A 57,671-nucleotide genomic window follows, 5' to 3' on the forward strand; every position below is an offset into this window, starting at 1 on the left:
AAGACATAGCAAAATATACAAGCCTGCCACATAAGGTTTTTTTGAATAGCAGCGTATCGATTAGGAGTGTGTGAAGTATGTACGAAAAGATTACCCCCCCCGCAGCCGGAGCAAAAATCACCTTTAAAAATGGTGAACCAATCGTACCGGACAATCCAATTATCCCCTTTATTCGTGGCGATGGTACAGGTATAGACATCTGGCCTGCTACCCAAAAGGTGCTAGATGCTGCGGTAGCTAAAGCATACAAGGGTCAGCGTCAAATTAGTTGGTTTAAGGTTTACGCCGGGGATGAAGCCTGCGATTTATACGGCACATACCAGTATTTACCTCAAGACACTCTGACGGCAATTGAAGAATATGGTGTAGCGATTAAAGGGCCTTTGACTACTCCCGTTGGGGGAGGAATTCGTTCTTTAAATGTAGCGCTGCGACAAATTTTTGACTTGTATGCCTGCGTGCGTCCTTGCCGTTACTATGCAGGTACGCCCTCACCGCACAAAAATCCCGAAAAGCTGGATGTAATTGTTTATCGGGAGAATACGGAAGATATTTATTTGGGCATTGAGTGGCGACAAGGTAGCGAAATCGGCGATCGCTTAATTAAAATTCTCAATGAAGAACTGATCCCCGCCACCCCAGAACACGGGAAAAAACGCATTCCTCTTGATTCTGGTATTGGCATCAAACCCATCAGCAAAACTGGCTCCCAGCGCCTAGTCAGACGTGCCATCAAACACGCGTTGCTATTGCCCAAAAACAAGCAACAAGTCACTTTGGTGCATAAGGGCAACATCATGAAGTACACCGAAGGCGCTTTCCGCGATTGGGGTTATGAAGTAGCAACCAGCGAATTTCGCCAAGAAACTGTCACCGAACGGGAATCTTGGATTTTGAGTAACAAGGAAAAAAATCCGAATATTTCCTTAGAAGAAAACGCCCGCGAGATTGATCCTGGGTTTGATAATCTCACCGATGAGAAGAAAGCGCAAATTGTCAAGGAAGTCGAAACTGTTCTTAACACAATTTGGGCAACCCACGGCGATGGCAAATGGAAAGAGAAAGTTTTGGTGAATGACCGAATTGCTGACAGTATTTTTCAACAAATCCAAACCAGACCGGATGAGTATTCGATTTTGGCGACAATGAACTTAAACGGCGATTATTTGTCTGATGCGGCTGCTGCCATTGTTGGTGGATTGGGAATGGGGCCAGGGGCAAATATTGGTGATTCTAGTGCCATATTTGAAGCTACCCACGGTACTGCACCCAAACACGCCGGATTGGATCGGATTAATCCTGGTTCGGTGATTTTGTCTGGTGTGATGATGCTGGAATTTATGGGTTGGCAAGAAGCCGCAGACCTAATTAAGAAGGGTTTAAGCGATGCGATCGCGAGTAGTCAAGTCACCTATGATTTAGCCCGTTTGCTAGAACCGCCAGTTAAACCATTAAAATGTTCTGAATTTGCTGAGGCAATTATTCAGCATTTTGGTTAATTCTATTAGGGTTAATTAGTCAATTGATCCCCCTAATTCCCCCTTAAAAAGGGGGACTTTGAGAGCTTTTGCCCCCCTTTTTAAGGGGGGTTAGGGGGATCAAAAGTCTGTAACGCAACTCTAAAAGACTTGTGTCTACACCGTAGCTTTGGCAAAGGGGGATTAGGGGGGTAATTCAACTTCTGTGTACACCGTAGCCTAGAAAGGTCAAAGTGTATTGCTTCCATTTGAAAACCGCTATAGTTTAACTTTTAGCTGTTATTTGTTCGTTGTCTAGGCTTTTTAAGCGAATGACCAAACAACTTTGAGAAAGCTCTAACAATTTCTATTTGCTAAGTCAGCATTTTTACTAAATCAACCATTTTAAAAAAGCGAAATGGCATTTTATTTGCAAAAAACCCCAAGATTCAGAAAGCGATCTGGGGTTTGAGAAAGCAAAAGCTTCTTTTACTTACGGAAAACACCGAAATGAGTAAGCAAACTGGGGTTTGAGAAAGCAAAAGCTTCTTTTACTTACGGAAAACACCGAAATGAGTAAGCAAACTAGGGTTTGAGAAAACAAAAGCTTCTTTTACTTGCAGAAAACACCAAAATGAGTAAGCAAACTGGGGTTTGAGTAAGTCAAAGCTTATTTTGAGAAAGTAATTGCAGATTTTGCTTATTGAATTTAGTCAAAATATGAAGTTTAGATAAAATTATTGAAAAAATTGCTGATAAATTTTGATCCGTCAGATTTTAAAGTAGTCAAAAAACAAAGTCCCCGGCTTTTCTAAAAAGTCGGAGATTTTTTTGGGGCAATTCCTTATAAAGTTTCCGTTATTCGGATTTAAAGCGACTCAATTACACTAATTGCTTTACCTGTGATTTTGCTAATTTATCAGGTGCGATCGCTCCATTCTCTGTAATGATCGCTGTAATCAACTCAGCCGGAGTCACATCAAAAGCTGGGTTATAAAAATCTACACCCGCAGGAGTGAGAATGGTATCACCAACTTGATAGATTTCTGTTGGTTCGCGTTCCTCAATGGGAATTTGGCTACCATCAGATAATTCAAAATCAACGGTAGAAAGGGGTGCAGCGACAAAGAAGGGGATATTATGTGCTTTAGCTGCGATCGCAACACTATATGTACCAATTTTGTTAGCAGTGTCGCCATTAGCAGCAATGCGATCGGCACCTACAACTACAGCATGAATCAAACCCTGTTTCATGCAATGGGCTGCCATATTATCAGTAATTAATGTAACTGGAATACCTTCTTGGACACATTCCCAAGTGGTGAGTTTTGCACCTTGCAAACGGGGACGGGTTTCGTCGGCAAATAAACGTTCTAAACGTCCTTGTCTCCATGCAGAACGCACCACACCCAAGGCTGTGCCATAACCAGCAGTAGCTAGCGCCCCAGCGTTACAGTGAGTAAGCAGCCTCAGCTTTTCTGGGGTAGACGGTAAAACAGCCAAACCATGATCACCGATCGCTTGACAGGTTTGCAAATCTTCAGCGTTGATTGCTTGAGCTGTTTGGAAAAGGGTTTGCTTAATCTCTTCTATTGTTCCTAGCGTTTCGTAGGCGGCTTTCATCATTCGGCTAATTGCCCAAAATAAATTTACCGCCGTTGGACGAGTAGAACGCAACAACTGGGCTACTTTATCTAAGTGTTGCAAAAATTCGTGGCGATCGCTTGTTTGAATTTCCCTTGCACCAAGATACATTCCATAAGCCGCAGCCACACCAATTGCTGGCGCACCTCGAACAATCATCGTTTTAATTGCCCGCGCCATATCTTCACTGCGGTGAATTTCCACGAATGTATATTCGTTTGGTAGGCGGGTTTGATCAATTAGTGACACTGAGTTGTTGTGCCAAATAACGGGATAAACCTGGTTTAAAGAAGGTGTCACGTCGCTTCGCTCCGAATTCAAAATTAAAAATTCAAAATTTAAAAGTCATAGGAAGATATTGGGTATTGAGGATTGGACATTCTCACCTCTTCGCCTACTTCTTCCTAATCTTGGGACTATTTGGGAAAGTAGGCAATAATCATAGCAACTTCAGGATGATTGCGAGCGATCGCCTCTGGTATTCGACCAAAAAGTGAAACGAGTTGAGTTTTCTGCTCAACAGACCCGTTTAACACTAGCAAATCGTTGGGTTTGAGTAAACGAGAAACTTGCTGCACAAAATTGCCTCGCACGTTTTGAATGGGTGTATCTTCTGGTAATTCGGCATTACTCAAATCGATAGGTACTCCCCGTGTTGTTACAACTTGTAAAAGTTGTACGGTTGCTTTGAGTTCCGTTGCCAGACTTTTGGCTAATTGAATACTGTCTTTAAAAGAACTAGCATAAGTTTGCTGGGTAGTGAAAGCTAGAAAAACTCGTGTTGTATGCTCAATTGGCAATGGGAATCGAGTTACCAAAACAGGTACTGCACTACGATGTACAATCTTGTCAATGACACCACCAAAGAGATTTTCCTGATAACTAGAGTAACCTTTCCAGCCGCAGACAATCACACTGGCCTGCTTCTCTTCTGCCACACGAGCAATTCCCTTATCAATTGATTCATCAATCCGACCAATGGGAGTAACATTCACGACCGCAGCATGGGCAATCATTTCTGCGGTTGACAGTAATTGGTTTTGTCTAGCTTTGTCCTGTGGAGGAATAGGGGAATTTTGCTCAAGTAAAATGTGGACTGGTAATAAAGTACCGGTTGCAGATTTTGTTAAAAGTATTGCCAACTTCAGTAGGTTATCTTCAGTGCTGGGGTTAGCTACTGGTATTAAAACGCGATCGCCTAGGCTTCCTCCCTGACGGATTGAACTACTAGCCTCTCCTGGCTTGATTTTTCTTCCCCACCGATCTGTTACCCAAGGAGAAGCAATGCAGGTAACTAAAATCATAGCGATTGTGCCATTCACTGTTAACTGATCGACCAACTCGATTTTGTAAGCAACGGTGATTGCAGCCAGAGTGGAAGCTGCCTGAGCTACTGATAGCCCAAACATCAACATGATATTGTCAAAGTTGAATCCAAATAACTTGCCCGAACCCCATGCAGGAATCAACTTAGCGATAATGGCAACAGTTACCATGACACCAGATACTAAGAGCGATCGCGGTTCTTGAATCAGAATCAGGGGATTAACCAACATTCCCACAGAAATCAAGAAAAAGGGTACAAACAGCGTATTCCCAATAAATTGAATTCGATTCATCAAAGGGCTAAGTTGCGGAATTAGCTGGGTAATAGCAACTCCAGCTAAAAAAGCGCCAATAATCGGCTCAATTTGGATTAATTCTGCCCCATAGGAAACCACAAACAGGGTAGCTAGAACAAAGGTAAACTCTGCCCCTTCATCATGTCCAAATCGTTGAAAAAACCAGCGACCGAGACGAGGTACACCCCATAGCGTCAGAAATGTGTAGATAATCAGTGAAGGAATCAGGAATAACCAAAACTGTAGGCTTAAACTGCCTTCATGCGCTCTCACTACCACCGCTAAAACCAAAAGTGCCAAAACATTGGTAATTAATGTGCCTCCGAGAGTGGTAGTCAATGTCTGAGAGCGCATAATTCCCAATTTACTAACAATCGGTAGTGCTAGTAGCGTATGAGAAGCAAAACAAGAAGCTACTAGGATGGCAGGTAATACACCATAGCCGATGGCCATCATCGCTACAGTACCTAATGCCATCGGCACACCAAAGGTAGCTAGTCCAAATATGACTGCTTTATCAGCGTTATATTTTAGGTCATCCAAGCTAGTTTCCAGTCCCGCCATGAACATGAGAAACAGCAAACCAACTGTGCCCAAAAGTACAATCGTGTTATCCCGTGCTAATAATCCTAGTCCATTGGGGCCGACTATGACCCCCGCCAAAATTAATCCCACAATACCTGGTAGTCGGATTCTCTCAAATAGCAGGGGTGCTATCAGCATAATCCCCAAAATCATCAGAAAAACTGGTACTGGGTCTTTAATAGGTGTAGATAATACCGAAGCTAGCAAAAAATTAGTCATACTCGACCCTAGAGTTGCGAAACATTTCTAACTCAATATTGGAAAATGCTGGCGACTTAACTTTATACCGCTTTTTCGTTGTCTGCAATCCACTTTGTAGGAGAAAGGGGCTAGTATACTGTGGCGCAAGTTGCCTAATTTTTTACTTGAATGCACCCTGATGATTTCATTTTAAAAACCAAAATTTGATTAACAAGAAATAATTCAGGAGTTCAGAATTCTGTGCGACTGGTCGATAGCGTAGCTCTTCGATCCTGCGAACATCTTGATTCTGTATTCTTCTTTAACTATTTCTACCTTTTTCGCTACTGCTAATAAGAAGTTTGTACTTGTTGATGTTTCCCATCTTTAGAAGCGGCTGACGCAATCTGCTTGAGTTGTACCTTCAGTCCGTTTTCCGGGCGTAAGGTAATTGAAGGCTGGGGCACGATTGGGTATCCTGGTACTAAATCTATTTGAAAGCTTTGAGCGATCGTCGCTAATAATAAAGCCGCTTCCATCTGAGCAAAACCTTTACCAATACAAATCCTTGGCCCATCACCGAAGGGAAAATATACTCCTTTGGGAAGTTGCTTTTCAAACTCCTGCGTCCATCTTTCTGGTTGAAAAGCTTCAGGATTTTCAAAATACTTTGGATGATGGTGCATTACCCATTGGCTGATCATGATTGCCATGCCTTGAGGAATTTCGTAATCACCAATCTGGGTATCTACTGCTGCTTCCCGTCCCATGAGAGGTACTGGAGGATATAACCGCATTGATTCTTTGATAATTTGCTGTGTATAAACTAACTGCCCAAGGTCTTCGAGTGTTGGTAACTTTCCTTGCAAAACTTGGTTTAGCTCTAATTCTAATTTTTCACGCACTTCGGGATTTTGCGCCAAGAGCAACCACGTCCAGGATAAAGTATTTGCAGTAGTTTCATGTCCTGCCAACATTAAGGTAGCGACTTCATCCCGCAGCAATTTATCATCCATCTGTTGACCTGTTTCTTCGTCTTTCGCTTCCATTAACATTGTCAACAAATCATTGGTTTTTTCTTTACTGTTGCGACGCTCTTGAATCAGTTTATAAATAGCTTCATCCATTTGGGCAATAGCATCACGATAACGGATGTTTTCAGGTCTGGGAAACCACTCCAACACCAGAAAATTCTGCCGCCGCTTACTTTCAAACCACTGCATTGCCACATCTAGCGCATTGGCAACAATTTTCGCTTCCCCTGCATCTACATCAGCGCTAAATATGCACTTCATAACTATTTGCAGCGTCAGGTGCATCATATCTTCATGAACATCATGAGTTTCACCATCGTGCCAAGTTTGAAGCATTTGGTTGGTGTACTCTACCATTATTTGGCTATATGTATTAATCCGTTTTTGGTGAAATACTGGTTGAGCAAGACGACGTTGCCAAAACCAGGATTCTCCTTCTGCACTTAACAGTCCTTCTCCTAATAAAGTTCTTAAAGCACGTAAGCCTCGGCTTTTAATAAAATCGTTGCGGTTTTTAAGAACTTCTTCTATATATTCAGGATTAGTCACTAAACAACTAGGCGTTAACCCTAACTGTAAGGGAACAATATCACCATAGTCACTACAACGGGTAAGAAATCCTAGTGGGTCTTGTCCAAGTTCAAATAAATGTCCAACTATTGAGTTAGCGGAAGATGCTGGTAACTCGAATACATCAGCAGCCATAGCAAAAAACCTCTAGGATGGTGTATATTCAATAACATTAATTCAACGTTAATATTGAATCGTCCTCCAATAGAGGGATTAGGTTAACTGCTAGATATTTCAGAGGGGTTTGTAGTATCTTCATGAAAATAACCCCAGAATTTGGGGTTATTTTCATAAAAATATTCTGATTTAAAACGAACTAGTAGTTCGCTTTCGTGACGAAAGCGGAGTAAAGGGTAAGAGGGAAAGGGTTTAATCCCTTTCCCCAGTCCTCACTTAGCATTTTTGGGTTGGCAGACTACTAGACGACAGCAGATACTTGCTGCTTAAAGAAAGCTTGTAACACTCTCTCTGCTATTTGATGGCTAGTTAAACCTAGTTCTGTCTTAGATTCATTGGGTTCAGCATGATCTACCAATACATCTGGTACACCGAATCGCTTGACAGGAACGAGAATATCTGCATCTAATAAAGCTTCGGCGATCGCACTACCAAAGCCACCCATCACACAGCCTTCTTCTAAGGTGACAACACGGCCAATTTTCTTCGCTAAAGGTAAAATCAACTCGGTATCCAAAGGCTTAACAAAACGGGCATTAATTACAGTTGCTTCAATGCCGTGTTCGCTGAGAATTTCCGCAGCTTGCATTCCTGGATAGACCATTGTGCCATAGCCGACGATTAACACGTCATCGCCTGTACGCAGAATTTCGCCTTTGCCGATTTCCAAAGGTTCCCAACCTTCTTCCATCAAGGGAACGCCATAGCCATTGCCACGAGGATAGCGCATAGCGATCGGGCCAGTATGATTAACGCCAGTTACGATCATGCGTTGCAGTTCTGCTTCGTCTTTGGGTGCCATAATTGCCATGTTGGGAATGCAACGCAGATAGGCAATATCATACATACCTTGGTGGGTAGGGCCATCAGCTCCAACAATTCCTGCCCTATCCAAGCAGAAAAATACTGGCAGGTTTTGAATGCAGACATCGTGAATTATCTGGTCGTAGGCGCGTTGCAAGAAGGTAGAATAAATAACAGCAACGGGGCGCATTCCTTCGGTTGCAAGTCCTGCGGCTAAGGTGATTGCGTGTTGTTCAGCAATGCCAACATCAACATATTGATTGGGTAGTTTTGCTTGAAGTTTATCTAAACCTGTGCCCGTTGCCATCGCCGCAGTAATCCCAACGATTTTCGGGTTTTGTTCGGCAAGTTTCACTAAAGTGTGAGAAAAGACTTTGGCATAAGCCGGGGGTTTGGGTTTGGTAGAAGGAATGGCTTTGCCAGTTGCTACGTTGAAGGGGCTTTGGGCGTGGTAGCCAACTTGATCTAGTTCGGCAATTTCATAACCTTTGCCTTTCACTGTTGCCACATGTACCAAAACTGGGCCTGGTATCTGATGTGCTTGTTGGAAGGTGGCAATCAATTCTTCAAGGTTATGCCCATCCACTGGCCCAATGTAGGTAAAGCCGAGTTCTTCAAAAACTGCGCCGACTTTGGGAACCGCCAAGCGCTTCATACCTTCTTTGATGCGTCCGAGTTCAGGAGAGAGGGATTCGCCAACGAAGGGAATTTGCTTAAACTGTTCTTCAAGATTATCTTTAATAAATTGCACCGGTTGGCTGAGGCGCATTTTGTTGAGATAGCGGGGAATCGCGCCGACGTTGCGAGATATAGACATATCGTTGTCGTTGAGAACAACCAACAGGTTGGTTTTGGGCATGTGTCCGGCATGGTTAATGGCTTCTAAAGCCATGCCCCCAGTCAGTGCTCCATCACCAATAACAGCAACGGCTTTAAATTTCTCCCCTTTCAAGTCTCGCGCTAAAGCCATTCCCAATGCTGCCGAAATACTTGTAGAAGCATGTCCAGCCCCAAAGTGGTCAAATTTGTTTTCACCGCGTTTGAGATAACCGGCAACTCCGTCCTTTTGTCTAAGGGTGTGAAAGCGATCGTAGCGTCCTGTAAGCAGTTTGTGGGGATAAGCCTGATGTCCTACATCCCAAATCACTTTATCCCGATCTAAGTCCAGTGTTTGGTAGAGTCCTAGTGTTAATTCGACAACACCCAACCCTGGGCCTAGGTGTCCACCATTAACTGCTACCGTTTGGAGATGCTTATCTCGAATCTGACGGGCAATCTGTTGCAGTTGGCGAACAGATAAACCGTGCAACTGATTAGGATGGGTGATTTCGCTCAGATGCATATTATAGGGTTTTCCTCTCTAACTTCAAGTTTTCGGTATTTTGATTTTCCCACGGTCGCGTTGTTTAAATAATCAGAGTCTTACATTGTTACTAAGTTGTAGTGGAAATTATAACTTCGTAATTGATAATGGTGGAAAAGATGTTAACCATTCACAATTTGTCAAATCAGGTTCCGATTAATTAAATATGTAGCACATTTGTCAATAAGTAATGCTACTTAACAATAAACTTTAGCCCGTATACAAAAGCAAGTTTTTTAGGAGAAACTTGCGGAAATTCCCTAAGCAGATTACTCAATTTCAGCCTCTAAAGTTTAGTACAAGAAAAGTTAAATATTTGATTTCTAACTATATATCTAACATAATTGATAATAAATATTTAACAATAGTTTCTTCTCTTCTTCGTTGATAGCAGCTAATTTCGCTATTTTATGTAGCGCCATAAGTATGTATTTAAAGTTACTTAGATATCAAGGAAGGCAGGAGGCAAGAGGAAAACTGCTCGATGTTCGCGGACTCACTAACAACAAGATTCCCGACTTCTATAAGAAATCGGGAATGTAAACTTTTGATTTTTACAAATCAAATAGGATTGCTATATATCTATGCTATGCTCTATTTACCAAAAGCATCCTTGATGTTATCAACAGTACGTTCAACAACATTCTTTGTGTTGTCTACTGCTTCTTTAGTCCGAGTCGCATCTTCGTCTGCTCTTCTTTGAATTGTAGCCGCATCTCTCTTTGCTTTGCGCTCAACAAAACTACCATTGTCTGTTGCTTGATCAACTTTACTGGCGTTGCTCTTGGCAGCTTCCTTAACTTTATCTTTTGTATCTTCGATGAAATTTTTGGCTCGTCCAGCATCTTTACTGGTTTTTTCTTGAACTTTATCGCCTGCGTCTGATGATGCAATCAAGGTTGCGCTAGGCGCAGCCATTGCTGAAGTGTTCGAGAAAAATGCACCTTGCCAAACGAAAGCGATCGCTAACATACAAAACAGCGTTGTAGCCATCCAGCGTTTTACTGTAGAAAGCTGTTTTGTAACATAATTCAGTTTCATAGAACACAATCTCATGTAACTTAGTATACTATTTCTACTTCATTTCGCTTATAAGCCATATCGATCCCTAGATAGAATTTCTTGCATCATTAGTATGAAATGAATTCACTATTTTGATAGATTGAGTTTTTAGCAGAAATTATTTTCCCTGATAATTAAGGAGCGAATTAAATAATTCATAAATTTTCAGCATGGGCGATCGCACTTAAAATTATCCCAAATTATTTATAGATTTTTAGGGGCGCAAGGCTTTGCGCCTCTACTCCCAGAGTCGGAAATATGAATATACCGTAAAATCGTGAAGCATCATTCGCCACAAGCAACCTGCACGACGCAATATATAAAAAATCGCATTTACTACTTCACGCTTTTTTGCACGATGAAAGCTTACGTTCTGCTAAACTAAAAAACATCTAATTTGCATAATCAAATTAAATATAGCTCTTGTGGGGTAGGCATCCTGCCCGTCTAGTATATGCAATTTAAATGTGGAACAGCTTATAACCATTGATTATATAAAATTCCATTCGATGAAATGGTATCCCGTCATTCACGAATAATCTAAGATTGCCAGATACCTCCAAGATAACTAACTTGACTTGTTGATATTCTGGTAAATATACAGCGAAGATATTGTATTGAAATCTACTTCTTCAGATTTATATTCATCCTCGTTAGTATTTTTAAACAGGGCTGTAAACGCACCAGCACCTAACCTATGTTGAGGGAACATCCGATAACAAGGCATCGTAGTTAAATGCGATTGGTATTTAGCAAAATAGCTAATTTTTATTGCCTGAAACTGTGGAAATCGTTCTAAAAACCATTCACAAACTTGCTCATTTTCTTCTGGCGAATATGTGCAAGTCATATAGGCAAGATAACCTTGTGGTGAAACAAGTTTAGCAGAGTTAGCTATAATGCGTTTTTGCCGATTTGCACTCTTATTAATAGCAGTTGGGTGAAAACATCCGGGAGCTTTTTCACCTTTAGCAAGTAAAGATTGTCCAGTACAAGGAGCATCTACTATTACTAGATTACTAGAGCCGGGAAACATTTCCGCAAATATACTCGAATCTCTATTAACCACTGCACTAGGGCTAATCTGGCAACGCTTCAAATTAGAAATTAGCATACCTAGACGTTTACCAATAACTTCATTACTGATGAGTAAGTCAGGTTGTAAAGCTTTCCAAGCGAAGATACTTTTACCTCCTGGTGCAGCACACATATCAAAAATTAAACTCACTGGCTGAGGAATTGCTAACAAAATAGTAGCTGCAAACACCGAAGAAAAATCTAAACAATAAAAATATCCTTGTTGATGTAACGGATGCTGACCGGGTTTTTGTCCTAGAGTTAAGCGGTCTATAAATTGTGGTTGCCAAGAGGTTAGTGTTTCTACTGCTAAAGGTGAAATCTCCGGTTTTTCTTGACACCAAAGAATACTGGGTAAAAAAGGCTGAGGATTGATTAAAGCCTCAATAAACTTTTCTTGTTCATCTACATTAGTGAACAAACGCCGCGAGACTTTAAGTAATAAATTAGAAGGTTTTTCCATTTGAATAAATATAATATCAATTGTCAATTATCTGTAACCTAACTTTCTTAATTACGAATTAGTACGTTGTATCAGAATTGAAATCAAACTGTTACACAAGAACAATGTAATTAAGGCTTTTGGCTTCATACTCAAAATATAATGACCGCCATTGGGATCGCAATGGCCAAGCTACCCCACTGCACCGGAGAAGGTCATGATCTTAGAAAACTTTCCGCAAAAATTACGCAAAGAAGCACACTTATGGAGGGATGAAGGATTAATTAGTTCTTCGCAATATGAGCAGATAGCAGAACGTTACAAATTTAAAAACCTGGAAGCTGCTGCACGCGATCGCAATAAGGCGATCGCCATCGCAATCGGCAGCATCCTTTTGTGCTTAGGCATAACTACCTTTGTAGCAGGAAACTGGCAGGGAGGATCGCGAGAAGTCAAAGTTATTCTAATGATGAGTTTGTTTTTTGCGATCGCAATTACTGGTTTTTACAGTTGGAGACAACCTGAAGGTAAAAAGGTAGAACGGAGTAAACGTTTACTGGGAGAGGGTTTGCTAATTTTAAGCGCCTTCATTTTCGGTGCAAATTTACTGTTGATGGCCCAGATGTTCAATATTACCGGTTCAGCTTCCCAACTTTTTCTCGCTTGGGGGTTGGGTGTTGTGGTGATGGCCTTCAGTTTGTGCTTAAATTCTTTAGGAATTCTATCAATTATCTTGGTGGAAATCGGCTATTGGACTGGGCTAGAAGACTTGTGGTACGCTTCAGGTGAGCTAACTTGGTCGCGTTTAGTGGTGCAGCATCTACCTTTGTTGGCATGGCTGGTGTTTGTACCCTTAGCCTACTTCTGTCGATCACGTTGGATTTTTGGTCTAGCAGCCTTTGTTTTTGCTAGTTCCCTACAAGCCAACCTTAATCCCCTACCACTGCTGAATTATGCTGATATAGCCCCTTGGGTGGCATCTTTTGCTTTTGCACTGCCACCTGCATTATTCTGGAGTTATGATGATCTGCTGTTTCCAAGCATAAATTACAGGTTGTTTCAATCTCTAGCCCGTAATTTAGCGTTGGTTAGCTTTGGCATTGTCTTTTATGTTCTATCTTTTCGTTGGGTCTGGGAATCTCCAAATTATGGTTATAATCAGCCAACGAATGTAACAAACTTATTCCAGTCTCTGCCGATCATCGATTTAGGGATTCTCAGCGGTTTGGCGGTATTGCAATGGTTGTTTCTACTGCGTCAAAGGAATAACCCTCCGCGCCGCGAAGTGATTTTCACGACTGCTGTCATTGGTACCTTTCTTGCCTTTATTGTCATAGTACCTTTTTGGCATCAAACTATCAGCCGCATTGATGAACTTGGTATTTTTATTTTCAATGTACTTCTTGCAACATTAGCCTGGGGACTAATTCAAGAAGGATTGAAATTAGGCAACAGAAATTCCTTTTGGGGCGGTATGTTGTTAGTGACACTGCAAATTATCAGTCGGGTGCAAGAGTACGATACTGATTTACTTTTTAAGTCCCTAGTCTTTGTTTTGTGTGGCTCTGCTTTAATTAGCGCTGGACTCTGGTTTGAACGCCGCTTACCTGGTGGTAGCTCTACAAGTAAAAAGTAGTGTAAATTCAGAATGGGCTAAACCTTGGCTATCCGCTAACAGAATTCAGAAATCTGAAATTTGGCTATTATCAAAATCTCTGTGCGTCGAAATTTTTCAAGTTTCTCTGCGTTAGTCCTAATCTCGTTACTTTTGACCTCTTCAAGACCTCTGCTTTTTAGGACTACGCTCATGACTAATAGTTCTTCTGAATCTAAAAATAAACCCTTGTCTCCCGAAGCTGAATTCTCCAGTAAGGTGACTTTTCGGGATTACTTGATTGCTAGTGAACAAAAATCGAATAAGTCCTTACCTTTTTGGCGGTTAATAGCTCCCCTGGCGCTGCAAACAGGGCTAATTATGGCAGTACCAGCCCAAGCGGTTTATACAGATGTTACAGGTAAAACAGTGATTTTACAAACCGTACCTGTAGACCCTAACAATGTGCTAAACGGTAATACCTTAGCGTTAGATTACAATATATCCCGTACCTCAAATTTGAGCAGACTACCTGGTTGGCAAACATTAGTCAGCAAAGGTCGTGGAAGTGGCAGAAGATTGCCTGAAGGAACTAACATCTACGTGACTTTGCAAGAGCAACTATCCACTGGTCGCGGTGTTCCTAGAGCTTGGAGACCATTACGAGTAAGTAGCGATCGCCCCACTACTCTTAGAGCCAATCAGGCAGCCTTAAAAGGTGTTTATCAAGATGGCTCTGTTAACTACGGCTTAGAAACATATTACATCCCAGAAAACCAACGGCAGCAGATTAGGAGCGACTTACAAACCCAACGCGCCCGTAGAGGACAAGTACCACCCATTGTAGTTAAGGCGAAAGTAGATCCTCAAGGTAAAGCAGTACCTGTTAGTATGTGGGTGCGCGATCGCAACTATCGCTTTTAAGCTGTTAAGTAAATAAACATTGCATATTTACACGCCAGATTTATCTCCAAAGTTCTGAGCGTCGGAAGTCCGCGCTCAGAATTTTCTGTTTCTCATTATTTGGTGAAAAAGAGAGACGTAGCCAATACTTTTCGGATAAACCCAATAATCTCTCTTTTGCTCTGGGAAAAGGTTAAAGGGCAAGGGGGAAAGGTAAATTTAAATCCTTTTCCTTTCCTTTTGCTCCTTTAAGCGAAAAATATTGGAGACGTAGCAATCCTACGTCTTTGCAAGGGTTATAGATAAGGCATATTTATTTTCTGGAGATGTCTCATATATCGCCTACATTTAGAATGAAATAGTCGGGGATTACAGCAGAGACTCAAAACATTATATTTAGAGTAAGATTATCAGCAAGTTTGAATTGCTTATAATATATGGTTTTCCGTGGATTGAATCGAAAAGCAAGGCTACTATTTACGAGATTTTTACTGCTAGCCTTCATAGCAGTAATTGTGGTGTGGCAACTCTCGCCAGCACAACCCCAGTTAGTACAGCAAGAAAGCAATTACGCAATACATATTCGACAAAATTTTAATCAATCTAATTTTTACCCCGTTACAGAAATTCCTTCTACAAACCTGTATAAACCTGTTGCCGACTGGGTAGGAAGGTTAATTTTACCCACAAAACAGCAATTACAAGATGGTTTGGATTGGGTATGGATGGAAGTACAATATGCGCCACCTACAGCACAACATTTGGTAGGGAATATTGTGCGTTTGGAGTGGAAAAAGAATCAAAAATTGCTTGGTTTAAATAAAGCAGTAACGCGAGATATAAATTTCACTTCAGAAGTGATTAAAAGTCAAAAGCAAGGAAACATTCATCCTTTTCGATTAAATGGAGTTCGTCAGGTAGGGTTTTTACGCTCTTTAGCTGGTGCAAATCCTGATGATAATGTAATTGTTGCTTTAGATTCAACAACAATAATTGATGCAAGTAAAGAAAAATCTATTTTGCAAATTGAACGCGAACCTGTTTTAGTATCTGGTAGATTTTATGGGTTAGTAAAAATAGTTAAACAGATTAAATCTAGCGACAAAAACATTTTATTTTCCAACGTAAAGCCGGATAGTGATTATTTTTGGGTACAGCATTATAATCCTAATTCGGACAAATTTGATGGTCTTAAAGAAACTGTTCGTATTCCCCAACAAGTAATAGATAAGCGAAATTTTGCTCCTTCAAGTTCGCAGCAAATCGAACAATCATCTGCGGGTGAAGATGGGTGGTATATTTATGGCGCTGCCGATGCAAAGGGCGTATTTACGGTAGTAGCACTTGCACCTCGTTCTCTGCTGCAAATTCAACCCCGTCAAATCATTACTGGTGAGGAATTAGGACTAAATTACATCCAAGAGGTAAATTGGCAAAATACCGAGAAAAATAAAGCTAAATTCAATACTGTATTGTTAAAACCTGTAGAAACACAAAATTCACTTAATCAATCTATATCAAAATGGCAAGAAGGCAATAAAGCTATTGTATTACACCTATTTGGTGGAATTGGCGGACGAAAAGCTGAACCACTGGGAGTACCTTATACTATTACTGGCCATTTTGCTTTTGGAATTGCAGAAGTTGTCCGCGACGAGTTTACTAAGGAATTGCGCTTCGAGACTAAATACCACCAAATTTATGCTCATAACCCCGATGGAATTATTGCCGGGACGCATACATGGGCTGATTATATGGGTAATTTGCAACGTGGTTGGCTGGCAACGCGTCCAGTATCAGATATTCTGATCAAATTTGACCCTGTAACGCAGGATTATGATTTTGATGGTGTTAAAGTTTCGCCTTTAGAGCAATTCCGGCAACAATTACAGATAACAATGGCACGTTATCGGGTTGGTGATGGAACTGGTGGCGCAATGGTATCACCTGCTACCTCATGTATCCAAGACTCAAGCCAAGCGCTTTATGCGGCGATACTGGCAATTAAAAACCAAGTTGCTACAACTCCTAAAATTCAAGCTTGGGTGCGCGCAAATCCTAATCACCCGCAAACATTACGCTTTCAGCAGCTAGTTGAATTAGGTAAATCTTTAGAACAACAATTAGCACCTTTAGGTATAGTTCGCGCTGATTGGCAAAGTCAAGCAGGGATACTCGCAGGTACGGGGATAGGAAAAACCACGAAACCATTTCAAGATGTTAGTATTTGGGCTGGTTTGACAACATGGCGAACAATTATGCCTAGACTTGCACATGACGACCTCGCCGCAATTTTTTTAAAACATGGTGCAGTTATGCAAGTGTTGCGAACTAATCAAGTAGGTGGCTGGCAACCCAATATTACACCCATTGCACCAACAGCACTTTTGGGGCAAATCAAGATTCCCTTTACCAATATTTCACCCCTTTCAATTCTTTTAAATCGGACTTTCGCATCCTTGGCAGTGCCGACGCTAAAAGATTGGTTAGTTAGTTTTGTATTGCTAATAATTTATAGTATTATCGCTCTACCTTATGGTTGGAAATTGGGATTTTTACAGGTAGAACTTTGGTCTGTAAGTTGGATTGATAAATGCTTGTTAATATTACGTTGCTTATTTTTACCTGCAATTCTTGAAGAACTTTTGTTTCGCGTTTTTTTGCTTCCTCATCCTAGCGAAATTACCAATTGGTTCCAATGGTCTTTGTGGGCAACAGTGAGTTTATTATTATTTGTTTTGTATCATCCATTGAATGCTAAAACATTTTTTAAAGCTGGAATTCCCACATTTTATAATTATGCTTTTCTTGTTTTAGCTGCCTTTTTGGGAATTGTATGTACTATTGCATATACCCTTACAGGCTCTTTGTTTGTAATAGTTTTAATTCACTGGGTTGTTGTAGTAGTTTGGTTAACTGTTTTTGGAGGAATCACAAAATTAAATAATAATCAAAAAATTCATAACACTAAGGTTTAAGACGGCAGGAGGCAGGAGTCAAGAATGCTCGGTTAAGGCTAAAACTTAATGCCCGTATTTAGCACCACCGAATCTAGGACAACCTTCTCCAGCCGCCTTGTTGTTACAACCGTAGAACTTTTAATTAGCGATCGTACTACAACTAGTATTGAGCAACACACTGCTAAGGCACAATCAGCACTGGACAAGGGGAAAGGTTAATCACACGAGTGGTAACACTATCATCCGCTCCCTCTTCAGTCAAGCCTAGTCCTCGACAGCCCATAATAATTAAATCTGCCCCAATCTCATCAGCGACATCGCAGATAGTAAAAGCCGGTTTACCTTGCTTTTCCAAGATTTCAGCTTGAATTCCTTGCTCAGAAAATAACGATTGGGCATTTTCCAGCAGTTTCGCAACTACCTGTGGCGACACCATCGGATCTGCACTAGGCGCATCTGGAGACGGTTCTTCTACCACAGACAGCAGCACCAAGCGACTGCTGTACTTTTTGACTACGTTGGTAACTACGTCAGCAGCTTCACGCGTTTCCCGGCTTTGATCGATAGGAAATAATACCGTCTTAAATATATCTGTCACTTGGGTACCCCTGACTCCGGTAAAATCTTGATGGTTCTACTTTCAAAACAATAACAAAAAGGCAATCAGGAGAGTTTGGTGTGTCCAAAAAAAGTTTAGCAAGTTTATCTTCGGCTGATATTTCTGGGAAACGTGCCTTAGTGCGGGTTGATTTTAACGTGCCTGTGGACGATCAAGGCAACATTACCGACGATACTCGCATTCGCGCCGCTTTACCAACCATCAGAGATTTGACGCAGAAGGGTGCTAAGGTCATTCTCGCCAGCCATTTTGGGCGTCCTAAAGGTGTGGATGACAAATTACGCCTAACTCCCGTTGCCAAGCGTCTGTCGGAGTTACTAGGGCAAGAAGTCATTAAAACTGATGATTCCATTGGTGATGAAGTTGCAGCTAAAGTTGGCGCGTTGCAAAATGGTCAAGTGCTGTTACTAGAAAATGTCCGTTTTTACAAAGAAGAAGAAAAGAACGATCCAGAATTTGCGAAAAAATTAGCAGGTAACGCTGATTTTTATGTAAATGATGCTTTTGGTACTGCACACCGCGCCCATGCTTCTACTGAAGGTGTGACTAAATTCCTCAGTCCTTCTGTGGCTGGATATTTGGTTGAGAAGGAATTGCAATATTTGCAAAACGCCATTGAAAATCCCCAACGTCCTTTGGCAGCAATTATTGGCGGTTCCAAGGTTTCCAGCAAAATTGGTGTGATTGAAACACTGCTGGAGAAGTGCGACAAGCTGATCATTGGCGGTGGGATGATTTTCACCTTCTACAAAGCCCGTGGTTTGAATGTTGGTAAGTCTTTGGTAGAAGAAGACAAGCTGGAACTAGCGAAGTCTTTGGAAGCTAAGGCTAAAGAACGTGGTGTTGCTTTATTGCTTCCCACAGATGTGGTATTGGCAGATAACTTTGCCCCCGATGCCAATTCTCAAACCGTTAGCATTGAGAATATCCCCGATGGTTGGATGGGCTTGGATATTGGGCCAGACTCGGTGAAATTTTTCCAAGAAGCTCTTGCAGATACCAAAACGGTAATTTGGAACGGGCCAATGGGTGTGTTTGAGTTTGATAAGTTTGCGGTAGGTACGGAAGCGATCGCTCATACCCTAGCTGAAATTGGCAAAACTGGCACAACCACCATTATCGGCGGCGGTGACTCGGTAGCGGCTGTGGAAAAGGTTGGTTTAGCCGACCAAATGAGCCACATCTCTACCGGTGGCGGCGCTAGTTTGGAGTTACTTGAAGGTAAGGTGTTGCCTGGAATTGCAGCTTTAGATGATGCGTAAGTAGGGACTAGGGTCTGGGGACTGAAGAAGGGAATAGGGTACAGATTATTCCCTATCACCTTTCCCCAAGATCCAAGCCCCTACATAAGAAAAATATATGCAACCTAAATGGCTGGAATGGGCGCAAAAGTTACAAGCGATCGCTCAAAATGGTCTAACCTATGCTGAAGGTGTTTATGACATCGAACGCTATAAACAATTGCAGGCGATCGCCACAGAAATGATGGCGACTTACTCAAATGTAGAACACAACTATATTCTCGATTTATTTAGCCGCGAAGTCGGATATGCAACTCCTAAAGTTGATGTCCGGGCAGCTATTTTTCGTGACGATACTATATTGTTAGTCAAGGAAAGAATTGATGGCTGCTGGACTTTACCTGGTGGATGGGCTGATGTTGGTGAGTCGCCCAGTGAGGCAGTTGTCAAAGAAGTATATGAAGAATCTGGATATCAAGCACGCGCAATGAAACTCCTAGCAGTCTATGACAGAAACAAACAGGGACATCCATCATTACCGTTTTATGTCTACAAGCTCTTTTTTCACTGTGAACTTATTGGTGGTTCTCCATCATCGAGTATCGAAACTGAAGAAGTCGGTTTTTTTCCTGAAGGTGCGTTACCAAAACTTTCCCTAGGACGTGTGACACCAGCACAAATCACACGACTTTTCCAACATTATCGGAATCCAGATTTAGCGACGGATTTTGATTAGGAAGTTGTCTGGTAATAATATTATCAACCACTAAGGGACTTGCAAAAAATAAATTATCCCAAATTATTTATAGATTTGTAGGGGCGCAATGCCTTGCGCCCCTACGACGGGATATTTTTTTAACTGGAACTCCCTAAAGATTAGTTTTCCATTGAATTTCAGGTAAGGCTAACGGGAACTGATTGCTTTTTGACTGTGCCCAAACATCATTTAATATAAAATTTAGTGAGTTTGCTTGATTGCTAATTGGGGCAGACAAAATGTAATTGATCTTGATCTGACCTAATGGAAGTATAGTTTTGCTAAGATCCGTGCCATACATCGCTAAAAGGTCTAAATCATAAATGTTTCCAGAGTCATCAGAAATATTAAGGTCGTGGGTAGAAATATTAACAGATTGATCTGCGGTATTATTAGTAAGCAAAAGCGTAAACTTATTACTGCCACGCTCTAAGCCTGCTATTGTTGCTTGCAACTGAATATTTGAAGTAGTTGCTTCTACAGAAGGGGGCCGTGGAAATGATCTACTACCAAAAGGGGTATTAAGCTTAGGAGAACAAATAATTGTGGCTTCTTTACCTTTAACCACAATATTCTTACAATCACCGTCTGCTGATTTTTGAGAAACATCAAAACTAGGTTGATTACCATTTGCTATTTCAGCAGGACTTGATTTAGGGATTTCCCTTCCCGAAAGACTTGGCGAAGTAGTTACCTGCGGGTTTGTCTTATCTGGAGAACTTTGCATAACTTTGAGCGAGTCAGATACCCTACCCGTCCCCCAAATAGCAGTTAAGATACCTGCTACAGCTGTAAGAAAGGCGGTAACTCCCACCAATAATTTAGCTGTGTTGCCTGGTTTTAATGACATAAAAATATGCTGGTAAAGAAGCAGAAAGATAACCAATCCCGATCGGGAAACTGCACATTTATAAAAATGACTCTTTTTACTGGCTTGAAGCTGCGATCGCAGCGCCAATTAACTTCATAGTATTTATAGCAAATTCCTAGTTAACAAAAACATTCATCAAGTAAAATTTTTTAGATCGGTAAGGACAGCATCGCGTTTGCAGGATTTTTAATTATTCTGGGGAGTTGTCTCAGCAGTAGGTGTTGCTGTAGGTTCAGGTGTAGAGCTTTCTGTAGGAGTGGGCGTAGGAGTAGGGGTGGGAGTTGGTATAGGTGTGGATGTTTCCGTAGGTGTTGGTGTAGGCGATGGGGGAGGTGTGGGATTTTCTGCTGTAATGCTGAGTTGATAATCTAATGGTTTTGATGCTGTGGAAACCACGACAAACTCGTAAAATCCGTTTTCTGATAATTTAGTTGACAAACTACGCTGGGTAGAATCTTCTAACAAGCGAATTTTGCCAGAGGGTGAATAGACTGATAACAAAATTTGGGAATTTGCTTGTAGTTTCAAGTCCAGAGATTGGTTTTTAGCAAGTTCAGCAATGAATACTTTACCGCCACCAGGTTGGAGAGTACCGCTGACTGTTTTACCAGTAGCCCCCGGATCAAAAACAAGTTTCTGGAAAGTGCTACCGGCGAGGATAGCACTGAGTTGATCGCTAACAAATCCGTACCAAACTTGGCCAATGGGCTGACTCTGGAAATTTTTACCCTGTTGGTCCGGGAATACACTTAAGAAAGCTGCATCTCCTAAATCATATAAAGAACGACTACCAACGTTGATTTTGTTGACTTCCACTTTCCAGCGATCGCGTTCAGCAGTTGTGTAAGTACCCAGTTGGCGGCGTGCATTGGAACTCAATGGTGCTAGCTTTTCTAGCAATTCTAAGGCTGTTTTATCCCATTCTGCCCGCAAACCCTCATCTTCTGGGCCATCGCTGAGAGTGCGTCCCCGTAAACTGGGATTTCTATCCCAAAAAACTTGATTCACCAAGTTCACATAGAAGTTAGAGTTAATACCCAATTGTTGACGGCGATCGCTCAATCTTTCTTTACGCTGCCGTTCTGCTGGCGAATACTGCGCTAAAGGATCAGTCGGTTGTTCAGTGGTTGGAATGGGGCTAGTTGTAGGATTCGGTTCGACTTCCCCGACATTGCGGTTGTTATTTACTCCCCACAAAATTAATCCAACACTACCCGCTGCTAGTGCCGCCACAAGAAAGGTTTTTGTTGGTGTCCACCAAGAAGGAGGGGGGGGAGATGAAGGATATGTAGCTTTAGCTTCCCGCTGGCTGGGGGCTGGGGCCGATGGGGAGACGGCAACGGTGGCAGATGTGGGTTGTGGCGGGGTGGGATATTGAGTTGGGGGAAAGTTAGCTGGGGGCTGGTTAATAGCCTGGAGGACTTGACGGGCTGATTGATAGCGATCGCTTGGTCTAGCAGATAGCATTTTATCTAATACTTGCCCCAAAATTGGACTCAGGCTTACTTCCCGTCGCCACTGCCAAGTGAGATTGTAGGTATCAATTAATTCTTGTGGTTGTTTTCCTGTCAGTAAAACCAACATCGTTGCTGCTAAAGCATACAAGTCGCTATGGGGAGATACTAACCCAGTTTGCATCTGTTCTGCGGGAGCAAATCCTATTTTACCCAATAGGGTTGGTGATGGTGAAGATGCGACTACGCCGGGTTGGTAATATTCGGAAGCAACCGTTGCTGCTACTTGTTTGACACCGCCAAAATCAATTAACACTGGCAGTTTGTCAACGGTGCGAAGCATTAAGTTATCTGGAGAAATATCTCGATGAATTACTCCCAGAGAGTGTATGTATTCCAATACTGGCAAAATTTGCTGCAACAATTGGCGCACTTCTACTTCTGTAAAGCGCAAACCCTGTTTTATCCGAGTATCTAACAAAGAATTGTAAGTTTCCCCTTCGACATAATCTTGTACCAAAAACAGATATTCTTTGCCTCCTAAGTTCAGCCGCAGCAGTTCCCGGAAGCGGGGAATTTGGGGATGTTGTAGTTTATAAAGAACACTCGCCTCTCTCTCAAACAGTTCTTCAGCTTTTTGGACAACGTAAGCGGTTTGAACTTGGGGGGAAAATTCTTTTAAAACGCAAAGTTCGCGGAAACGGTTGATATCCTCAGCTAAATAAGTGCGTCCGAAGCCACCTTGGCCAATTTGACGCACAATCACATAGCGATCGCCTAAAGTTAGCCCCGGTTGGATAGTATAACTTATGGACGTATCCAACAACTTTTCACCGCACTGGAGACAAAAGCGACTACCTGGGGAATTTTCATGTCCCTTAGAACAATATAATTTTGTCATTTGTCATTTGTTATTAGTCATTAGTTACTCTTCCCCAGTCTCCAGTCCCCAGTCCCCTTATTTGCCAGATCGTACATTACTGACTTGATCAGCGGCGATCGCATACCAAATTTGGCCGAAAGTCTGTTGATTGAGTTTCTTACGCTGCTGATCGGGAAACAAACGATCAAATTTTTCATTTGTGTCTTTAGTCAGCTGATCAATTGTATACTTCCCAAACTCACCCGATCGCGCTTGTCGTCTCCATGTTTCGTAATCTTGTTCAGTATACTTACCCAACTTCCGACGAGATGCTGTACTGAGGTTAGCCTGTTCTAGTTTATTCAATAAATCGTTAGCGATACCAGACCATTCATTTCGTAAACCAGCATCTTCAGGTTTAGATGTCAGGCTACGCCCCTTTAATTCCGGTTTTTTTGTATAAAATAAATTATCTACGAAGGGAATAAAAAATCCTTCAGTAATTTCTAGCTCTTGACGACGATTAATAATTTTCTGGAGATCGCTATTTTTTCCTTTTTCCCTGTCAGGCTTACCGCCCGGCAATTGAGGAATTTGCGGTAACGAAATTGAGGGAATGGTGATTGAAGTTACACTCCGAATGACTGCATTTACTACTGCCCAAGCACCTGCGCCAGTTAAGACAACTAAAGCTGTCCCTCCTAAACTCATCACAAAAGGGCGAATCCAAACAGGGAAAGATATCGGTTTAGATATCGCTTGCGTTTTGCTCTGAAATCTACTCATAACGGCACTGGCGCGTTGTCTTCCTGGAGCAACTACCATCGTGTTGATCTTGCTAGTAATATAATTACCTGGGGATTTCGTCGCAGTTGCTGATGGTAAATCTCTGAGGATTTGCTCGGCTCGTTGATAGCGATCGCTCGGTTTATAAGCCAGCATCTTTTTTAACACTGCTTCCAATTGGGGACTAACTCGGATTTCCTTTCCCCAACCCCAAATTCCCTGATAGGTGTCGTATAATTTTTGCGGTTCTTGACCTGTGAGCAACACCAAGGCTGTCACAGCCAAAGAGTATAAATCACTACTAAAAAATGCTTTACCTTGCCGTAACTGTTCCTCTGGAGCGTAGCCCTTTTTACCCAGCAAGGTGTTATTTCCAACTAACTTAGTGCGCCAAAAACCTTCAGAAGCTGGCAATTGTTTGACACCACCAAAATCAATCAGCACTGGCAGATTATCAGAACGCCGCCAAATCAGATTATCGGGAGAGATATCACGGTGAACTACATCTCGTGAGTGGATGTAGGATAACACAGGTAAAATCTGTTGCAGGAGGGTGATGACTTCCTCTTCACTAAAGGTTTTTCCTTGAGTTTCACGCTGTTCTAATAATTGGTAGTAATTATCACCATCCACATAATCTTGCACTAGAAAGAAAAAATCTTTAGTGCCTATCTTCACTTGTAGCGAGGCGTGAAAACGCGGGATTTGTGGATGCTGGAGTTTTTTCAGAACATTTGCTTCTCGTTCAAATAACTCTTTAGCTTTTTGTAAATCTTGATGTTCTTGTACTTGGGGTGCAAATTCCTTCAGCACACAAGTTTGATGGGATTTACTTCTATCCTCCGCCAAATAGGTGCGTCCAAAGCCACCCTGCCCTAAATGACGGATAATTTGATAGCGATTATCCACCATCTGTCCCACAGCAAGAGGTAATGGTTCACCACAATGGGTACAAAAGCGGTTACTACCATTATTTGTGTGTTGTTTACTGCAATAGAGCTGCATGGTGCCCAAGGATAAATTAAGGTTTTATTGGATAACTACAACGCGTATACCCTTATTTTCGGATATCCTACGAATTACAAATTACGAATTACGAATTACGAATTATTTTAACGGTGTTGGTTTTACTTCAGGATAAACAACAAGCGTCATGAACCCGAAATCAAGACAGCAACAAGTAATTAAAGCATTTGAAGATTTTTTGTCTACCCCCCTAGAAACGCTACTGCAACGGCATCTCAACACTGAGACTTCGACAGCTTTGAGTTTATTTCACGATGTGGCGGCTAATGTACCAGCCTACAAAGCTTTTTTAGCAGAAAAGGAAATTAATCCCGCGACTATTCAAACTTTAGAGGAGTTTCAAAAACTACCAGCGATCGCTAAACAAAATTATATACTGCGCTATCCTTTGACTGACTTGTGCCGCAACGGGCAATTAGAAGGATGCGATATGATAGCTACTTCATCAGGTTCTAGTGGTAAACCGACATTTTGGCCTCGTTTTTTCACAGATGAACTCCAAATCGCCACACGTTTTGAACAGATTTTTCACGATAGTTTCTATACAGATACCAGACGTACTCTAGCAGTGATTTGTTTCACTTTGGGCACTTGGGTAGGTGGAATGTTTACCACTAATTGCTGTCGTTATCTTGCTAGCAAAGGTTATCCCATCACTGTAATTACCCCTGGTAACAATAAAGAAGAAATCTTACGAATTGTCCAAGAATTAGGTTCAGCTTTTGAACAAGTGGTGTTATTGGGATACCCGCCATTTTTAAAAGATGTTATTGATACTGGTATCGTTCGTGGTGTGGAGTGGCAGCAATATCAGATTAAATTAGTCATGGCGGGAGAAGTATTTAGTGAAGAATGGCGAAGTTTAGTTGGCGAACGAGTTGGTTCACAAAATCCTTGCTATGATTTTGCATCACTTTATGGCACTGCGGATGCAGGAGTTTTGGGCAATGAAACACCGTTAAGTATTTGCATTCGCCGTTTTTTAGCAGAAAATCCCGATGCAGCTAGAGCTTTATTTAGGGAATCACGTTTACCCACATTAGTACAATATGATCCTTGCAGTCGCTTTTTTGAAGTTCAAGATGGCGGATTGCTGTTTTCGGGAGACAACGGTATTCCCTTAGTACGTTATGACATCTTAGATACTGGCGGAATAATTAGTTATGATGCTATGCTGCAATTTTTAGCAGAATGGGGATTTAATCCGCTCGAAAATCTCCGTTCTGATACTCAACACTCGCCTAGAGGTATTCATCAGCTACCTTTTGTTTATGTGTTCGGGCGTTCTAACTTTACAGTTTCTTACTTTGGCGCAAATATCTATCCCGAAAATGTGGTGGTGGGATTAGAACAACCAGGAATTCAAGAATGGGTGACGGGTAAATTCGTGTTACAGGTGAAGGAAGATGCAGATAAAAATCGATTTTTATCTGTGGTTGTGGAACTAGGAGCAGGGATAGAAGGTAGTGAAGATCAAAAGCAAGCGATCACATCTTCTATTCTTTCACAACTGCTCCGCCTAAATAGCGAGTTTGCTAATTATGTTCCCGCAGAATATCAAACACCAGAAGTTACATTAGCACCTATGGGTGATTTTGAATATTTCCCCATTGGGGTGAAACATCGTTATACGCGTCAATAAAGTTTGGTTTCGCTTTCATCTCCGAAAAGCGTTTAATAATTAGCCAGATATGAGGGAACTCCAAAAAATAAATTATCCAATTTTTGGAATCACAACGACTTTTCCTCCCCCTGCTTCCTGCCCGCTGCCTTTCTTCGATAACAGCGCTATTGCCCGATTAGCGCTCAAATTGGATGGAAGTAAAAGGCAGCACCTAGTATAGCATAGGTTGCTAGCAGCAACATCCCCTCTAACCAGTTAGAGCGACCATCCAAACTAATTAAGTTGGCAATGACCACTGCAATGATCACTGCAACGACCTCAAACAAGTTAAAGTTTAAATCCATTGGTTGTCCAATTACCTGCCCAACTAGCACAAGGAGCGGCGCAACCAACAAAGCAACTAGTAGACTCGATCCCATTGCTACAGATACAGACAAATCCATATTGTTCTTAATCGCTACTCGCACAGCAGTTACATATTCGGCTGCACCTCCAACTAATGGTAATAAAATTACTCCGGTAAACAAAGGTGTCAATCCTAGTCCTTTTGTTGCTTCTTCAACCGCACCAACAAAAATCTCAGACACGAACGCTATACCAATCGTTGCCACAAGCAAAACACCAACCCAAAGGCTCAAGTTTGGTTTTGAATGTTTATCTTGCTCTGTGGCGGTCTCGTCTTCAGAAACACCTTCTAGTTCTACAACTCCAACATCGTAGAGGTAGCTGTGAGTCTTCAAGGAGAATAACAGCGTAAAACCATAAACTACAATTAAAATGACTGCTACAAAAATCGACAGATTAGTAATAGCGCTTTGCTCGACCACATTAGATGTAGTAATCACCATTGCAGGCAGTACAATTGCAGTTACTGCTAGTGTCATTGTCGAGCCATTGACTCGCGCTGCCATTGGTTGAAAAGTCTGCTCCTTATACCGTAATCCTCCCAGCAACATAGATAGCCCCATTACCAGCAGTAAATTACTGATAATTGTCCCAGTAATGCTGGCTTTAACAATATCTACCAAGCCTGCTTTGAGAGCTACCAGAGCAATAATTAGCTCAGTTGCATTACCAAAGACTGCATTTAACAAGCCTCCGATAGAAGGCCCTAAAACCACAGCAATTTCTTCTGTCGCCTGACTCAGCCAAACTGCTAACGGAATAATTGCAACTGCTGAAAGTCCAAATACTATTAATGCATCCCATTCTAACTTTTCTGCCACAATAGCAATAGGAACAAAAACTAGCAAACCAATTGAAATTAGATTTTTAGCTTGTATATTTTTGAGGGCGGTTGGCATAAGTATATAGCTCTAATAATGATAACTATCGTTTAATTGATTGAAATACAGCAGATTGCAACAGGCGTGAGGTACAAATTATCGTAAGGGCACAACATTGTTGTGCCCTTAACCGTGTACTTGATTTACCTAAAATACCCTGTAACTGCACAATAGAAGCAATTTTCCTTGTCTGTAAAACTTACTAAAGAACTTACAGTAGATAAATTTACTTTTCCTAAAGGATTTTATCTGCTGCGAAAAACTTTGCTAACTGGCTAAAGATGGATGAGGCTGGTAAATAAATTAATCCCTTTGACTGCTGTAATTGCTACTTATTACAATTAACGCTCTTCCATAACTCTTAGGAGAACGTTAGGGATTTTCAAGAAATAAATTATCCAAATAAACTAACCGCAGAGACAAGGCAGCGCGGTCTTGGGGGTTTCCCCCATGAGGGACTGCCGCGCAGAGAACGCAGAGAGAGGAGAAATAGAGAAAATTTTTGCGTGAGTTGTGGGATATTTTTTTATTTGGAAGTCTTTTAATTAACTCATCACGGCGATCGCAAAAACGATGCCTGCGGCGGGCTACGCCTACGCACTCTCATTCTTTGTACAATGTCTGTTTTATTGGGGGCGATCGCATTCCCTGGATTGCGGAAAGATCAGCTAGAGAGATTTGACTTAAGCTAGATGCCGCTTGGCTTTGGGTATAATTATTACCCAGGGAATCAAGCCGCAAAACCTGATGATACAAGCATTATAGACGTTGTGTGGGGGATGTGTCTGAGGAAACACCCAAAAAAATAATTGACCTTGTAAACCCAAAAACAAGGTGAATTCAGATGTCAGCTAAAAAATGTGGTGAAAGTGCAAATCAAAGAGCGATGTCTACGACGGCCTACGCCTACGCTTTTTTGCTAATTCTGCAAACAATGTTAATTGGCGTAAATGCTGAAAACCGCCTTCAGCAGGAGACTCACCAATTGAGGTTTTAATCTGGATGATTAACCAGTGTATCCCAGTCCTGAAACAAGCCAGCAGTTTGCAAGAAAAACAGAAAAAGAGCCTGTTACCCACACATCGCCATTCTGAGGATCAATAATATCACAAGCCCCTCTTTGCTTGCAGAGAAGGGCTGTAGCTATATCTAATTAGTCTAATAATAAAGACCTCCCCTTGGTTTTACTACGCAAAACCGTCTCTCTCCGACTCGGAGAGGGACAGACTTGAACTTTAGTTCTAGGCAGGGAGAGGTTAATCAAACTCACGTTCGTTCAAAACACAAGCTTATTCGTTTATTAGACATCGCTTTTCTGGAATAACCATTGAACTGGCTGTAGAAACTAATGGTAAAAAACCAAAGTCAAAGCCAGTAATTATGCAGGAGTTGGTAATAGCGATCAAGGTAGCACAGAAATTTGTAGAGGGGTAGTTAAGCAAACATGGTGAATAAAGTAGCATTGCTGATTGGAGTCAGTGAGTACGAACCAGATTTGAACCCTTTACCCGGATCTGTTAAAGATGTGGATGCGATGCAGCGAGTATTAGTCAACCCAGAAATGGGCGACTTTGCCGAGGCAGATATCACGGTGTTGAAAAATCCTCAACGCCAAGAGATGGAAAATGCCATTCATAGGTTGTATGCAGATCGTCACAGAGATGATCTGGTATTATTTTACTTTTCTGGTCATGGGATTAAAGATGAAAGGGGTAATCTTTACCTCTCAACCCGGATAACTCGTAAAGAGAATGGGAAACTAGTAAAGCCTTCGGCAGTGGCTGCTAGTTTTCTCCATGAGTGTATTAACGATTGTCGTTCCCAAAGACAGGTGATAATTTTGGACTGTTGCTTTAGCGGAGCGATCGCTCAAGGAATGACTGTCAGAGATGATGGTATTGTCAATGTGCAGGAACAGTTAGGAGGCAAAGGACGAGCAATTCTGACATCATCCACATCTACCCAGTATTCTTTTGCTCCAGAAGGATTTGAACTTTCAATATATACACGTTACCTAGTTGAGGGGATTGAAACTGGAGCTGCTGACCACGACGAAGACGGTTGGATTTCGGTAGGTGGATTGCATGATTATGCCAGTATTAAAGTACAAGAAGCAGCTCCAGCGATGACACCAAAGTTCTATCCTGTTGAGGAAGGCTACAAAATAAATCTGGCAAGAGCACCTGTTGGCGATTGCAAACTAATGTACCGAAGGAAAGTTGAAGAAATTGCTCGTAAGAAGCAAGGAAAAATTTCTGATATCAACCATAGAACTTTAAAAGAGTTGAGTCACAGCTTGAACTTGCCATCTGAAGAAGCTAATGCGATTGAGGCTGAGGTTTTGCAGCCTTACGTGATCCGCGAAGAAAAATTACAGCGTTATGAGCAGGCTTTATCCGAAGCAATTGAGCGGCAAAATCCACTTAGTGATGAAGATTGGATTGATCTGGGAGGTTTGCAACAAATTTTGAGGCTTAGAGATGAAGATGTTGCACCAATTAAAGAACTTTTTCAGGATAAAAATCAGGCAAGACAACCACCAGAAGACGAAAATTCTTCGAATAAGCAAACGTCTTCTAGCACACCTACCTCCCATCAGAAAACTCCATCCGAAAGTCTTTTTTCTCGTTGGAAATTGCTGGTATTTGGCTTAGTATCTGTATCTTTGGGGGTAGGGATAAACCAAATATGGTTAAATCAAGGCCAACTTCCAGAAACTCCATTTAGTTATTCAGTTCGTGACTCTAACGATCGGTTTACTGAAGTTAAAGATGCCGATGTCCCTTCTGGTACATTTAACTACGGCCTCAGTACAACTTGGGCACCAATTCGTGGCGCTGTAGACAATGAAATTCAAAAAGCCTTTCCTAATTTCAAACTAAAATATGTAGATTTTACTCTTGAAGAGACAGGTTCACTGACAAGTATCGAAAAGTTATTAGATAAATCAATTGCTTTTGCACAGTACTCTTATCCACTTACAGAGCAACAGCAGAAGAACTTTAAAGAAATTCCCATTGCGAACGATGGGGTAGCGATCGCAGTTAACCCAAAATTAAATGTTACTAGGTTGACCTTGGATCAGTTAAAGGGCATTTACACAGGTAAAATAACTAACTGGAATCAATTAGGGGGCCCTGACTTGGAGATTAAGCCTTTGTCTCGCAATGTGATCGGTGGTACTGTCAAGTTTTTTAAAGAAAAGGTTTTAGGCGATCCTGAATATTCATTTTCTCCTCAGCTTGTTAAAGCAGTACAAAGCACCACTCTAGGACTACGAGAAGTGTCTAGAGAAAAAGGCAGCATCTACTTTGCCTCAGCGTCAGAGATAATTGGTCAGTGTATGGTTAAGCCTTTGTGGTTAGGTAAAGACACAAATCATCTAATACCCCCCTATCAAAAATCAAGTGAAGAGAAAACTTCTGAATGTCCAGAAAATCCAAATAAATTTTATAAAGTTAATGTTAACGCTTTAAGCGACCAAAGTTATCCACTAACTCGCAAGTTATATATAGTTGTCAAGCTAGATGGTTCAATAGACCAAAAAGCAGGCGAAGCATACGCCAAGTTACTGCTAACCCCCAGGGGTCAAGACCTAATTGAAGAAGCTGGCTTTGGTAGAATTAGCAAATAGATTTAGTCTTTGAACTTTCACTAAGCTCAGGCGATCGTAATTAGAACGATGTTTATATAGCAATCCTAAATGAATTGTAAAAATCCAGAGACTAAGATCCCCGACTTCTTTGAGAAGTCGGGGATCTTATTGTTCACGACTGATTTAGGACTACTATATATTGATTTATTCCTCAATCAACTCAAAATTCACCCGTTCGTAAATATCACGCAAGGTAATTTTAAAATCGATAGAATCTAAGACTAAAACTGCATCTTCACCTTCATATTCCTTAAAAATCCATTGTCCTTCTGCTTGTTTAATAAATTGTTCCACAGCAAAACTATACTGGTCAATCATAATATATTCCTGAAAACCAGGAATTGAACGATAATATTTAAATTTATCTGTTTTGTCATAATTTTTAGTTGAATTTGATAAGATTTCAACAATTAATAAGGGATTAGTGATAATTGTTTTACCTGTTCCCTCATAAATAGGCTTACCTTTGATGACCATAACATCAGGATAAGTATAAAGGCAATAACGAGGTATTGATAATTTCACATCCCCTATGTAAATCTCATAATCTTGTCCTTGCAGAGTCAGGGGAAACCTTTTATAAAAATTACCTGCAATCTTATTGTGGTTAGTTGTTCCCCCTGTCATCTGTATAATTTCTCCATCTGTGTATTCATTTTTATATTCAGCTTTTTCTTCTAATTCCAAATATTCTTCTGGGGTGTAGTAACGCTTTTCTGTTTGTAAAACCATATTAATTAACTCATAAAATGGGGGAATGGTTCTGTTATCAATAGCGTAACGTACCCGAAAGATAGCGAAAATAAATATTTTTGTTATACAAATACAGTTACAGACAATGTAACAATAGCGATCGCAAGCCAATACTTTTAGCCATACCTACCAGTGAACGCCCCTACCAACATCTCTGCACAAACTCAGAATCGCAAAGCCGATCACATTCGGATTTGCTTAGAAGAAGATGTTCAGTCTCATCAAATCACTAATGGACTGGAACGTTATCGCTTTACCCATTCTTGCTTACCCGAACTCAACCACAACGATATTGATATCAGTACAACTTTCCTGGGGAAACACCTTGGCGCACCCCTGTTAATTTCTTCCATGACTGGCGGAACAGAACAAGCCGCAATGATTAACCAACGTTTGGCGCAAGTCGCGCAACACTACAAAATTGCGATGGGTGTCGGTTCCCAGCGAGTAGCAGTAGAAAAACCCCAAGTGGCTGATACTTTTGCTGTCCGCAAGTATGCCCCCGATGTTCTGCTATTTGCGAACTTGGGCGCTGTGCAACTTAACTATAAGTACGGCTTAGATGAATGTTTGCGCGTAGTTGATATCCTAGAGGCTGATGCCCTGATTTTACACATTAACCCTCTACAAGAGTGCATTCAACCCAAAGGTGATACTAATTTCCGGGGTTTGCTTGACAAGATATCTGAATTATGCATAGAACTACCAGTGCCAGTAATTGCGAAAGAAGTAGGTAACGGCATTTCAGCAGCGATCGCCAACAAACTCATTGCCGCCGGAGTAGCAGCAATTGATGTGGCGGGTGCGGGGGGTACTTCTTGGGCAAAAGTAGAAAGTGAACGAGCAGAAAATCCCCTGCAACGTCGCTTAGGGAGGACGTTTGCCGATTGGGGTTTACCGACGGCAGAGTGTATTACAACTATTAGAGCGATCGCTCCAGATGTGCCCTTAATTGCTTCGGGAGGCTTGCGTCATGGATTGGATATTGCAGCTGCGATCGCTTTGGGAGCAGATATAGCTGGTTTAGCAATGCCTTTCCTGCAAGCAGCAGCAATATCAGAGACAGCAGTTGCCGAACTTGCTGAAGTATTAATCGCCGAAATTACCACGGTATTATTCTGCACTGGCAACGCCACCTTGTCTGAGTTAAAGCACTCTGATAGTTTACAGCGCATAGAATAAGTAAATAGGTCATTTGTCATTTGTAAATGCCCAATTCCCAATAACTAATAACTAATGCGTAATTTTATCAAACAAACTTTTGCTAGTTTAGTTGGCACCTTACTAGGACTAATTATTTTCGGTGGTCTGGGAACTACTGGATTATTCTTGCTGATATTGGCTGCTGCCTCTTCTAAAGATACTGGGCCAAATGTGAAAGATAAGTCAGTGTTGGTTTTTGACTTGTCAATGAAAATTACTGATAGCGAACCTAGTTCAGGCCAACTGTTTCAAAACACATTATCAGGTGTAGATGACGATAGGATGGCACTCCGCAAAGTTGTGAAAACTTTGGAAAAGGCGCGGCGCGATCCGCGAATTGTTGGGATCTATTTAGATGCAACAAGCACAAGCCAAGCTGGTAACGTTGGCTATGCCTCTCTGAAAGAAATTCGGAAAGCCCTAGAGGAGTTTCGCGCTGCGGGGAAAAAGATTGTCGCTTATGGCAGTGATTGGAGTGAAAAGGAATATTACCTTAGTTCAGTAGCAGATTCCATTGTACTGAATCCTCTAGGAATGATGGAAATGAACGGTTTGAGTTCGCAACCGATGTTCTTAACGGGAGCATTGCAGAAATATGGCATTGGTATTCAAGTCGTGCGGGTGGGGAAATTTAAGGGCGCAGTTGAACCGTTTATCCTGACAAAGTTGAGTCCAGAAAACCGCGAACAAACTCAAAAATTGTTGGATGATGTTTGGGGAGAGTGGCGTACTACTGTAGGCGCAAGTCGGAAAATTGAACCTAACCAGTTGCAATCGATCGCAAATACTCAGGCGCTACTCGAAGCTACACAAGCCAAAACTAGCGGTTTAGTTGATCAAGTCCAATACCCCGATGAAGTGGTAACTGACCTGAAAAAGTTGACAGATAGCGATAAAGACGACAAAACATTCCGACAAATTAGCCTGAATAGCTACGCACAAGTTTCTGGCAAATCTTTGAGTGTAGAACGTAGCTCAAAAAATGAAATTGCCGTTGTTTATGCTGAGGGTGAAATTGTTAATGGTAAAGGTGATGATGGGCAAGTAGGAGGCGATCGCTTTGCCAAAATCTTCAACAAACTCCGACAAGATAAGGATGTAAAAGCTGTTGTATTACGGATTAATAGTCCCGGTGGTAGCGCTACTGCGTCTGAAGTCATGCAGCGAGAAGTGAAATTAACTCGCAAAACGAAACCAGTTGTAGTCTCAATGGGTGATGTCGCCGCTTCTGGTGGTTACTGGATTGCTAGCGACTCTAACCGCATTTTTGCCGAACCAAATACAATTACTGGTTCAATAGGTGTGTTTGGGGTGTTGTTCAATGGTGAAAAGCTGGCTAATGATAATGGCATCACCTGGGATTCCGTAAAAACTGGAACCTATGCTGATACTCAAACAGTTTCGCGTCCGAAATCGCCCCAAGAGTTGGCACTTTATCAACGCAGTGTTAACCGAATTTATAATATGTTTCTGAATAAAGTTTCTCAAGGTCGTAAACTCCCAGAACAAAAAGTGGCAGAGATTGCCCAAGGACGGGTTTGGTCTGGTGTAGCAGCGAAGGAAATTGGTTTGGTGGATGAAATTGGTGGTTTAAATAGTGCGATCGCTTATGCTGTCAAGCAGGCGAAACTAGGAGAAGACTGGGAAGTGCAAGAATATCCTCGCACAAGCAGCTTCGGAGAACGCTTTTTTGGGCGTGTAACTGAAGAGGTGCGGACTGCTTTAGGAATTGAGGAAGTGCAACTCAAACAATCTAACCCCCTTACCATTGAATTTCAGAAATTGCAACAAGAAGTAGAGATTCTGCAAAAGATGAACGATCCACAGGGAGTCTACGCCCGCTTGCCTTTCAACTTGAAGATTGAGTAGATGCTTTTTTGAGCATCAGTGGACAGCAATTCACCAATTACGCCGAAGCTAATGGGTTGGACTCAAACACGCTTCGGTTATAGGTTATAGGTGAAATTTTAAGGTATGTAAAGACTATGTAATGCTACGTCTTTACAAAGGTTATCGATAGGCAACTTATCTTATCCGAACCCTATTAAGTTGCCCTCGTTAGCCCGAAACCAGCTGACATTTGCTGCATAGATGTGTAAAGTAGTTGAGAGTAAATTAAAATCTCTAACTTTTGACAGAATTTTAGATTTGAAATTTTGCTAAAGCAGACCGATTAAACAGTGGCTTAACTCTAGAAAAATCTAAAATTCTTTATCCAAACTAGTTTATTCACATATTGAGCCACTTTAGATCCTAAAATACAAAATTGAGTAAAACATCCATCTATGGCTAGAAAAACACAACGTCTTTTGCTGCTAATTGTTTCCTGTAGTATAACTGGTGTAATTTTAGGAGGTACTGCTGGTTGGGCAGAAAGTAATCTCTGCTTGGGAGACAGCAAAGTTACAAGTGAGTGCCTAACCCAAGATCCAATCCAAAAAACTATCCAAGGTATGAGTACTGGATTGTTAGCTGGGGCTGGGGCCGCTTTTGGTGCAGTATGGCAATTACGGCATGAAGATTGAGCATTAACTACCACTAACCCGAAACTTCGGGTTAGATTAGGTTTCTGTACTAATTAGCCAGTGCCTCCACTTTGACGCTGTTGCAGAGGATAAAGTTGCTCTTACTCCTAATGGTCAAAAACGAATCCTTGAGCAGGTATTGCCTAAGCTTGTTCCCCAAAAATAGAATTCCTAGTCTAATTGCAGGGTAAGCATTTATCAAATCTCGTTTAAATCATGGCGAAAATAGCAGATTACCCAACAAAGTGAAGATTTTTTACAGCAGTTCAGAGTAAATACGGCTTCTATTGAACTTTCAGTTACTTTATGTTTAAAGGTAAATAGCTATTTTACAAGCGATCGCACAATCATGGACGACAGCAAGGCATTGTTTGACTACTGGCATGACCGAGTTCGGCTGAAAAACTCTGAGTTAATTGCGGCTCCTGGACACGTCAAAACCCAGGATCTACGCCATGATTGTACCTACTACGATGATCTTTGGCGTAGCCCTGAAGTTCAACAACTGGATGAACCAGAGCGTAGCAGAGTTATTGCGATTATTAAGTATGAATGTACAGCTAAAGTTCTACAGAATCGGGCTGGTCGTCTCCGCGATCGCGCTAATGAGCTTGAAGCAGCTTGTAATGAACAAGATCAACAAAAATCCAAGCTTCTGGGTTTGATCAGAGTATTACAAGAGAAACTGTTTGGTAAAGTTGAAGAAGAACCCAGAAGCCAGAATCCAGGAGTCAGAATCAATGAGTGGGGGATTCAGACCCGCCACTCATTGTAGACCGCTAAATGAACGCAAGTGCGTCTCTGAAAGAGAAGATTTAGCGGGGGTCTTAAACCCCTAGATTCATCCACCAGTCGTACAGAATTCATACTGAATTCTGACTCCTGACTCCTGAATTCTGTTTTGATAAAGAAATTAACAGATTAGAAGCACGGATTGCCTCGTTAAAAGCGGAAAATGAAGCCTTCCGATCTGAAGCTGAAAAGAGTAAAGCTCAGGTGGAATTGGTTAAAGAACTGGAGCAGCTTAAAAAGAAATACAATGAAGTTGAGAAGCGAAGACAGGAATTAGCTCAAAATAATAAGAGTTTAGGTGGAAGAGTTGCCCATAGCAAACGGTATAAGCAGCAAAGAGATGAAGCAAGAGCTTTAATTGAACAGCAGAAACAGCAAATTGCTACATTAGTTCAAGAGACTCAGCGTCTTCGTGAAGACAATGAAAGACTCGCTCAGAAATTAAAATAAGTGGATCGACAAAATGCTCTAAATTTGGGACGCTCGATAGGAATCATGAAACTTCAAGAGCTAAAAGCTAAAGTCTACGAATTAGCTGGAGTGAATAATACCAAACAACTCAAGGCAAAAAATCAGGAGATTAAGACGTTAGATATGCGTCTTAAAACCTCCTGGGAAAAAACTCTTGCTATTCTTCAAAAACCACAAGGCGAGTTTGAGAAGTGGTTAGAAAATCCGCCGGAAGAATACAAAGATATTTTTTCTGAAATTACAGAAGTCTCTCAAAAATATGAGCAAAAATCAGCACAGACAAAACAGTTAGTGCAAGAAGTATTATTAATAGCCAATAATCTTGAAGAACTAGCAGAGCAAGGTCAAGATGAGGCAAATAAAATCAAGCAAGAAATTGAAATAACTAGACGGATTTCAAAGCAAGCAAGACTAAACTAATTTAGACATTAGAGGACTGCTAAAAACTATAGCAGTCCTAAATCATTCGTGAAAATTATATCTCTCTTTCTTCTTTCCTTTGCGTCCTTGGCGGTTCGTTTCCTAATCTATATTTTTCACCACTCAAATAGGATTGCTATAGCTGCACTGAACGGAAGCATCAGTTAGTAGCTTATACTGTATGAGAATCGGGACTTTTCATGCAGCTAAGTGTTAGCTGCAACACACTGCATCGATATCTGGGTTGGGATGCAAAGAAATAAGCCTATGGGCGCATTTGCTTTCTTGGTAACTTATAGAGAATAATCACAAATAAAGCAGCTTTGACATCTTCGTGCGAGATAATAAATATAAAATATGGCGATCGCAATCGATTTTGGTACTAGCAACACAGTCATTGCTCGTTGGAACCCTGTAACCCAGCAGCCAGAAACCCTGACACTACCAGGTTTGTCAATTAAACAAAGTCTCAATCCGCCACTGATTCCCAGCTTGGTTTATGTTGAAGATGCAGCCCAAAATAAAGTCTTAGTCGGGCAACAAGTACGTGATCGCGGTCTTGACCTCAAAGGCGAAACGCGATTTTTCCGCAGCTTCAAGCGGGGTATTGGTGCAGATATCCAAGGTTTCTTACCCGAACTAGATGGGCAAATTGTCACCTTTGAGCAAGTAGGGCAATGGTTCCTTACCCAGGTGATTGAAAAACTAGCACCCCAGCAAGGGGGATTAGACTCTCTAATTTTAACCGTACCCGTAGACAGTTTTGAAGCTTATCGTCACTGGTTGGGCACAGTTTGTCAAGCCCTCCCTGTTGAACAGGTGCGGATGCTGGATGAACCCACAGCCGCAGCCTTGGGTTATGGTTTGGCAGATCAAGATATTCTCTTGGTGATTGACTTTGGTGGCGGTACTTTGGATTTGTCTCTTGTCCGGTTGGATCAAAGTGTGCAAGCAACCACAAAGCCACTAGGATTTCTCCTCAAGTGGGGTAATAAGTCCCTGGCTGAAGATTCAAGGCAGAAAGTCAAAACTGCTCGTGTCCTGGCAAAAGCTGGGCAAAATCTGGGCGGTACTGATATTGATAATTGGTTGGTAGATTACTTTGCCAAAACTCAAGAACTAGCGGTAAGTCCCTTGACAACGCGATTGGCAGAACGGGTGAAAATTCAGCTATCAACCCAAAACCAAGCTAGTGAAGTTTATTTTGATGATGAGACATTTGAAAGCTATGAATTGGAATTAAACCGCGACACTTTTGAAGATATTCTCAAAGAACACGCATTTTTTGAGTTACTAGATGAGTCGATGACAACACTGTTGCAGCAAGCAAGACGGCAAGGAATTGAACTTCCTGATATTAATGCAGTTTTGTTAGTTGGTGGCACAGTGCAATTACCAGCAGTGCAGACATGGATAAAACAGTATTTTGAGCCAGAAAAAATCCGTTGCGAACGTCCCTTTGAAGCGATCGCTCAAGGTGCATTACAGTTAGCTCAAGGCGTACAAATCAAAGACTTTCTCTACCATAGTTATGGTATCCGCTACTGGGATCGCCGCAATCAGCGTCACAAATGGCATTCTCTGATTAAAGCTGGACAAGCATACCCCATGAATCAGCCAGTGGAATTAGTCTTAGGCGCTTCAGTGGAAAATCAGCCCAGCATTGAACTAATTATGGGAGAATTAGGAGCAGATACGGGTAGTACTGAAGTTTATTTTGATGGCGATCGCTTAATTACTCGCCGTATGGAAAATACTGAAACCAGCGTCAAACCCCTTAACGATCAAGAAGGCGCAAGAACAATTGCCCAACTGACACCACCCGGATATCCTGGAAGCGATCGCATAAAAATTCTCTTTCAAGTTGATGATCAACGCTTTTTACGAATCACCGTTGAAGACTTGTTAACGAATGATACGCTGTTGGAAAATCAACTTGTGGCACAGTTGAGTTAGATATAATGCACATCATTAGTCGGAAAAAGCTGCGCGAATTTGGCCAAAATTATGCTGATTCCTGTGATGCAGTTAAAAACTGGTACAAGGCTGCCAATAAAGCTACATGGAATAATCTTGCCCAAGTGTAAGCAGTTTATCCTCAAGCATAAGCTGTTGGGAATTTCACTGTTTTTAATCTCAATTTCTGGTAATACAGGCAAAAAATCTTCTCCCTGAAGTAAGAGGATGTTTGAAAAGTCCTCTTGTTGGTATCAAAAAGTTTAGATCCTCCTAAATCCCTTGAAGATGTGTTTTTAGTCTAGCAGTGATGTAAAGTGCGTTACATTCGGCAATTATTACCTGTCTATAACATCCAGATAATAATTGCCGCAATGATTAATTTATCTTCACCATAATTCGTAATTGAAACTCTTAATTACGAATTATTTCCGCACCACTACTAAAGTTCCATTCCTAGCCCAGTTGTAAAGATTGCGAGCTTGCTTAACAGGTAAATTTACGCAACCGTGGCTGACTGGAGTGCCAAAACGATTATGCCAGTAAGCGCCGTGGATGGCGTAGCCTCTGTAGAAATACATCGTGTAAGGAACGTCAGGAATGTTGTAGCCTCTGCCTCGCATCCGGTGAGTGCGATACTTAGAATTAATCCGAAATCTACCTATGGGTGTAGGAGTCGATCGCTTACCTCCAGAAATGCGGTATGAATGAACAAGTTTATTACCTTCCCATGCACGTAAACGTTGTTCTGACAAGTCAATTTCAATCCAGCGAGGTTGGCTAATATTATTGACTGTGAGGCTGTTTTCATCGACTGAGGTGGCTGTTGCCGTAGTCGAGTTTGGTGTACCTGTTAACGGTGATGACCAAGAGAATAAAGTCATCACCATCAGCGCTACGCCTGTACAAAAAGTTCCTGAAGAACGAATCCCACCACGGCGAATCCAAGTTTGCATTATGCCTCATCTTCTAAACTACGCAAAAATCATGAAGTGAAGCAATTTTCTGGAAAACTACAAATTTCCAAAGTGACTTCTAACTTCTTGTCAAGGATTTACGCAATTCATCCGCTAAAGCTTCTCAAGATAAGTCCTAAGTTAATCCGCGTCCAATTTGTCCTTTGTCCTTGGTTAAATGATGATTCCTAACTTAATAACCAATGACCAATAACTAATTACCAAGGACAACCTTTAAAAAAAATCTGTCATTTAAATGCCTAAATGCAAAGTTTCCCCGTATTAAGATTTGCATTTGTAATTTCACACAGAAATTGTCAGAATTTACGCTTATTTTTTGGGCAAACCGTTGAATGCCCTCTTCTGTATTTTATTTCAATTTCAGTAATTCCGACTCCGAAGATTCCCAGCATAAAATCTTGCTGGAATCACTTAATTGTCTTGATTTGTTGTTATTTATGATTTTAACTAAATTGCCTTATGGCTGCTTCACCTACTATTTTTGGATAACTACTGGCGTGCCTACAGATGCCCACTGGAATAGCCATTTAGCATGTTTAGGTGCGAGATTCACGCAGCCGTGGCTGACTGGAGTACCAAACCTTTTATGCCAGTAAGCACCGTGAATACCGTAGTTGCCTTGGTAAAACATCGCATGAGGAACGTTAGGGACATCGTAGCCATTCCCGCGCATTCGCGTAGTTTTTAACTTGGATTGAATATTAAAAGTACCAACAAGAGTGGGAGTAGATTTTTTTCCAGAAGAAATAGCACTTCCATAAACCACTCTGTCACCTTCCCAAGCTATTAACCGTTGCTTTGAAAGATCAATTTGAATCCAGCGCTTATCTGATTTTTGTAATGTCTGGATTGTTTGTGCAATTACTTTATTTTTGGAATTCGCCCAAACTTCACTAGTTCCAGTAGTAGTAAAAACACTTACGGACAGTGCTGTACCAGTGAGAAGTATTTGTAAGCGACGCATCCAGTCAGGATTAATCAGTTTTTTCATTTTAGATACACTCGCACTCGAATCATGGGGTCTTGAGAAACTTATCAGTTTTCACTTTTATTTCTCTATCTATTACTTTAATAGACGTGAACTTTTAATGATTTGATTCTAAGTTAACTTAACTGTTGTATCAGCTTTCTTGCCCCAGATGCGATCGCTTCCCAATTTCCCTCTGTGACAAGCTTTTTGGGAAATAATTCCCCGCTCAAACCGACAGCGATCGCTCCGGCTTGCAAGAATTCTTTGGCATTTTCCAGAGTCACGCCGCCAGTAGGAATTAAGGGAATCTGACCTAGTGGCCCTTGCAAACTTTTGATATAATCAGCCCCTCCCACTGCTTGCACAGGAAACACTTTTACACAACTAGCGCCCTGACTCCAGGCGGTAACAATTTCTGTAGGAGTTAACGCTCCGGGTATAATAGGCACATTTTTTTCTTGTGCTGCTTGAATCATTGCCGGATCAACGTGGGGCGTGAAGAGAAATTGCGCCCCAGATGCGATCGCATCTTGCAACTGTTGCACATTGAATAGCGTACCAGTGCCAATGATACACGCTGGTAATTCCGAACGTAGTTGACTGATTAATTCCCCAGCACGATCGCTATTCCAGGTAATCTCAATTAACTGCATTCCCCCAGATGCTACAGCCAGTGCCATTTGCTTTCCCAATTCCATTTGAGGGGCGCGGATGACTGCGATCGCTCGCTGTTTTTGCAGCTGTGATAACCAAATTTGATTAGGCATTTTGACTGGGAATTAGGGATTGGGGGCTAAGGATTGGAACTAGAGAATAGTTTTCACTCTAGTAAATACCTAATTTTCAATACTAATACCCACTCCCCAATCCCAATGCCCTTAAAACTTGCTTATTGCATCAAGCTATGAGATATTACACATAAATACCATTAAATCTATCGAATTACCGTAGTTTGAAATTAGATACCTTAGCGTTTGGGTCTAAAGGAGTAATTAAAATGACAATTGCACAACAAAATACATCAGCATCCTTACCAACCACCATTCATGGTTCCGAAAGCGTCGATATAGCTCGCCTATGGAAGCTTGTGCGACTAGATGCAAATGGATTTTGGTTGCACACTAAGGCATATACAACGATTCTGGGCGTTATGCTGCTGACCTTGATAAGTCTGATTTTCTTAAGTATCCATTGGTATTACCGCAGACTGTTCCCATTTATTGGCACTGATCATAAAGATAAGCAATTAAAAATAAAAAGCTAGACATTAAGTTGCGTACTCCATCGTCTCAATCACCTGATTTTACTTCCTTTACATTACTTTAGAGACAGTCTCTAAAAACTCAGCTTAATTCTTCTAGTAGAGGAGAGAGCTTATTAAAAATGCATATACTGCAAGTACCAAGCAATAGTTTGATAAGCCCCTAGTTGAAGACCTACTAGGAGCTTTTTTTTTAATTGACTATCTACCTCAATTGGATTATGTATTAAAAAAGCTGGTAGCAACTAAACTATTCCTAATGGATATACATAATTAATTCTGATGGTAGATTGAGTTGGAGATGAAGATAGTTAATATGAATTTGTAAGTCAAAAACGTTTACCAACTTAACAACAATGAATATTCTTGCTTGGATTGTTTTAGGTCTAATTGCTGGTGCGATCGCAAAAGCAATCTACCCCGGTCATCAAGGTGGCGGAATTCTAGGAACCATAGTATTAGGAATCATAGGTGCTTTTGTTGGCGGTAGTTTAGGTGTATTCTTCAGTACAGGAACTTTATCTCTAGCAGCTCCTAGTCTGAGCATTCCAGGTATTGCTGTAGCAGTTCTTGGTGCAATTGTCGCAGTTTTCTTGTGGAACTTATTAACCAATCGCAGCGCTGTATAAAAATAAAATTGCGGACAATGAGCTAGGAAGATTTAGCAAATTGATTTAACTATTTTTAACTGTGAATTAAATTAAAAAAATAACGCCACCCTAATTATAGGTAGGCGTTATTTTTTTTGATTATTTTGCAATAAAATAATCAAAATTAGCACTAGTAATATTTAGAGGATATTACAGCTACAGCGCTGTTACGTTAGCTTTTAGCCATTTAGCCTGAGCAACAAAAACTAATGTAACAGAATAGTATACTCTAGCAAAATAAACCCTGTCCGCATAGTTGATTTATATATGTAATATAAATCACTATCCGTTTTTCAGATGAGATGCACCATACTCTGACATAAATTCATAGCAAAGTTATGTCTGATTTAAATAAATATAAATACGCTAAAATTTATAGGTTTTGTAAAATTTTTAGTAACTTGCACTGGTCGCTGTACACGAACCGACAATGTTTCGTTAAGCTGTAAGCGCTATGATTAAAGTTTATTGAACGTCTTATGCACTGGTTGTTATCTGGGCCGTTGAGTACGGAGGAATTGACGGTTAACATTGCAGGGTTGCCTGAATCGTTACAAGGCAAGAAGCTGGTGCAATTGTCAGATTTTCACTACGATGGTTTGCGGCTGTCGGAAGATATGCTAGGAAAAGCGATCGCAGTTACTAATGAAGCTGAACCAGATTTAATTTTATTAACTGGTGACTACGTAACTGACGATCCCACACCAATTCACCAGCTGGTACTTCGACTCAAACATCTGCAAAGTCGCAATGGTATCTATGCTGTTCTTGGCAATCACGATATATATTACAGACAGGCAAAAACAGAAGTTACAGCAGCCCTTACTAGCATTGGAATTCACGTCCTTTGGAACGAAATTGCTTATCCATTAGGAAAAGAATTGCCACTTGTTGGATTAGCGGATAGTTGGTCACAAGAATTCAACCCTGAACCCGTTATGAACCAGCTAAACCCCGACACACCCTGCATTGTTTTATCCCACAACCCAGATACTGCGGAAATATTACAAGCATGGCGAGTCGATTTACAATTATCTGGTCATACTCACGGTGGTCAAATAGTAATTCCCGGAATTGGCCCTGTGGTGTTGCTTTACAATAAGTTTGCAGAAAAAATACCCAGAAAAGTAAGGCGTTTAGTGCCATTTTTGGAAGCAAATGTTTCTGTAGTCAGCCATTGGGAATGGGCGCAGGGTTCCCATCGGATAGGAAAAAATCAGCTATATGTTAATCGTGGTTTGGGAACTTACCTCCCAGGACGTCTATTTTGCCGCCCAGAAGTTACTATAATTACGCTACAAGGTGAGTAAGTGATTATAGTAACTAATTTTATCTGGAGTAAATGACATAAATTATTGCATTTTATCAAGTTACATTTTTATTTTTGGTAAGCTGTAAGCGCTGGTATGAGGAGTATCGGTTGTCTTATGCATTGGTTGTTTACGGGACATTTAAGAGTAGATAAAATAACGGTTAAGATTGCAGAGCTTCCTGCATCTTTACAAGGTACGACGTTAGTACAATTGTCAGATTTTCACTACGATGGTCTACGGCTGTCGGAAGATATGCTAGAAAAAGCGATCGCAGTTACTAACGAAGCTGAACCGGATTTGATTTTATTAACTGGTGACTACGTAACTGACGATCCCACGCCAATTCACCAATTGGTGCATCGACTCAAACATCTGCAAAGTCGCTGTGGTATCTATGCCGTACTTGGGAACCACGATATCTATTACAGCCACTCAAAAGCAGAAGTTACACAGGCCTTAACTAGTATTGGGGTGCATGTGCTTTGGAATGAAATTGCCTATCCACTAGGAAAAGAATTACCACTCGTTGGACTAGCTGATTATTGGTCACAGGAATTTTACCCTGCACCAGTCATGAATCAACTAGACTCGGTTACACCGCGCATTGTTTTATCCCATAATCCAGATACAGCCAAGATATTGCAACAATGGCGCGTAGATTTGCAACTATCTGGTCATACCCACGGTGGTCATATCGTAATTCCAGGCATTGGCCCTCTAGTACTCTATTATAAAAAGTTACTCAAACAAATTCCCAAAAAATTGCGACGTTGGGTAACATTTTTCTTGGGAGACTGTTCTAAAGTAGTGCGATATTGGGAGTGGGCCCAAGGATTTCACAAGGTAGAAAAAAATCAACTGTATGTCAATCGTGGTTTAGGAACTTATAAACCAGGACGTTTATTTTGTCCGCCAGAAGTGACTGTAATTACCTTAATTAGTGATTAACAATTTTGAACTTTTGAATTCAAAGCAGAAACCGCCTGAAGCCGCGATGGATAAATGTCAGCAGCTTAGGACGGTTTCTTGAAGATTAGAGAATTCAGGATTAACTAACTCAAACTAAGGTGGACAGCATTGGCAATCGCTCTACTCAGAATTGCACATCCTTATATTCTAACTAGGCAGGAACTAGGCAGGCATTTTCTGATTATGCGTTCTAAAACCTCCAAAACAACTCATTGAACTTAAGGCAAAATACACATTCAATGGATGCCACAACCAAAGGAGCGATGTCTACGACGGGCTATGCCTACGCGAGAACATTAGAGCAGGAGGTACAGGCTCTAACTTGAAAGTTTTTGTTTAACTTTTAACCTGTTTGTACCTTGCTCTTAATCTAGCATTGTGTTTGGTAAGCGACAAGACACATTTACTAAAGTTGAATACCATTAATTTCTCGAAACAATTCAGAAATATTCCTTAAAAAATCTCCCACTTGTTATGTATTAGTGTAAACACCAACATTATCAAGTGGGGGCTGAAAGTTCAGAATCGTTATTGACCAGAACCGTCTGTACTACTATCACCCGTGGTAGAAGAACCGCTATTAGATGGAGTATTTGACTGGTTTACTCCTTCAGGTGGAGTAGTTTTAGAGCTACCACTTGTTGTACTTGGAGCGACGGTATTAGTAGAACTATCGTTCTGCGAAGTCGGAGTATTAGTAGTTGGACTCGTCGCCGGACTTTGTGCTGCTTTAGGGGTTGGCTGGGTTACAGAAGGTGCTTTTTCTGCCGCAGGCTGCTGGGGTGGAATAGTAATGTTAATATCCGGTTGGCGAGGTGCAGACGGAGGTGTAACTTGCTGTTGGGGAACAGGAACAGCAACAGGTACAGGTACTTCCCTAGTTCTTTCGATTATCGTTGGTGGTTGAGGAGATGCACTGGGAGTTGGATTACTCTTACTCGGTACAGGAACCACGACTGGCACAGCATTGTTAACCGCTGCGTTATTCTGCTGGTTGAAGTACCAAACACCACCTATAACCAAACCAAGCAAGGAAGTAATGATAATACCCAACAATAAACCACCACTAGCATTGTTTTCATCACGCTGGGCTAAATCTGCTTGATTGCTACGCTCAACATTCCGACCTTGTACGTAACCGTTAGTGTAAGAGTTGGGATTAGCTGTATTGTTCTTAACGGTTTCAGTGGTTTGTGTCAAATTGGTCTGAGTATTGCCATTAATATCAGTGTAAGATTCTTGCCTAACTTCACTGTTTTTAATTTCGCGTTCATTGGGAATAGACATTGATTTCACTCCTCAAATTAGGATATTGACAAACTAAAGCTTTCTAAAAACAAGAGGTTTTAATGAACTGAAAATATATGTTGCTGATAAATATTGAGTTTTATTTGCTACTCAACTGTTGGTAATCTCAGAATAACTTCTCCTCTCAAACAAGTGGCTCTATCTCCAGGGAGTTAATACTTAATCTTTAGAGAGTTAATACTTAATCAAGAGAAAGAGTATCCCAAAGATGGATGTTATTAAACTGTCAATTAATGGATTGATCAAAAAATTTAGTAATTTACTGAAATCATCTAAATTTTCAATAAATCAAGAATAGATTATGCTTATAGGTCATTTATAAAAGAATGACAGCCTTAGCGATGGGGAATAGGGTAATAGTTTTATCCCCACTGCCACTAGTCAACATCTTCCCATCTGGGTTAAAGGCAACGGAAAAAACTACATTTTCAGATACTGAAAAAGTACAGAGTTCATTGCCTGTATCCAACTGCCATAGCTTGATCGTTTTGTCTTTACTACCGCTAGCTATGATCTTGCCATTGGGGTTAAAAGCGACAGAACAAACACGATCAGAATGCTCAGTTAGGGTACAGATTTCCTGACCGCTTTCCAAATGCCATAACTTAATGGTCTTGTCACAACTACCACTGGCTAAAGTCTTGCCATTTGGGTTGAAAGCAACAAAATTTATCCCTCCAAACCAATCGGAATGCCAGGGCGATCGCATCTAAATATTGACGAGCCTGAATCAGAGTATAAATTACCAAAACCCCAATCAAATAAGGCTTTCAATAAATTAAATATTCATTTGCGTGGTAATGATAATCATTGTATAGGGGAATTAGAGGCAGCCAACGACTGCTCTTCATTGAACATAGTATTCTAACAGTTGCTCCAAAGAAGAATTCTAAGATTTCCCACCAACACGCCATTCATCACTCCAATCGCCTACATAAGCAGGGCTTTCGGCAATACAATAGAGAATAGATTGGGCAGGCGATGGATTATGCCCCATAAGAGCGATCGCTCTTTGAAGAAAAACTTTTTGGTTTACTATTTTTTAGTTAATGTGTCAGTTTAATTATTGTCCACTCAGTAAATACAACAAGCTTTAGGATAAAATTACGTTGTTAGTGGGTGCAATTATCCAAATATCCTTATTTTAGATAATATTGCTATTGTCTAAAATCAGAAATACGAGGATTAGAGAGCGCACTGAAATTTGGTTGTTCACTAATCGTAAGATTTTTAAAGGGTACTACCATGCAAAATATCCTAAAACGCACATTCCTACCTGGCTTGATGGCTGCTACTTTAGCTGGTACTAGCTTAATCCCGGTTCAACCTGCTTCTGCTGATGACCGAGTTCTTAATAATGCTGCCATTGGAGCTGGAGCAGGTGTATTAAGTGGGGTTTTAACAAATTGTGGTTCGGTATTAGACAACGCTTTTAAAGGTGCTGCTGCTGGTGCTGCTGTTAATGCTGCCAATGGTGCAAGAAGCACCAGAGCCAGAGGAAGAAACGGACGTTTACCTGTTCAAGATATCGCTGTAGGTGCTGGTGCTGGTGTATTGGCAGGTGCAATTTCTGGTGGTTGTGGAACTACCTGGAAAAATGGTGTCAATGGTGCTGCTGCTGGTGCTGCTGTTAATTTATTAGATAAAAGACCCGGAAGAAGATAATTTGTCATTGATAACTCGCAATTTAGTCACCCAGCACGAATTATCAATAAAAACATTCAGGCGCAGAGCGAACATAGTGCCTTGCGGTACTCTTTAAAAGATTGGGGACACGACCCGCTTAAATAGCCAAAGTTGCGTATGCTGTCTGTAATGTGGTGTACTTAGCCCTGTTGTCGGATAACAATTCCTTTGTCGTGTTATCAAATTAATGTCGTTAAAGTTTTAAATTGATAAAATTTGCATCCTAGCTATGTTGTAGCACTTTAGATTCCTTGGAACAACGGCAGACAAAAAAGACTTATATAGTGTGCGTATAATGGGCTAATCTTTGATACAGCCTAACTTAGCAGGGTGCATCTTAGAGCGACAGTAATGTATTAACAACGACAAATAATGTGTTATTCGACACCAGTTGAGATAGTGAATATGGTTACTTATAAAAAGAAAACTCAAAAGCTCTTCCTTAAACGCTGTCAAATAGGTCGCTTCAACTCCTCCAGATACTTCAACATAGCACTTGCGGCATCTTCCAAGTTTTCGTTTTTCCGTAACCTACTGAATATGATCACCTACGGTGAGGATACTGTTGGCGAATCTACTATATGTTTGTAAATACAAGTATTACTTAAGCTTAAACCTTCAATCTGTTATTGCGTCTTTTAATTGTAATACTTTTGTTTATGCCTTTGTAACACTTTTGCCAACAGTATCAGGGTCTATGCGCTAGAAATACTATTTGTGCAACAAATCTATTCATGAACGCGGTTAAATCTCATATCAATCTCTGTAAATTGAGTATGTTTTATGCTTGAATCCAAACTGATACTGAACCACCTAGACAACGAAATTCACCCCAGCCCCATTCATTGGTATATACAGCTTCTTTGATATGTTCAGTTAAATCAATAAACTTAGTATTGGGTTTACCAACTTCCATCCATTTAACACCTTCTGAAGCATCACTCATAATTACAGCCATTCCTTGAGGATGATCTTCATCACCTAAGCGTGTCCAACCAATAGTATTCCAATGGTCTAAATAGTTGTATTGCGGCCCGTAAGCATAATGTTTACGTGCATAAAGTAACTTATCAATAATCCAACGGTGGGACGGCATAAAAATATTGTAACGATTGCCGTCTTTCCCCCAGTCTTCATACTCTGCACCGTAGTAGTCAGCATGAAAAACACAAGGATAGCCTTCTTGTCGTAACAAAATAATGGCGTAAGCTAAGGGTTTAAACCAAGGTTCAACGACAGATTCCAAAGCTTGTAACGGCTGAGAATCATGATTTTCGACAAATGTCACAGCATGGGTAGGACTTTGTTGCATCATTGTGCCATCTAAAATCCGACGCATATCATAATTGCCTCCAGATTTGCTGGCTTGATGAAAGTTGTAATGTAGTGGTACGTCAAAAACTGACATCTTGCCACCAACAGCATCAACATACCAAAGCAGAGTATTAATATCGTTATACCAATACTCTCCTACCATAAATAAATCTTTACCAGCATGGCGTTCTAGTTCATCTATCCATTGCGGAAAGAACCAAGAGGAAATATGTTTAATAGCATCGATCCGGAAACCATCTACTTTTGTTGTATCAAGATACCACTTACCCCAATAAGTAGTTTCACCCCGCACCCACTCATTTTGAAAATCGATATCGCAACCCATCAAATAGGCAAAGTTGCCTTTTTCTAAGGCTACGTAGTCGTCAAAGTTTTTACCTTCTAATAAATAGAGTGTGCTGCGATCGCCACTGTTATATTCGTTATAATCAACAGCATCAAAATGCCACCAATGCCATTCAAAGTTAGAATATTTGCCTTGCCGTCCAGGGAAATTATAATGAGTGTATGTCTTAATCTCTTGTAACCCACCTTTAGGATTGAGCCGATCGTCTTGAGGAAAAGGCGTTGCTTTTGGTGTTTCTAGTGCATCACCCCCCATCTTATGATTTAGTACCGCATCTGCATAAACTTGCAGACCATGCGTTTGCAGAGATTTAACCGCATCAAGATACTGCTTACGTGTACCGTATTTCGTCCGAATCGAGCCTTTTTGCTCAAACTCACCTAAATCAAATAAGTCGTAAACACCATATCCCACATCATACGACCCAGCAAAACCCTTGTAGGCTGGTGGTAGCCACATTGCTGTGAAACCTGCATCTGCTAATTCTGGTGCTGAAGCCTCAACTTTACTCCACAAGTTCCCATCATTAGGGATGTACCAGTGGAAATATTGCATCATTGTGCCATTAATCTTTGCCATATCTCGTTATGCCTGTAAATATCACCTTTAATCTAAGCTACAGTCGAGATTGATGGCAATTCGCAATTTCTCATGCGATTTAGTTTCGAAAGTCTGGAAGAAATACTTAAGAAAATGGGGAGCAAGGAATAGGGGCAAGAAATAAGTATATATTCTTCCATTTATACCCAAAATACTAACTTTAGGGGATTATCTGACATACTCGGCATCACCGTGCCAAATTAGAAGTTGAAACTCCGTTGTCTGAAGCAACTGACCGACATTAAGTATTGCGACTTGACTAAGGAGATATTTTGCACATGACATCTGTGTTTCAACGAATGCTACACACAATTCCTAAGCGTTATCAACAAGGAATGAGTTGTAACCCTTTTCAATAACGCTTTTATGAGATTTTTGAAATTCTATCGCTACATATTTACCACTACCCTTTTGAGTGAAGACTCTGGCATAAAAATTCGACAAAGTATAGCACTTTAGGAAGTAAGTAACGATTACTTGGAAATATGGCATAAATTCCGACATCATTATCATCTTCTTACTCAGAAAGAATACGAATTAGTTGCCCAGATTGCAACGCCTGCTCTGCCAAAAATGCTGACACACGAGCAATTCCCAAGCCTGCCAGTACAGCCTCGTACAGCGCTATCCCACTATTAACCGTAAAATTTCCACCTACGCTAATTTCTCTGAGTTCAACTAAATCGCGAAAACGCCATTGATTCAAGGTGGTTTTGTATGCATTCAATGCGAGGCAGTTGTGAGTAGCCAAATCATCGGGAGTCTTCGGTGTTCCATAGCGAGCAAGATAAGCCGGAGCCGCGCAAATAATGCGGCAATCGGAAACTAACCGACGTGTGATTAGTGAAGAATAAGCGAGTTCACTAATGCGAATTGCGACATCGATATTTTCACCCACCACATCAACCACATCGTTGAAAAATATGGTCAATTGGATGTGGCATTCAACAATGCCGGTGACGTACTCTCAAAGTCACTTCACGAGATCACCGTTGAGGAGTGGGACTGGGTTCAGAATACGAATCTACGGGGCGTTTTCCTGGCTATGAAATACCAAATTCCTCACATGCTGAAGCGGGGTGGAAACATTGTGATTACTGCCTCTCAGCATACTGTGGCAACTCGACCAGGTTTTGCTGCCTATACATCTGCTAAACGGGCACTGCTGGGTTTAGCTCAAGCGGCAGCACTTGATTATGGTCAGCAAGGAATTCGGGTCAACGTGCTTTCGCCTGGAATCACGGATACACCTCTGTTTCAGCAGACAACAGGAGGGTCAAAGGAGAAGATAGAAGCCGCACGGCAGTTAGTGGATGCACTCAAGCGGATCGCAACAGCGGAGGAGATTGCCGAAGCTGCACTGTTCCTCGCGTCAAACGATTGCCCCTACATTACTGGCGTTTCTCTCTTAGCAGATGGCGGCATGATGTCTGGGTTGTAGAAGTGTTTGAACACCCAAAATTATTTTGAACTTTATAACAGCAGAAATCATGCGACGAGCGCTCCTAACCTCAGCAATTGCAACTTTAACAACAGTAGTTTTAGGAATTATTACTAACAAAGCACACGCTCAATCAAGTGATCGCTATACTCGCGGCATCAAAACGCTCAAACGGATTGGTGGTACTGATTATGCTTGTGCCCTACGTCCACTTCAAGCCTTCTTTCCAGACTTAGCCCAGATTAGTGTGGAATATCCCTTTGGCGATATTATGTCTCGCCCTGGACTCGATTTGAAACAGCGAGAGATTGTCAATGTTGCGGCATTGACTGCGCTCGGCTCGGTTCGTCCAACACTGAAATTTCATATTCATGGAATGCTGAATGTGGGTTGTACGCCTCAAGAAGTGGTAGAGACGATTCTTCACGCGGTGGTTTATGCCGGTTTTCCAGCCGCGCAAGATGGAATAACAATCGCCCGCGAAGTCTTCAAAGAGCGAAAGCTTGAATTTAAGCCTGTTTCGTCTCGACCGCAGGGCGATCGCTATCAACTCGGCATTCAAAATTTACAGCAAACAGAAGGCGATAGAGTCAAAACGATTGCAACTCAGTTTGCAAACCTTGCACCAGATTTACCACGGTTAATTATCGAATTTGCGCGTGGTGAAATTTGGAATCGGCGTGGACTCAGCCTCAAATCACGCGAGTTCGCCACTCTAGTGATGGTGACGGCTCTAGGAAATCAGAGTGATTCGGTTGAGACCCACGTCGAAGGTGCATTGCGAGCAGGTGCAACTGAGACTGAAATTAAAGAGTTACTGCTGCAAATGACAGTATATGCTGGGTATCCTAAAACATTAACTGCCGTTACTGCCGCGCAGCAGATATTTGTAAACCTCAAGCAACGGGGAATTGTTGCTATCAGTCCGCAACCTAATCTAGAAAGTCGGCGACAAGCAGAAACCAATGAAGCGCGTTATCGCCGGGGTTTAGAAGCCTTAAACCAAATTAGCAAGGCATCGGGTGAAGCAGTGGTGAAAAGCTTTGAAGATATTGCTCCCGACCTCGGACGCTATATTTTGGAATTTTCTTATGGCGAAGTGTTTTCTCGCCCGAATCTGGATCTTAAAATCCGCGAACTTGCGACTGTTTCTGCGTTGACTGGATTGAATACAACTGCCTCAGAATTACCGCTAAAGGTGCATATCAATGGAGCATTAAACGTTGGTGCCAATTGTCAAGAGATTGTTGAAGCAATCATCCAGATGATTCCCTATGTCGGCTTTGTCAAAGTGCAGCAAGCAATGGCTTTGGCAGAGGCAGTATTTCAAGAACGAAATGTTTAAGCAAATTAAAATGTTTAGTTATGATCAGCAAGAAAAGTTTCACCTTGACAATCACTTGCAGCGCGATCGCATATAGTACTTGTTGCCACAAGTTCTCCCAATGGTTGCAATAATCATCTACGTCACAGAAAATTTGTACGATATCGAGGCAAGATACAATGGTAGACATAGCCGAAACCCTAATTTTGTTAGATATTTTTAGTCTCGGCGTTTTTTTATGACTTTTTTCTCGATTCTCAATCAATCTTAGCGATCGCTATATCCCTGCCCAGTTTATCAAATTCCTATTTAGCAAGCTTTTTGCCTTTTTCCAACCGTCGAACTCAGCGTTCGCTCTACGACCAACGCAGGCAAACTCTTTGGTGCAGTCTTTGTTTTTTTATTTCGGTGACAAAATTGAAATCTTGGGGGAAAATGCCGGAATGCATCTGATGATCAAAATCAATACTAAACTCAGTGATCATGAAATAGTCCAGCTTGCTGCTCTTGCTAGCGTAAGTATTGGGGCGGCGTATCCTCAATATTTAAAACATAGCCCTGGTGGCGAATTTATCTTAGGATATGTTGAGCCCAATGAGCAGAAAATTCAAGAGGGAGTACGTCGACTAGCTCAGGTAATACTAATTTAAATGGAACTATGTTGCTGCTCTTGATAAGCTAATCGGCATTTAAGTTGCATGAAGGTAGGGCTGAAGCCTTTACTACAAGCAAATCATTCTGGAAAAATGAATGACGATTAGCTTACTAAGTTTACTATGGGATAATGTGAAAGAGGTAATTGAGCCTGATGCCAATAGTTACATAATATTTGATGATAGCGTTTTAGATAAAAGATATTCTGAAGAAATAGAAATAGTCAGAAGACAAATAGTGGTAATGAGCATGGTGTCCTTAAAGGCATTGGTGTAGTTAACTGCATGTATGTCAACCCTACACTTCAAAGATTTTAGGTCATAGATTATCGAGTTTTTAATCCTGATGTCGATGGCAAAACCAAGATAGACCATGTGAAAGACATGCTCCAAAGTCTTGTGTATCATCAGCTTTTACCATTTGATACTGTTTTGATGGATACATGGTATGCGGTACACAGTTTAATGCTATATATTGATAGCTTAGACTCTAAATATTTTTTATTAGTTACACATGTTTCAACGAATTTTGATTTGCACAGACTTTTCCGACGGTTTACATCGTCTAAGACATTTTGTTTCCAGCCTTGCGCTTGCGGGGATGAAGCAAATAGTTTTTCTGCACGCTGTTCCATTATGGGAAAGAGGCATTATTCCACAAGTTGATAGTGAAAAAATAGAACAAGCTCAAACTCGGTTCGCAGAAGCTATTGGCGAAAGCCCCACTGATGTAGAAGTAAAAATAGAAGTTCAATCGGGAAAGCCTGTTGATATCATCCTTAAAGTTGCCCAAACCTATGGGTCTCAATTAATTATCCTAGGTTCTCAAAGTCGCAGCTTATTCACGGAAAAATTCGTGGGTAGTACGATGGCTAACTTATCTCGTCGAACATCTATTCCCCTACTGGTACTGCGTCCTCAGTTGATCTATGCTTATACTTCTGAGGAATTAACACTCCGTTGTCAGCACCTTTTCCGTTCTTTGCTACTTCCCTACAACGGTACTTAAGCGGCAGATTATTTGGTGCAAGAAGTAAAGCAATTGGCTCAACAACAATCTGGTAGATATCTGCAACAATGCAAGCTTTGCTGGGTTTTAGAAGATAGTGGTCGTCGAGAAATACCAAGGAAAATCTTACCACAGCAGGCTGAACAAACTCTATCTCAGATTAAAGCTGATTTGGAGGGGGTAAATTTACAAGTGGAGATAGAAGTTCGAGAAGGACACTCTGTTACCGAGATTTTAGAGGCGGCTGCAATGGGTGATATTAGCGCGATCGCAGTGTCTTCAGGAACAATAGGTAAACTCCAAGAATGGTTGGTTTCTAGTTTTGCAGCTGAGTTATTGCGTTTTAGCTGGTATCCCATACTCTTTTTTCCAAACGAACGTGGACAGTAAGCATCATCCTGTTAAAAAATTTACCCAATGGTACATTACTTGGTGCGCTACAAACTAGCCTGCAAGCTGAAAGTACCTCGACCATGCAGTGTAAACCAAGATCCAGAAGCAATTAAGACATTCAAAAAAACATTCCACTAGCATTGTTAGCGTTACAACAATTATTTGGTAAAGGCAAACGGCTGCGTTATCTGTTTCTCAAATCTCAAATTAAGGGTCAGGTATTCCACACCCTTGCAGAATTTCGCGTCGGCGCAGCCCGCCGTAGGCATCGCCTAAACGAGCTTTTCAGTACAATCACATCGGAATCTGTTATATCTTTAACTTCTTATGACTTTCTTCTCGAAGCTCTTTTCTATGCAGCTTCAATGTAAATTGATATTAACCCTTTTTTTAATTTCAGCGAGTGCGTTCCTTTGGAAAAAAGAGTATGGTATACCAGCTAAAACACAATAACTCAGCTGCAAATAACCAGAAGTGCACCATTGAAGGAGCGGTCAAAACTTTCAAGACACAATTTTAATATAAACTTTTTTCGGAGATATCTATTGGTTTTTTTCATCCATTGCGGACATAGCCTCGTCCGTCAACCGCTTTTATCATAAGCAATTAGCCGGATATGATATGTTATGTTGTTCGAGGTTTGATTAGCTAAGACCGCAAAGAAGTAAGGTTTTTTGAGTCTTCGCCTTCCTTAATCTGCATACCCCAGGTTTAATAAAACGGATATAAAAAAGCGTGTGGCTAGTGCCACCGCACCAAAACTGCTGCCTAGACAAAGAAAATTTTTAATGGATTGATTTGTGTTCAACCAAAGCAAGAGTGCAGCAGCAATTGCGAAAATAGTCGAAATGGCTGTCCAAAGCCACATCATCGCATACCCATCTTGAAAAAAAGTTCCGGTTAAACCCAATAAAGAAGGCAAATAGGCGAAATTCCAACTAAAGGAGAACAAGCAGAGATTGAAAATTCCCACGCTACTGCTAATGCTGACAAAAATTTTGGTTAAACGATTAAATCTTTGCCAAAGCAACAGAGCAGTGGCAAGAACCGTTCCAACACCTGCAACCAGCGCTCCTCCATTCACAGCCCAATTCCAGGTATCGTCTGTAAATCCATAGGGAGTCACAATGTCGTACTGCACACGACCCAGTAAACCCCAAACAAAGTGATACATTCCAAATCCACAGACAAGGCTTGTAAAGGCTTTGCTGAATTTACCTGGATAAAACCAAACTAAGAAAGCAGCACTAAGACCTGCGGCAAGTGATAGCCCCGTACTGATCCACATCAAACGAAGTTCACCCATTTGCATAAGGGTGTTGATGCCCCAATATTTTTGCTTAACTGCCTGTAGTTGTTGAGGGCTTAATCCCAGACCTGTAATCTGGTACATTCTTGAAAGTATAGGCGCATAGTTTTGCCCTGTCTCCTGACAGCTAACTGATTGTTTGTCATACCAAGCACGACAATTGCTAAGGTCATATTTATAATCACTACCTTTTGTTAGGCTAAGGTCTAGTAAACGATTTTGAATTTTTGCATGACACTGAAATTGCTGCTCTGTCTCTGTGCAGGTAAAGGTTCGATTAGGCAAGTGAATGATAGAGCTATTTGGGGTTTTAATCGATATGCCAGCAAAAGGTGTTAAATTAGGTACACTT

The 57,671-nt window shown here is 41.2% G+C and carries 48 protein-coding genes and 2 pseudogenes (1 of these 50 only partly in view); 29 read left to right on the forward strand and 21 right to left on the reverse strand.

From position 1 onward, the window contains the following. Window positions 1-77: 77 nt before the first annotated feature. Window positions 78-1,499 carry an NADP-dependent isocitrate dehydrogenase gene (locus H6G97_RS10100; protein ID WP_190940477.1) on the forward strand — a complete coding sequence of 474 codons (1,422 nt, stop codon included), beginning with the start codon at window positions 78-80 and terminating at the stop codon, window positions 1,497-1,499. An 840-nt stretch (window positions 1,500-2,339) separates the two neighbouring features. On the opposite strand, the gene mtnA is transcribed toward H6G97_RS10100, so the two are convergent. The 6 genes from mtnA to H6G97_RS10135 all read right to left on the reverse strand — a co-directional run bounded on the left by mtnA (window position 2,340) and on the right by H6G97_RS10135 (window position 12,038). Then, window positions 2,340-3,401, reverse strand: coding sequence for an S-methyl-5-thioribose-1-phosphate isomerase (gene mtnA / locus H6G97_RS10105; RefSeq protein WP_190940478.1), 1,062 nt, complete (start codon window positions 3,399-3,401; stop codon window positions 2,340-2,342). A 116-nt stretch (window positions 3,402-3,517) separates the two neighbouring features. Continuing rightward, window positions 3,518-5,527 (reverse strand): cation:proton antiporter domain-containing protein, encoded by a 2,010-nt coding sequence (locus H6G97_RS10110; protein ID WP_190940479.1) that lies wholly within the window; start codon window positions 5,525-5,527, stop codon window positions 3,518-3,520. Window positions 5,528-5,838: 311 nt separating this feature from the next. Continuing rightward, on the reverse strand, window positions 5,839-7,227 hold the full coding sequence (locus H6G97_RS10115; protein WP_190940480.1) for a cytochrome P450: 1,389 nt from the start codon (window positions 7,225-7,227) through the stop codon (window positions 5,839-5,841). Between the two features lie 283 nt (window positions 7,228-7,510). Beyond that, a complete protein-coding gene (gene dxs, locus H6G97_RS10120) occupies window positions 7,511-9,415 on the reverse strand; it encodes a 1-deoxy-D-xylulose-5-phosphate synthase (RefSeq protein ID WP_190940481.1) in 1,905 nt (634 codons plus the stop codon). A 615-nt stretch (window positions 9,416-10,030) separates the two neighbouring features. Further along, complete coding sequence (locus tag H6G97_RS10125) at window positions 10,031-10,477, reverse strand: hypothetical protein (RefSeq protein ID WP_190940482.1); 447 nt, start codon at window positions 10,475-10,477, stop codon at window positions 10,031-10,033. Window positions 10,478-11,066: 589 nt separating this feature from the next. Continuing rightward, window positions 11,067-12,038 (reverse strand): RsmB/NOP family class I SAM-dependent RNA methyltransferase, encoded by a 972-nt coding sequence (locus H6G97_RS10135; protein ID WP_190940528.1) that lies wholly within the window; start codon window positions 12,036-12,038, stop codon window positions 11,067-11,069. Between the two features lie 196 nt (window positions 12,039-12,234). Between H6G97_RS10135 and H6G97_RS10140 the strand changes: the two genes are divergently transcribed. From H6G97_RS10140 to H6G97_RS10150, 3 genes are all read left to right on the forward strand, one after another. Beyond that, window positions 12,235-13,653, forward strand: a complete 1,419-nt coding sequence (locus tag H6G97_RS10140) for a DUF2157 domain-containing protein (protein WP_190940483.1) — start codon at window positions 12,235-12,237, stop codon at window positions 13,651-13,653. 171 nt (window positions 13,654-13,824) lie between these two features. Next, a complete protein-coding gene (locus H6G97_RS10145; RefSeq protein WP_190940484.1) occupies window positions 13,825-14,535 on the forward strand; it encodes a GDYXXLXY domain-containing protein in 711 nt (236 codons plus the stop codon). A gap of 416 nt (window positions 14,536-14,951) precedes the next feature. Then, on the forward strand, window positions 14,952-17,492 hold the full coding sequence (locus H6G97_RS10150; protein ID WP_190940485.1) for a CPBP family glutamic-type intramembrane protease: 2,541 nt from the start codon (window positions 14,952-14,954) through the stop codon (window positions 17,490-17,492). A 163-nt stretch (window positions 17,493-17,655) separates the two neighbouring features. Here H6G97_RS10150 and H6G97_RS10155 read toward each other — a convergent pair whose 3' ends face one another. Beyond that, window positions 17,656-18,063 (reverse strand): universal stress protein, encoded by a 408-nt coding sequence (locus H6G97_RS10155; RefSeq protein ID WP_190940529.1) that lies wholly within the window; start codon window positions 18,061-18,063, stop codon window positions 17,656-17,658. Between the two features lie 89 nt (window positions 18,064-18,152). Between H6G97_RS10155 and H6G97_RS10160 the strand changes: the two genes are divergently transcribed. Together H6G97_RS10160 and H6G97_RS10165 are read left to right on the forward strand one after the other, a co-directional pair. Continuing rightward, window positions 18,153-19,355, forward strand: coding sequence for a phosphoglycerate kinase (locus H6G97_RS10160; protein ID WP_190940486.1), 1,203 nt, complete (start codon window positions 18,153-18,155; stop codon window positions 19,353-19,355). 97 nt (window positions 19,356-19,452) lie between these two features. Then, a complete protein-coding gene (locus H6G97_RS10165) occupies window positions 19,453-20,070 on the forward strand; it encodes an NUDIX hydrolase (RefSeq protein ID WP_190940487.1) in 618 nt (205 codons plus the stop codon). A 133-nt stretch (window positions 20,071-20,203) separates the two neighbouring features. Here H6G97_RS10165 and H6G97_RS10170 read toward each other — a convergent pair whose 3' ends face one another. From H6G97_RS10170 to H6G97_RS10180, 3 genes are all read right to left on the reverse strand, one after another. After that, entirely contained in the window at window positions 20,204-20,977 is a 774-nt protein-coding gene (locus H6G97_RS10170) for a hypothetical protein (RefSeq protein ID WP_190940488.1), read from the reverse strand. A 171-nt stretch (window positions 20,978-21,148) separates the two neighbouring features. Continuing rightward, complete coding sequence (locus H6G97_RS10175; protein ID WP_190940489.1) at window positions 21,149-23,317, reverse strand: serine/threonine-protein kinase; 2,169 nt, start codon at window positions 23,315-23,317, stop codon at window positions 21,149-21,151. 57 nt (window positions 23,318-23,374) lie between these two features. After that, window positions 23,375-25,069, reverse strand: coding sequence for a serine/threonine-protein kinase (locus H6G97_RS10180; RefSeq protein ID WP_190940490.1), 1,695 nt, complete (start codon window positions 25,067-25,069; stop codon window positions 23,375-23,377). 148 nt (window positions 25,070-25,217) lie between these two features. On the opposite strand from H6G97_RS10180, the gene H6G97_RS10185 reads away from it, so the two are divergent. Continuing rightward, window positions 25,218-26,732, forward strand: coding sequence for a phenylacetate--CoA ligase family protein (locus tag H6G97_RS10185; RefSeq protein WP_190940491.1), 1,515 nt, complete (start codon window positions 25,218-25,220; stop codon window positions 26,730-26,732). 164 nt (window positions 26,733-26,896) lie between these two features. Here H6G97_RS10185 and cax read toward each other — a convergent pair whose 3' ends face one another. Continuing rightward, a complete protein-coding gene (gene cax, locus H6G97_RS10190) occupies window positions 26,897-28,018 on the reverse strand; it encodes a calcium/proton exchanger (RefSeq protein WP_199349333.1) in 1,122 nt (373 codons plus the stop codon). 484 nt (window positions 28,019-28,502) lie between these two features. Here cax and H6G97_RS10195 point away from each other — a divergent pair, with 484 nt between their 5' ends. The 3 genes from H6G97_RS10195 to H6G97_RS10205 all read left to right on the forward strand — a co-directional run bounded on the left by H6G97_RS10195 (window position 28,503) and on the right by H6G97_RS10205 (window position 31,634). Further along, window positions 28,503-28,682: a hypothetical protein gene (locus tag H6G97_RS10195; RefSeq protein ID WP_190940492.1), complete on the forward strand. Its 180-nt coding sequence runs from the start codon at window positions 28,503-28,505 to the stop codon at window positions 28,680-28,682. 162 nt (window positions 28,683-28,844) lie between these two features. Beyond that, window positions 28,845-28,997: a hypothetical protein gene (locus tag H6G97_RS52335; protein ID WP_242054879.1), complete on the forward strand. Its 153-nt coding sequence runs from the start codon at window positions 28,845-28,847 to the stop codon at window positions 28,995-28,997. Between the two features lie 447 nt (window positions 28,998-29,444). Beyond that, a complete protein-coding gene (locus tag H6G97_RS10205; RefSeq protein ID WP_190940493.1) occupies window positions 29,445-31,634 on the forward strand; it encodes a caspase, EACC1-associated type in 2,190 nt (729 codons plus the stop codon). 165 nt (window positions 31,635-31,799) lie between these two features. Here H6G97_RS10205 and H6G97_RS10210 read toward each other — a convergent pair whose 3' ends face one another. After that, a complete protein-coding gene (locus tag H6G97_RS10210; RefSeq protein ID WP_190940494.1) occupies window positions 31,800-32,387 on the reverse strand; it encodes a Uma2 family endonuclease in 588 nt (195 codons plus the stop codon). Window positions 32,388-32,540: 153 nt separating this feature from the next. Between H6G97_RS10210 and fni the strand changes: the two genes are divergently transcribed. The 7 genes from fni to H6G97_RS10245 all read left to right on the forward strand — a co-directional run bounded on the left by fni (window position 32,541) and on the right by H6G97_RS10245 (window position 39,775). Further along, the gene (gene fni / locus H6G97_RS10215; protein WP_190940495.1) at window positions 32,541-33,590 is read left to right on the forward strand and encodes a type 2 isopentenyl-diphosphate Delta-isomerase; all 1,050 of its coding nucleotides are present in this window, start codon (window positions 32,541-32,543) and stop codon (window positions 33,588-33,590) included. 54 nt (window positions 33,591-33,644) lie between these two features. Then, a complete protein-coding gene (gene sppA / locus H6G97_RS10220; RefSeq protein WP_190940496.1) occupies window positions 33,645-35,480 on the forward strand; it encodes a signal peptide peptidase SppA in 1,836 nt (611 codons plus the stop codon). Between the two features lie 416 nt (window positions 35,481-35,896). Next, window positions 35,897-36,136 (forward strand): hypothetical protein, encoded by a 240-nt coding sequence (locus H6G97_RS10225; RefSeq protein WP_190940497.1) that lies wholly within the window; start codon window positions 35,897-35,899, stop codon window positions 36,134-36,136. A gap of 349 nt (window positions 36,137-36,485) precedes the next feature. Further along, window positions 36,486-36,911 carry a hypothetical protein gene (locus tag H6G97_RS10230; RefSeq protein WP_190940498.1) on the forward strand — a complete coding sequence of 142 codons (426 nt, stop codon included), beginning with the start codon at window positions 36,486-36,488 and terminating at the stop codon, window positions 36,909-36,911. A gap of 221 nt (window positions 36,912-37,132) precedes the next feature. Beyond that, on the forward strand, window positions 37,133-37,378 hold the full coding sequence (locus tag H6G97_RS10235) for a hypothetical protein (protein WP_190940499.1): 246 nt from the start codon (window positions 37,133-37,135) through the stop codon (window positions 37,376-37,378). A 45-nt stretch (window positions 37,379-37,423) separates the two neighbouring features. Beyond that, on the forward strand, window positions 37,424-37,819 hold the full coding sequence (locus tag H6G97_RS10240) for a hypothetical protein (RefSeq protein ID WP_190940500.1): 396 nt from the start codon (window positions 37,424-37,426) through the stop codon (window positions 37,817-37,819). 357 nt (window positions 37,820-38,176) lie between these two features. Next, entirely contained in the window at window positions 38,177-39,775 is a 1,599-nt protein-coding gene (locus H6G97_RS10245) for an Hsp70 family protein (RefSeq protein ID WP_190940501.1), read from the forward strand. A gap of 425 nt (window positions 39,776-40,200) precedes the next feature. Here the strand turns inward: H6G97_RS10245 and H6G97_RS10250 are convergent, their stop codons facing one another. From H6G97_RS10250 to H6G97_RS10260, 3 genes are all read right to left on the reverse strand, one after another. Further along, a complete protein-coding gene (locus H6G97_RS10250; protein WP_190940502.1) occupies window positions 40,201-40,731 on the reverse strand; it encodes a L,D-transpeptidase in 531 nt (176 codons plus the stop codon). Window positions 40,732-41,227: 496 nt separating this feature from the next. Continuing rightward, window positions 41,228-41,743 (reverse strand): L,D-transpeptidase, encoded by a 516-nt coding sequence (locus tag H6G97_RS10255; protein WP_190940503.1) that lies wholly within the window; start codon window positions 41,741-41,743, stop codon window positions 41,228-41,230. Between the two features lie 113 nt (window positions 41,744-41,856). Next, window positions 41,857-42,489: a bifunctional 4-hydroxy-2-oxoglutarate aldolase/2-dehydro-3-deoxy-phosphogluconate aldolase gene (locus H6G97_RS10260; protein WP_190940504.1), complete on the reverse strand. Its 633-nt coding sequence runs from the start codon at window positions 42,487-42,489 to the stop codon at window positions 41,857-41,859. Window positions 42,490-42,719: 230 nt separating this feature from the next. Between H6G97_RS10260 and H6G97_RS10265 the strand changes: the two genes are divergently transcribed. From H6G97_RS10265 to H6G97_RS10280, 4 genes are all read left to right on the forward strand, one after another. Then, on the forward strand, window positions 42,720-42,986 hold the full coding sequence (locus H6G97_RS10265) for a hypothetical protein (protein WP_190940505.1): 267 nt from the start codon (window positions 42,720-42,722) through the stop codon (window positions 42,984-42,986). 353 nt (window positions 42,987-43,339) lie between these two features. After that, window positions 43,340-43,612, forward strand: a complete 273-nt coding sequence (locus H6G97_RS10270) for a GlsB/YeaQ/YmgE family stress response membrane protein (RefSeq protein WP_094348080.1) — start codon at window positions 43,340-43,342, stop codon at window positions 43,610-43,612. A gap of 500 nt (window positions 43,613-44,112) precedes the next feature. After that, window positions 44,113-44,943, forward strand: a complete 831-nt coding sequence (locus H6G97_RS10275; protein ID WP_190940506.1) for a metallophosphoesterase — start codon at window positions 44,113-44,115, stop codon at window positions 44,941-44,943. Between the two features lie 117 nt (window positions 44,944-45,060). Further along, entirely contained in the window at window positions 45,061-45,894 is an 834-nt protein-coding gene (locus H6G97_RS10280; protein ID WP_190940507.1) for a metallophosphoesterase, read from the forward strand. Between the two features lie 549 nt (window positions 45,895-46,443). Here the strand turns inward: H6G97_RS10280 and H6G97_RS10285 are convergent. Together H6G97_RS10285 and H6G97_RS10290 are read right to left on the reverse strand one after the other, a co-directional pair. Further along, window positions 46,444-47,202 (reverse strand): hypothetical protein, encoded by a 759-nt coding sequence (locus tag H6G97_RS10285; protein WP_190940508.1) that lies wholly within the window; start codon window positions 47,200-47,202, stop codon window positions 46,444-46,446. A gap of 337 nt (window positions 47,203-47,539) precedes the next feature. After that, complete coding sequence (locus tag H6G97_RS10290) at window positions 47,540-47,932, reverse strand: WD40 domain-containing protein (RefSeq protein WP_190940509.1); 393 nt, start codon at window positions 47,930-47,932, stop codon at window positions 47,540-47,542. Window positions 47,933-48,468: 536 nt separating this feature from the next. Here H6G97_RS10290 and H6G97_RS10295 point away from each other — a divergent pair. Further along, window positions 48,469-48,888: a hypothetical protein gene (locus H6G97_RS10295; RefSeq protein WP_190940510.1), complete on the forward strand. Its 420-nt coding sequence runs from the start codon at window positions 48,469-48,471 to the stop codon at window positions 48,886-48,888. An 802-nt stretch (window positions 48,889-49,690) separates the two neighbouring features. Here H6G97_RS10295 and H6G97_RS10300 read toward each other — a convergent pair. Together H6G97_RS10300 and H6G97_RS10305 are read right to left on the reverse strand one after the other, a co-directional pair. Next, window positions 49,691-51,169: an alpha-amylase gene (locus tag H6G97_RS10300; RefSeq protein ID WP_190940511.1), complete on the reverse strand. Its 1,479-nt coding sequence runs from the start codon at window positions 51,167-51,169 to the stop codon at window positions 49,691-49,693. A 538-nt stretch (window positions 51,170-51,707) separates the two neighbouring features. Continuing rightward, entirely contained in the window at window positions 51,708-52,121 is a 414-nt protein-coding gene (locus tag H6G97_RS10305; protein WP_190940512.1) for a substrate binding domain-containing protein, read from the reverse strand. Between the two features lie 6 nt (window positions 52,122-52,127). Here H6G97_RS10305 and H6G97_RS10310 point away from each other — a divergent pair, with 6 nt between their 5' ends. Continuing rightward, window positions 52,128-52,631, forward strand: a complete 504-nt coding sequence (locus H6G97_RS10310; protein WP_190940513.1) for an SDR family oxidoreductase — start codon at window positions 52,128-52,130, stop codon at window positions 52,629-52,631. A 49-nt stretch (window positions 52,632-52,680) separates the two neighbouring features. Further along, window positions 52,681-53,976, forward strand: a complete 1,296-nt coding sequence (locus H6G97_RS10315; RefSeq protein WP_190940514.1) for a carboxymuconolactone decarboxylase family protein — start codon at window positions 52,681-52,683, stop codon at window positions 53,974-53,976. 76 nt (window positions 53,977-54,052) lie between these two features. Here H6G97_RS10315 and H6G97_RS55905 read toward each other — a convergent pair. Further along, window positions 54,053-54,145, reverse strand: a pseudogene (locus H6G97_RS55905) (IS982 family transposase); the annotation flags it as partial. A gap of 193 nt (window positions 54,146-54,338) precedes the next feature. Between H6G97_RS55905 and H6G97_RS10320 the strand changes: the two are divergent. From H6G97_RS10320 to H6G97_RS10330, 5 genes and pseudogenes are all read left to right on the forward strand, one after another. After that, complete coding sequence (locus H6G97_RS10320) at window positions 54,339-54,605, forward strand: hypothetical protein (protein ID WP_242054881.1); 267 nt, start codon at window positions 54,339-54,341, stop codon at window positions 54,603-54,605. 121 nt (window positions 54,606-54,726) lie between these two features. Next, window positions 54,727-55,109: pseudogene (locus tag H6G97_RS52340) on the forward strand (IS701 family transposase); the annotation flags it as partial. A gap of 13 nt (window positions 55,110-55,122) precedes the next feature. Next, entirely contained in the window at window positions 55,123-55,617 is a 495-nt protein-coding gene (locus H6G97_RS52345) for a universal stress protein (protein WP_242054882.1), read from the forward strand. A gap of 15 nt (window positions 55,618-55,632) precedes the next feature. Next, window positions 55,633-56,007, forward strand: coding sequence for a universal stress protein (locus H6G97_RS54710; protein WP_338421655.1), 375 nt, complete (start codon window positions 55,633-55,635; stop codon window positions 56,005-56,007). A gap of 143 nt (window positions 56,008-56,150) precedes the next feature. Further along, window positions 56,151-56,381, forward strand: coding sequence for a hypothetical protein (locus tag H6G97_RS10330; RefSeq protein ID WP_190940515.1), 231 nt, complete (start codon window positions 56,151-56,153; stop codon window positions 56,379-56,381). 320 nt (window positions 56,382-56,701) lie between these two features. Here H6G97_RS10330 and H6G97_RS10335 read toward each other — a convergent pair whose 3' ends face one another. Next, on the reverse strand, window positions 56,702-57,671 hold the 3' portion of the coding sequence (locus H6G97_RS10335) for a hypothetical protein (RefSeq protein ID WP_190940516.1). It continues 95 nt past the right edge of the window; only the last 970 of its 1,065 coding nucleotides appear in the window; its start codon lies off the right edge, out of view — the gene reads right to left on this strand; it ends in the stop codon at window positions 56,702-56,704.

The sequence above is a fragment of the Nostoc flagelliforme FACHB-838 genome, from assembly GCF_014698065.1.
In the GTDB taxonomy this organism is placed as follows: domain Bacteria; phylum Cyanobacteriota; class Cyanobacteriia; order Cyanobacteriales; family Nostocaceae; genus Nostoc; species Nostoc flagelliforme_B.

Excerpts from the sequence above, each read along its gene's own strand:
- H6G97_RS10210 (WP_190940494.1), bottom strand. The coding sequence starts at position 32,387 with ATGGTTTTACAAACAGAAAAGCGTTACTACACCCCAGAAGAATATTTG.
- H6G97_RS10265 (WP_190940505.1), top strand. The coding sequence starts at position 42,720 with ATGACAATTGCACAACAAAATACATCAGCATCCTTACCAACCACCATT.
- H6G97_RS52345 (WP_242054882.1), top strand. The coding sequence starts at position 55,123 with ATGTTTCAACGAATTTTGATTTGCACAGACTTTTCCGACGGTTTACAT.
- H6G97_RS10185 (WP_190940491.1), top strand. The coding sequence starts at position 25,218 with ATGAACCCGAAATCAAGACAGCAACAAGTAATTAAAGCATTTGAAGAT.
- H6G97_RS10100 (WP_190940477.1), top strand. The coding sequence starts at position 78 with ATGTACGAAAAGATTACCCCCCCCGCAGCCGGAGCAAAAATCACCTTT.
- H6G97_RS52335 (WP_242054879.1), top strand. The coding sequence starts at position 28,845 with ATGTCAGCTAAAAAATGTGGTGAAAGTGCAAATCAAAGAGCGATGTCT.
- H6G97_RS10145 (WP_190940484.1), top strand. The coding sequence starts at position 13,825 with ATGACTAATAGTTCTTCTGAATCTAAAAATAAACCCTTGTCTCCCGAA.
- H6G97_RS10140 (WP_190940483.1), top strand. The coding sequence starts at position 12,235 with ATGATCTTAGAAAACTTTCCGCAAAAATTACGCAAAGAAGCACACTTA.
- H6G97_RS10150 (WP_190940485.1), top strand. The coding sequence starts at position 14,952 with ATGGTTTTCCGTGGATTGAATCGAAAAGCAAGGCTACTATTTACGAGA.
- H6G97_RS10285 (WP_190940508.1), bottom strand. The coding sequence starts at position 47,202 with ATGTCTATTCCCAATGAACGCGAAATTAAAAACAGTGAAGTTAGGCAA.
- H6G97_RS10135 (WP_190940528.1), bottom strand. The coding sequence starts at position 12,038 with ATGGAAAAACCTTCTAATTTATTACTTAAAGTCTCGCGGCGTTTGTTC.
- H6G97_RS10250 (WP_190940502.1), bottom strand. The coding sequence starts at position 40,731 with ATGCAAACTTGGATTCGCCGTGGTGGGATTCGTTCTTCAGGAACTTTT.
- H6G97_RS10180 (WP_190940490.1), bottom strand. The coding sequence starts at position 25,069 with ATGCAGCTCTATTGCAGTAAACAACACACAAATAATGGTAGTAACCGC.
- H6G97_RS10290 (WP_190940509.1), bottom strand. The coding sequence starts at position 47,932 with ATGCGATCGCCCTGGCATTCCGATTGGTTTGGAGGGATAAATTTTGTT.
- H6G97_RS10275 (WP_190940506.1), top strand. The coding sequence starts at position 44,113 with ATGCACTGGTTGTTATCTGGGCCGTTGAGTACGGAGGAATTGACGGTT.
- sppA (WP_190940496.1), top strand. The coding sequence starts at position 33,645 with ATGCGTAATTTTATCAAACAAACTTTTGCTAGTTTAGTTGGCACCTTA.
- H6G97_RS10295 (WP_190940510.1), top strand. The coding sequence starts at position 48,469 with ATGCAAAATATCCTAAAACGCACATTCCTACCTGGCTTGATGGCTGCT.
- H6G97_RS10225 (WP_190940497.1), top strand. The coding sequence starts at position 35,897 with ATGGCTAGAAAAACACAACGTCTTTTGCTGCTAATTGTTTCCTGTAGT.
- H6G97_RS10115 (WP_190940480.1), bottom strand. The coding sequence starts at position 7,227 with ATGGCTGCTGATGTATTCGAGTTACCAGCATCTTCCGCTAACTCAATA.
- H6G97_RS10175 (WP_190940489.1), bottom strand. The coding sequence starts at position 23,317 with ATGACAAAATTATATTGTTCTAAGGGACATGAAAATTCCCCAGGTAGT.
- H6G97_RS10280 (WP_190940507.1), top strand. The coding sequence starts at position 45,061 with ATGCATTGGTTGTTTACGGGACATTTAAGAGTAGATAAAATAACGGTT.
- H6G97_RS10300 (WP_190940511.1), bottom strand. The coding sequence starts at position 51,169 with ATGGCAAAGATTAATGGCACAATGATGCAATATTTCCACTGGTACATC.
- H6G97_RS10205 (WP_190940493.1), top strand. The coding sequence starts at position 29,445 with ATGGTGAATAAAGTAGCATTGCTGATTGGAGTCAGTGAGTACGAACCA.
- H6G97_RS10110 (WP_190940479.1), bottom strand. The coding sequence starts at position 5,527 with ATGACTAATTTTTTGCTAGCTTCGGTATTATCTACACCTATTAAAGAC.
- H6G97_RS10260 (WP_190940504.1), bottom strand. The coding sequence starts at position 42,489 with ATGCCTAATCAAATTTGGTTATCACAGCTGCAAAAACAGCGAGCGATC.
- dxs (WP_190940481.1), bottom strand. The coding sequence starts at position 9,415 with ATGCATCTGAGCGAAATCACCCATCCTAATCAGTTGCACGGTTTATCT.
- H6G97_RS10230 (WP_190940498.1), top strand. The coding sequence starts at position 36,486 with ATGGACGACAGCAAGGCATTGTTTGACTACTGGCATGACCGAGTTCGG.
- H6G97_RS10125 (WP_190940482.1), bottom strand. The coding sequence starts at position 10,477 with ATGAAACTGAATTATGTTACAAAACAGCTTTCTACAGTAAAACGCTGG.
- H6G97_RS10245 (WP_190940501.1), top strand. The coding sequence starts at position 38,177 with ATGGCGATCGCAATCGATTTTGGTACTAGCAACACAGTCATTGCTCGT.
- H6G97_RS10165 (WP_190940487.1), top strand. The coding sequence starts at position 19,453 with ATGCAACCTAAATGGCTGGAATGGGCGCAAAAGTTACAAGCGATCGCT.
- cax (WP_199349333.1), bottom strand. The coding sequence starts at position 28,018 with ATGCCAACCGCCCTCAAAAATATACAAGCTAAAAATCTAATTTCAATT.
- H6G97_RS10315 (WP_190940514.1), top strand. The coding sequence starts at position 52,681 with ATGCGACGAGCGCTCCTAACCTCAGCAATTGCAACTTTAACAACAGTA.
- H6G97_RS10255 (WP_190940503.1), bottom strand. The coding sequence starts at position 41,743 with ATGAAAAAACTGATTAATCCTGACTGGATGCGTCGCTTACAAATACTT.
- H6G97_RS10240 (WP_190940500.1), top strand. The coding sequence starts at position 37,424 with ATGAAACTTCAAGAGCTAAAAGCTAAAGTCTACGAATTAGCTGGAGTG.
- H6G97_RS10270 (WP_094348080.1), top strand. The coding sequence starts at position 43,340 with ATGAATATTCTTGCTTGGATTGTTTTAGGTCTAATTGCTGGTGCGATC.